The organism is Desulfovibrio sp., from assembly GCF_019422935.1.
Lineage (GTDB): Bacteria > Desulfobacterota > Desulfovibrionia > Desulfovibrionales > Desulfovibrionaceae > Desulfovibrio.
In genome coordinates, this window is sequence record NZ_JAHZCJ010000003.1 from 57672 (window position 1) to 115342 (window position 57671).

Consider the following 57671-nt stretch of genomic DNA (forward strand, 5'->3'; position numbering starts at 1 on the left):
TGTGGGCACGGGCAAGGCACGGAGCTGGAACGACATGGCCTTTGCCATATTTGCCGCATTGGGCAAAGAGCCTCACATTGAATATATGGACATGCCAGAAGCCTTGCGCGGAAAATACCAGAACTTCACCCAGGCTGATATGAGCTGGATGCAGGGGAAAAACTGCCCTGTGCGCTTTGCATCACTGGAACAGGGCATTGCGGATTATGTGGGCAACTATCTGGCCCAAAGCGATCCCTATCTTGAAATGTGGGGCTGATTAAACACAGCCGGACACGCGCCCAAGGGGGTAAAACGCTGACGGGGTAGGACTCGCAGCTGCAAACAATTCAGCGGTCAGCGGTCTGCATGGCCTCAGCCCACAGCGGAGCAGCTTGATCCTTGGCGGAAAGCAGCGGTTCGTCCACGGGCCAAACAATACCCAGAGTCGGGTCGTTCCAGCGGATGGCCGCTTCGTCCTCGGGGCAGTAGTAATCTGTGCACTTGTAGTGGAAATGGGCGATTTCGCTTGTCACCAGAAAGCCGTGCGCAAGGCCGGGCTGTACCCACATCTGCCACTGGTTCTGCTGAGAAAGTTCTACACCGAACCACTTGCCAAACGTGGGGGAATTTCGCCGAATATCCACTGCCACATCAAAAACACTCCCCAGCGAAACATAGACCAGTTTCCCCTGAGGGCGCGTTTTCTGATAGTGCAGGCCGCGCAGAGTGCCGCGGGCGGACATGGAATGGTTATCCTGCACAAAAGGCAGATCAATACCTGCCGATTCGTAGCGCTGCTGCTGCCAGGTTTCCACAAAATAGCCGCGCTGGTCACCCCATATCTTGGGTTTGATCAGCAGAACCCCGGCAATAGGCGTCTGAACTACTTCCACAACCCAATCCCCGCATCCACAAGTTCAAGAAGATATTGCCCGTACCCAGTCTTGGACATTGGCTTTGCCAGTGCGCGCACGGCGTCCGCATCAATGTAGCCGTTGCGCCAGGCTATTTCCTCCAGGCAGGCCACCTTGAGCCCCTGACGTTTTTCTACAGCCTGCACAAACGCTCCGGCATCCATGAGGGAATCATGCGTGCCGGTATCAAGCCAGGCAATGCCCCGCCCCATAAGCTCCACATGCAGATCGCCCTGTTGCAGATAGGCGTTGTTCACATCCGTGATTTCCAGTTCACCCCGGGCCGAGGGACGCACGGCGCGGGCGATATCCAGCACTTTTTGGTCATAAAAATACAGGCCTGTGACTGCAAAGTTGGACTTGGGGCGAGATGGTTTTTCTTCAATGCTGACCACATGCCGCTGATCGTCAAATTCCACAACGCCGTAACGCTCAGGGTCGCGCACATGGTAGCCAAAAATAGTCGCTCCGGATTCGCGGGCCATGGCCGCGTGTGTCAGTGACGGCAAACCATGGCCGAAGAAAACATTATCTCCCAAAATCAGGCAGGTGTTGTGCCCCGCAATGTGGTCTTCCGCCAACAAAAAAGCCTGGGCCAGCCCCTCGGGACGCGGCTGCACTCTGTAGCTGAAATTACAGCCCAGTTGCGAGCCGTCGTGCAGCAAAGCCTTGTAAAGGGGCAGGTGCTCAGGGGTGGAAATAAGGCAGATATCCCGAATGCCCGCCATCATCAGAATAGACAACGGGTAGTAAATCATGGGTTTGTCATAGATGGGCATGAGCTGTTTGCTCACGCTCAGAGTCAATGGGTGCAGGCGCGAACCAGAGCCTCCCGCAAGAACAATACCTTTCCAGCCACTCATGCCGCCCTCTTCTTTCAGTTGGCCCCACCGCAAGCGCGGCGGGCGTAGTTGGCTGCAATCCATTCCCTGTAAGCGCCGCTGCGGACATTTTCAACCCACGCGGTATTTTCAAGATACCAGCGAACGGTTTCACGCAGGCCGGAATCAAACTTGTGGGTTGGCTTCCAGCCAAGTTCCTCTTCTATTCGGCTGCAGTCTATGGCGTACCGAAAATCATGACCGGGCCTGTCGGCCACATATGAAATTTGATCGGCATAAGGCCCGCGAGCCGAAGGAACCAACTGGTCAAGGATGGCGCACACGGCCTGCACAACTTCAAGGTTGGTCTTTTCCGCATGCCCGCCGATGTTGTAACAGCGCCCCACCCTGCCTGCTTCAAGCACGCGGGCTATGGCAGCGCAATGGTCTTCTACATGCAGCCAGTCACGGATATTTGCCCCCTTGCCGTAGACAGGTAAAGGCTTGCCGTCAAGGGCATTGCAGATCATCAGGGGAATAAGTTTTTCAGGGAACTGGCGCGGCCCGTAATTGTTGGAACAATTGGTAAGGAGCACCGGGAGGCCGTAGGTTTCGTGAAAGGCACGCGCCATGTGGTCGCTGGCGGCCTTGGAGGCGGAATATGGGCTGTTGGGGCTGTAAGGGGTCGCTTCTGTAAAAGCAGGATCGCCCGGTTGCAACGCGCCATAGACCTCATCGGTGGACACGTGCAGAAAGCGAAAGACTGAAGCGCGTTCCGCAGGCAGTGCGCGCCACCACTGGGCAGCCACCCTCAGCAGAGTGGACGTACCCAGTACATTGGTACGCACAAAAGCATCGGGGGCAACAATGGAACGGTCAACGTGGCTTTCCGCAGCAAAATTCACGACGGCATTGGGCTGGAAGGTTTCCAGCAGCCAGGCAACCAGCTCGGCATTGCCGATGTCGCCGCGCACAAAGACGTAATCCGGATCGTTTATCAACTCAGCCAGATTGGCAGGATTTCCGGCGTAGGTCAGTTTGTCGAGGTTGATCACGCGCACACCCTGCCGCCGGGCCTGAAGAACGTAGCAGGACCCGATAAAGCCCGAACCACCGGTAACCAGCTGACAGGGCATGCGCTCGCTCAAATTACAGCCTCCAGAGATCAAACCCGGCATCAAGCATTTCCTGCTTGTTCCAGAAGCCCTTGATATCCATAAGCGTAATTGCGTCGCCCGCAAACATGGCGCGGATGGCCGCATGATCAAGCTGGCGGAAACTCTCGTGCGATACAGCCAGGATAAGAACATCCAGATTTTTGAGATCGTTCAGGGGCAGCAGCGTCTGCCCGTATTCATGATAGGCTTCCGCAGCATCGGCTTCGGGATCATGCACCAGAGCCGTGATGCCGTATTCCTTCAGCTCCGCTATGATGTCCACCACGCGGGTATTGCGGATGTCAGGCACATTTTCCTTGAACGTAAAGCCCAGCAGGCCCACGCGCGCGCCTTTGACGTGTTTGTCAGCATTGATGAGGCGTTTGACGCAGATTTCAGCTACATACTTGCCCATGCCGTCGTTGATGCGGCGGCCCGCAAGGATAACCTCGGGGTGGCAGCCGATTTCTTCGGCCTTGTAGGTCAGGTAATAGGGATCCACGCCAATGCAGTGCCCGCCCACAAGACCCGGACGGAACGGCAGGAAGTTCCACTTGCTGCCGGCGGCTTCAAGCACCTCCAGCGTATCAATGCCCATGCGGTTGAAAATAAGGGCCAGCTCGTTCATCAGGGCGATGTTGATATCGCGCTGCGTGTTTTCAATAACCTTGGCGGCCTCGGCCACCTTGATGCACGAGGCCCTGTGGATGCCCGCCGTCACCACCGCGCCATAGACCTTAACCAGCAGGTCTGCTGTGGGGGCGTCAGAGCCGGAAACAACCTTGCGGATGGTTTCAAGCCGGTGAACCTTGTCGCCGGGATTGATGCGTTCGGGTGAATACCCCACGGTAAAATCCGACGGAAAGCGCATGCCGGATTCTTTTTCCAGCAGGGGGATGCATTCGTCCTCAGTAACGCCAGGGTACACAGTAGACTCATAGCACACCACGCAGCCCTTGGGCATATGGCGGCCAACCGTGCGACTTGCGCCCACCACAGGCGTAAGATCGGGCTGTCGGTGGCTGTCTACCGGGGTAGGCACAGCCACGATGATCACGCCCGCCCTGGCAAGCTCGGTTGCATCGCTGGTAAAACGGGCCGTGCTGGCGGCAAGGGAAGCATCGTCAACCTCATTGGTGGCATCATGCCCCTTGTTGAGAGCATCTACCCGCGCCACGTTGATATCAAAACCAATGACATCAAAGTGATGGGAAAGGGCAACAGCCAGAGGCAAGCCCACATAACCCAGACCAACCACAGCCACGGAAGATTTCTTTGCCAACAGGTCTTCAAATGAAACCATCTGATTGTCCTCAATACTACTGGATTCCTTTTATACGGAACCACAGACGCAATCTTGTGTGAAGTAAAAAAGTCCGCATCGCAGCGTTGGCCAAAGTGTCGTCTAAATGACAAAATTGACACAACCCTACAGGTTCAACGGGCATACGACTCATTGGAAATCCACGCAAAAATCACTACTTTTTGTACAACACATTGAAAAAGTTCTCTTTCAATGATCTGCCCTCGCAGAACATTAAACATTCTACTTGTTGATGGCTCTCAAAAATTCCACCAAGCACAGCAAAACAATTCCATCCAAGGACATTGCGCAGGGCTTTACAGCAGCGCACTCAATAAAAGATACACCGCTCGCAAAAGATTGAAAAGGGGGAAATAGACGGGCACCGGACCAAGGGGGCAAGACCCCTCGGAGGGCTGCAGCCGCCAGTTCCTTTACTTCGCAGATCGATGCAAGCTGGCTACCCTCGGTTCATAACAGTTGCACAGCTTTACCTTGGCACAAGTCAAGGAGTACACCATAGTCCCTACCATGCACCATAACACAATGAGGCACCAGAAACAGCTGTCATAGCGTATTAAGCATCACTGAAAACTATTGTTACCGCTACGACATAAGTCGGGTTGGCACAATTTAGTAGATTTTTGACGCTGACTACGCACAGACCTGCTTTATTGAAAATGCTGAGAATCTGCGGTCAACGTCAGATACAGGTCGTGATAACGCCTTGCGATGTCTGGCAAGGCATATTCGTCAACCGCTTTTTGCCGGGCCGCGCAGGACAACCGTTGTTTCTGATCTACAGAACCCAGCAGTATTTTGGCAATGCCTTCCGCCAGGGCTTTCACATCATAACATGGCGCCAGCACTCCATTTTCTTCGTCATCAACCATATCAGGAATGCCGCCAGTACGGAATGCTGCCACAGGGGTGCCGCAGGCAAGCGACTCCATGATAGTGTTAGGCAAATTTTCTTCACGAGACGGACAAATAAAAATATCCGCAGCAGAGTAAGCAAGCGCCAGCGATACGTCATCATGCAGACGGCCGAGTTCTATGGCGGGAAGCGGCGTTTCCAAGGCAGCAACGCTTCCACCAAAAACAGCGCACTGTACATGCCCGCGTAAGGGCATCGGCAACTCACGCAAGGCATCGCACAGCAGATCAAACCCTTTGTTGGGATCACAGCCAGGCGCCACTGCTCCAAAAACCAGCAACGGCACATTTTGCGGCAACTGCAAAAGATGGCGAGCAACACGCTTATCGATCGGTCGAAAACGTTCAGTATCAACGCCATTAGGAATACGTACGATCGGGTAATTCTGAATTAAAGGGCTAGTCTTTGCCAGCATCTCCAGGTGCCGACTGGGCGCAACAATGGTCATACGTACTTTTTTATATGCAGCCGCCCGCAATAAGTACCCCACCGAACTCATGTCAAAACCTGCCCGACTGCCCAGTTCAGGACACCGCCCGCAGCCCTGCCGATAGGACTCGCAGCCTTTAAGAATATGGCAGCCGCCTGTCAGTGCCCAGGTATCATGCAACGTCCACACTATAGGGGCGGTCAGCCTCGCCAACGAATGCAGCGGAACGAAGCTGTCAGCGATCCAATGCAGGTGCACCACATCTGGGCGCAACGCCATGATGTCCTTATGAATTCCGGATGGTCTCCAGGAAGGAGAAAAAAGGACCTTCCGATCACGCTTGGGGTAAAGCAAGAGGGGCAGCCGCTCGCCCTGTCTAAAGAAGGGTTGGATTGTGCGTCGCAGTCGGCTGGTAACCGCAAGGCAACCGGGAATATCGCCACTCTGTTGCATGACGGCAAAAACGCTATCATCGCCCATCTGGCGCAGGCCTAGATGAAGTCGTCGAGCGGCAATGGCAGCGCCGCCGCCGCAGTCAAGAGTATTACAAAGAACTGGCCGCACTAAAAGTACCCTCTCGTCAAAAAGGTGCGAAGTTTTGCCTTGAATGCTGCCCCGTCCCAATCTCGCACAAGATGTCGGGGTATGGCATAGCGGCTTGTCCAGGGTCGAACCTGCCCCGGAAAGTTGGCCGCCGCGCGCTTAAGACCAAGCCTGCGACAGGCCTGCATACTGTCTGCGTTGTAATCGCAAAACCGACCAAAAAGAGAACGAGCACCGAAGGGATAGGCGGCAACCGTCGGTCGGACTGCTGTCCAGCTTTCCAGCTTGTCCAAGGATTTTTTTATCTCTTGATATTGATCTTCAGCTCCGAGGTTACTTAGACGGGGGTGAGTATGCGTATGTGCGCCAAGGCAGACCAAGGGATGGCGGCTGAACTCTTGCAATGCTGCAACCGTTAATGGCTGACACTCTTCCAGGGCCTCAGAGGCAAAAGCACACTCTTCAAGCAGTGCGTAAACAGCCTTATGTTGTTCTAAAGGTGGCATTGCAAGAATGCGCCCGTGGTCTTCCAGTTTTCCACAAACACTAAGAGCTTCCCACCAATAGGGCCGACCGTGCTCAACATGCCCTGTGCTCACAAAAAATGTAGCTGTCATTTTAAAACGTTCTAGGATCGGTAGAGCTATGCTATAATTATCTGCATAACCATCATCAAAAGTAAGACAAACAGCTGGACGTGTGCGATGCAACTGGGCAGCGTCAAAACGCAAGACATCATCAAATGTCTCGGCAATAACCTCTAGTTGCGCAGTGAAATTCTGCGGAGTCACCGTCAGTTGAAGAGGGTCTTCTTTATGCGGCGCAACCCTGTGATAAGCAAGAACGATTGTAGGAGGGCAGACCAGATTTATCCCGGCGGAGCATACGCGGTAAGCACCAAAGCACAGTTCCCGTGCCAGCAACTTGCACGAATGGAGGCTGATCATAGCTATCTCCGAATCTTTTTTCCGCGCAATGCATCCCACACTTTTCCCAGAAAAGGGAAACACTGCCGAATCCGCGTTTTAAAAATGCCGAAACGCCCTCCACTTTCCTTCAACAAAATCGAGAGCCTAGCCTCAACCATTGTTGGGTCTGGCCGAACTTCAATGGGGGTCACCTCAATGGGAGAGGTGCTTAAAGGAACATCAAAAAGCGTGTCTACACCGCAGTTTGTACCAGAGCCATCTGAACCGGCATGAAAAATAAGGGAACGCCCAGGGTAAAGAGTATACATATCTTGCAAATAGGCAGCAGCATGCCACCGTACAGCCCAAGAAGAATTGCGTTTCTCAGCCACATCAGCCAGCAGCCCTGTAAAGTTATAGCAACCTTGGGCATTAAAATCGTGGACGCAGGCCGCATCGCGAATGCGCTGTAACAATCTTGCAGCGTCAGGGTCAAAAATATCCCAAGCCCGTTTCCATGTTCCCCAGCCCAGACAGTCTGTACCCTTCAGGAAAAAAGTCTCGGGGGGACATGATACCGTATGTGGGTAAAGATAGCCGTGTACTGAAGCAACGCGCGGGTTATCGGCATAAATATCGAGCCCGGCATTCATGTACTCCAGAAAGAAAGGAGCTGTAAGCAGATCGTCCTCAAGCACGATAACGCGTTCATGCTTTGCTATAATTTCTGTCACGCCGCGTATGATGCTTTCGCCGAGGCCTTGATTAACTTCTGAGGCAGCAACCGTGACAGAGCGAAAGCCCAAGGCATTACGGGCTACACCGCGGGTTTCTTCCGTCAGCTTTTTTTCAGCATTAGAACGCGCCCCGTCGCAATAAATAAACAAATCACTTTGCGCCGCTAGAGAATTGCGTTGCAACGCCTCAAGGGTATTTTTCAGGTGATGTGGTCGATTAAAGGCAAAAATGATGATAGGCGCAATCATATGTCCCCGACAGAAGTTGCAGCTGACTACGAAGCTCCAGACAGGCAGCTTGTGAGGCTTGCCGAAAGAGTAATAAAGTTACCCCAAAAGAGAGGTGGGCACAACAAGCCCGAGAAAGCCAAAAACTTATCCCCCTGGCAGGCATATTTGTCGGCCTGCCTTCTGCATAGTGCCATTCGGCCCACTGCAAACGATTGCCGCAAACAAACTCAATAGCGCTTACGAAAGACCTGATGCAAATGCGTCACAAAATTCCAGATACTGGGGCATTTTTTGAGTAGCTTCACCGCAGTCACCGGAAGAGAAATTTCATCATCCTGTAACTGACGCTTTAAGCCATCAGGCAACGAATGTTTTGGCAGCGCGGAAAGCCAGGCAGAGAGATTACTGCCGTTTTTATACCAGTTGAGGCAGCGTTCCGCAAAGGCGCGAGCCGCAATTTTTTTTTCAACAACGGAATGACTTTCATCAACAAAAGATTGCATGGCGGAGGTCAGAGCATCCAGATTGACCAAGCACTGAGGCCAGTAATAACCATCAGCACGCGACCAGAGTTTGTCGACCGCTACCGCCACCCCTGATTCAGGAGCCACAAATTCGTTCATGGGCGGATTGTCGGGAACAATGATGGGCAACCCGCAAGCCAGTGCCTCCGCCTGGGTCAAACCAATCCCCTCAAGGCGTGATGGATACACATAGACGTCTCCCAAATGGTATAGCCCAGGGGCAGAGACTTCTCTGTCATAGATGGTAAGACGCCCCTGCTCCACCAGCTTATTGGCGAGAGGTTCGACATCAGCAATGGAACTAAAGGCTCCCTCTTGCATATGCAAAATAAGATGAGCATGGCCCGTAAGGCGCGCAAAGGCCTTCAACACAAGATCAGTTCCCTTGCGGTAAGGGCTCAGGCCTGCGGAATGAAAAAAAACGGGCCCTTCTTGATCACGCGAACCTGACGATTGCGGGCGGAACAGCTCTAGGTCTGTTCCCCAAGGAATATACTGACAGTAGGGATGCGTTTTGAATACGCTATGATGGCGTTGAGTATTGCAAATAAGCCCGTCATATATGGAAAAACTATCCACAGTTGCTTCAGTGTAGTAGTCAATATATGCAACAGTTCTGCATCCACACTCCATGGCCCAGAATACTGGTGGAAGCCACCACTGCTCGTTAAAAATAATCAGTTCGAGGTTATGGCGACGAATCCAGGATACGAAATCTTTTCTGTCAATGCCCGTAACCCTCTGCACAGCACATCTTTTACCCCAAGTGACATCAGATGTATTCCAGCTGGGATCACTTTGTGCATACCTTTCTCCACCTCTGGCATAGATCAAGACATCATCGCCGCTCTTGCGTAAAAGATCCCGATATTGACGTGAAACGTAGGCCGCACCCCGCTCAAACCATGTTGTGACTATACCTATACGCATTTCAAGCTTTCTTGGTTGAAAAAAATTCCGAAAGGATACCGGCAATACGTTCAGACGCGTGTCCATCACCATAAGGATTCTTCGCCGCCACCATAAGCTGGTATTGGCCATCCGGATCGGCAAGGATTGCCGAAACGCTCTGAACGATTTTATCGCAATCTGTACCAACAAGGCAGCTACAGCCAGCTGCAACACCCTCAGGCCGTTCCGTCACATCCCGCATTACCAGGACGGGCTTTTTGAGAGAGGGCGCTTCTTCCTGCACACCACCGGAATCTGTCAACAAACAGTATGCGCTCTGCATTACTGCAACAAATTGCCGGTATGGCAAAGGATCGGTAAGTACAATATTGGAAGAATCCGAGAGAGCATGAAATACTGTATTGCGCACATTCGGATTCAAGTGAACTGGATAAAGAAATACCACATCGCGGTGGATTGATGACAATTTTTTTAGAGCCTGACAAATGGACTCAAATCCCTTGCCAAAGCTTTCCCGCCGATGGCCGGTGATGAGCACATAGCGCTGGCCAGAGTCGATAATTTTTTGAATCTGCTTGGGCAGGACTGGTGGGGATGCTAAAATGTCATTGGCGGTCCAAAGCAGGGCGTCAATACCGGTGTTGCCGGTCAGATGAACAGCGTCCGATGGAACGCCTTCATCATGCAAGGCAGCTACTGCCCGTTCTGTGGGGGCAAAGTGCAGGCTGGCCACCAGCCCGGCAACCCTGCGATTCAACTCCTCCGGAAAGGGCGAATGCATATTGTAACTTCGCAATCCAGCTTCCACATGCCCGCAGGGAATCCCACGGTAAAAGGCGCACAGGGAGGCAACCATCACCGTTGTTGTATCGCCTTGCACCAGAACAATATCAGGGATTTCCCGGGCAAGAACTGCATCAATGGAGGTCATCAGCTGCGAGGAGAGTTGCGCCAAGCTCTGGTTCGCAGTCATAAGATCAAGGTTGATGTCCGGCTCCAGAACAAAGTCTCCCAAGGTCTGCATCAACATTTCACGGTGTTGACCGGTTGACAGCAGAGTAACATCAAACAGGTCGCTTCGAGTGCGCAGAGCCTTTACCACTGGCGCCATCTTTATGGCTTCCGGCCTCGTGCCAACAAAAATGAGTATTTTACGCTTCATGACTTTTTACCGGCAACAAGTGATCAAAATCTGAACGAAAGATAAAAAATGATTCTGGATAATAGATTTGATCATTGTCTGGACTTAGCTCGTCAATAACAAAGTGTCGATCAGGATCAAAAGGATATTTCTTTTTATCCACAGCATCCTGAAGAACTTTCCGGTCGGCAAGATGCCCATAGATGTCATTATGGGCATATGTTTTGAGCTTGAATAACATCTGCTCAATGGTCAGCTGCCACGAAAAGTGGCACCCGGCCATTATTGGAAACTTTTTCCCGTCGTAACGCCATTTATGGGGATGCGGCCGACGGTTATAGTAACCTGCATATGCCGCGGTAGGGGCCCAAAAAGTTTCATTCTTCCACAGGTAATTCATTCTGTAAAAAAACTGGTGCAACGGAAGAATGAGGGGGCGCTCGGGGCGCAGCAAATTCAAAATTAGCGGGTAAACTTTGCGGTAAATGACCTCGTCAGCATCAGCAGAGATGACAATGTCATTATCTTGCAAATCTACATATTTTTCAAAGGAGTCCCATAATACGTTTTCATTACTATGCATTTGGCAGCCATCGTTGCTCCCAGTGCAATCAACGGTATCTTTTGCAATGTCGGCCTTAATGTATAAAATTTTGTGTCGAAGCTCTGCCGGAATAGCTGAAATATATCTCTCAAAAATATATTCTCGTGGCTCGCCAACATGAGTCCTATTCCCTTCAACAACAATAAATTTGTCTACATAATGCAGACTTTCAACAAGATTCATTTTAATGAATGGCAATTCCAGTGGAGCATAGAATATTGTTTTAAAGTACACCTTGCCGCCAGGCAAAGCCCTCGTGATAGGGGGACTGAAACTATCTTTACGTTTTTCAACGTACTGAAGCAAACGAAGACCTTGTAAAACTTTAACTGGAGACATCTTCAACGCCATGGCGCAGGCTGCCACCCTGCACTTACCATTGTGCTGTGCGCAAAACTTTTCAATGGCAAAAACATCCTCTGGCGAGGCAATAACACGCCCCAAAATTGATTTGAGCACGGGTTTTGTCCATCTGAATATTGAATGCATCATAAGAAATCCATATACACTTTGGCCTTTATAAAAGAAGCCAATTTTGTGGGAACAAGTCAAAAATATACCGAGACAGCAAAACTTTTTTCTGAGCCCACTGCTTCGGAGCAATGACAATTTTTTCAGAGTTTGAATTAAGCCAAGCCCCCCACCATGAAAAGGTTGAATTTGCGATTATTTGATGTTTACAGAAGGCGATCTGGGCCAGATCTTCTTCTGGTGACAGGGCCGGGCAAACGGTTGCGTCGGGCCAATCGCCAAACATAGCACGGGCAGAGCTGTAATCATCAGAGAAAATAAAAAAATGTGGGTTTTCAACACTCCTACGCAGCAAAGAGGCTGCGTAGGCGTAGTACTCATACGGGATAAGGCCAAAGGTGTCGCTATGCTGTGTGGCATAGTCACCTCGTCGTACATGGATGGCTACTGACATAGTGTTACGAATGGATTCAGCACGAGGGGGGGTCGCCTTTACAAGGGGGGCAAGCTTGACAGAATCACGCAACTGACTTGCCGCATCGGCAAAATACAACGGAGACTGCCAGTAACCATGAAGATAAATTGATGAATTCATCAATGAAAAAGCTTCATCGTAATCGTAACGCTTTTCGCTGATGACTTTATACCTCAGACTCCACTGCCGTATCTTTGTGCGCAAAACCCCTGCCATATGACGTGGAGATATTGACCACCTAGCACCAGATGTCGGAGTGACCCAAGGCCATTTTTTTTCATTAATGCCCAGTTTGGCAAGCGCGTAGTCGCGGTCTTTGGCTGGATGATGAAAAAAGCTTATGTCTAAAAGTAATGCTGCCCCGGTTCGTAATGAATATGCGTACGCTGCTGCAAACTGAAAAAGCTGATTGCCAAGCCCACCGGCAATCCACGCACCTACAAAGGGTTGAGATAAATCACGTGACATTTTTATTAACCATTATTGTCGGCTGCTCGTTGATGAAAACTAAGCCATTTAGCATCATAAAATATATCACTCCCATGCATGAGAATGACAAAATAGATACAAGTTTTTCGACAGAACTTAAACGCATGACACAAGGGAGGTAGGCTATGCCCATCGCCAGATGTCAAGACAATGAGGCAACACAAAGCCCAACGCGACAAATTCAGCAGCATCAACATGCCGCACTGCCAACAGCCGTAGTGTAAGAACTCCTATCTAATCAGGATTACAAATGAGTAATACTCATTTATATAACAGCAACATTCAATCCGTAAACCCTGTAGATGAGCGCACGTAGAAAAAACCGCGCAGCCTCGCCTTGAACATTATCAGTCGATATTTTCTGTATCGAATTCCCTCAAAGGGAATTCGAAGCAATGGATAAATTATATTGAACAGCTGAAACCACCAGGGGAGCTTATGTTTTCGCAAAAGATACATCCGCCCAGTTGCATAAGATATAATTTTTTGCTTGTTGGCCATTATGGCCATAGCATCAACTTCATTATGGTGAACATGAACTGAAGGCGCGTATACAACTGTCAAACCCTTTTCAATGGCGCGCAGCAAATAATCAGTATCTTCCCCGCAACCATATGGCAACCCGGTTCCAGGTCCTAATATTGTATCAAAAAGACCAATGTAGTTTACAGATTCTTTTCTAAAAAACTGCACATAGGTTTCGCCCCGCTTAAAAATGGACAACAAAGTACACACCCGGTTGGAAGTGCAAATTAATTTGCGATCCATGCCAGGAGCAGACCAACTCCCCTGAATGGCATGCACATGCAGGCGCGATTCAAAAAAATTTTGGGCTTCAAGCAATGTATCAGATTCATAAAAGCAGTCATCATCAGGAAAGGCAATATATTGTCCCTGGGCCAATGGCACCAGGACATTTCGCGCATGCGAAACCCCGAGATTGGGCACTTGGACAACGCGAATGGAGAGGCGCTCTGCATAGCCATCAATCAGTGGTTGTAAAAAACCTGACGGATTCTGGTCTGCAATAAGAACCTCAAATGAATCGGTGCCGATCGTCTGTTCCAGCAAGCAGTCCAAAAACTTCTGTAGCGGTTGCTGACGGTTAAGTGTAGCAACCAATAGAGAGAAAACTGGCCGCTGACAGTTGCACGTATTGGCTGAATTTTCAGGTAGCCGCATGGCCCCAGGCAACGGAGGTCTTGCGGTCCAGAGTGGAGTCTTACGAAGTAGCCTACGATAACAGTCAGCGCACATTGCTGCAAATTGCGCTCCAAGCAATATGGTCAATCCATTGAACAGATAAGACAAAACTAGACGCTTCCACAACATGCCGCGAGCGCAGTCAGGGAAAAACTCTCGGGATACCAGCAAAACTTCGCGGTTTCGCTTTGCCAAGCCTTCTAGGTTGCCACTTATCCCTCCAAGGCTCATACAAACCAGGGCTGGCAGATCAAGATAGACCAGATTGTCAGGCTTCAGAGTGCTGCAAAGAAAGCTATAGTCACCTGTAATCCGTAACGAAGTGTCGAATCTGTTAGCTGAAAACAAACAGCGCCGATGAAATAGCCCCTGATGGGGTAGCGGCATCCCCATAGGAAGGTCGCGCTTAAGAGAGCGTGAGGGGAAGAGGGTATCTACCGCAAAACCATCTCCATTGACCAGGGTAACCGGAGCAGCGGCGTATTCAGCATTTTCCGCAAGATTACCCAGGGCAGCTACCGTTGCCTCCAGGCGCTGCGGAGAACATATAAAGTCATCAGCCCCCAAAAAAAGAATCCATTGTCCCTGAGGACCTCCGTCAACTGTAACGGCCTGATTCCAGGCATCACAAATGCCAGTATCTCGTTGGCATATAAACCGAATAGGTAGGCGGTCCCAATATTCAGTTACGATGTTCTGCGTGTCATCAACAGAGCAGGCATCTTTAATGATGATTTCGATTTGGTGCTTATCGCACCCCAACAAAGAATTCAGACAACGCCGAAGTGTCTCACCGGCATTAAAAGTAGCGATAATAAATGAAATAACTGGCGAGCAACTATACATTGCTTATCCTTCAGAGAGGTTATCACTAGTATCTGCTTCGGATCCATTGAACATTTCAATAAAATGGCACGATATCAGATTTTATAACAGAAACAAGACACCTCAAACCTGTTTTAGACAAAATGCCCTGGGCATCGTATGCCCATACCACTGCTACCAATAAAAACTGGCTTTTTCCAATATGATAAATAAAGAGAAGAGACGTTCGACGTCTATTATGAAATTGATGGAATTGGCAACTCCGGGATTGGCACTCCAATCAGAAGGAATAGTGATTAAATTCTGCGCGTTTCGGCAACTTTACCCTCTGGCTCTGGCAACCTAAAAAAAATCACCCAATCTTTCAAGGTGAGTACTTGAGAACAAGGGCTCCATCGGCGAGTATTTAGGAGATGCACTCCAAAAATCCTGGATGCTGTGGACTACGGCATTAAAAATTTTTATCCCTCTACAAGTTCGGGTCCGCCTTCATAAGGCACCACATGGTGGCTTTTACACTGCCCCCTCTCTGACGCAGCGAGCAGTCCTTTGACACGAAATGCACTTGACTTTGTCAGGCCACGTTCCACAGGCCATGTAATCTGCCCACGGGTCGTCTGCACACGGCCTCAACCTCGGACAGGTGTTGCAAACAGCACAGACGCCTCCCCAATTCACATCAATAAAAATAAATAGTCATGTTCACGCGTATCCGTTATAGCGTCTAATCTCACACCGAATAAATCGAAATGATCCATCATCAGCTGGCATGCCTTAGCTGGTGACAACTAGCAATATCCATTTGTTAATTTTCCCAGCAGGATGCGCTTCTTTATTGCCAGCATTCCGCGCACAAGCTACATAACTAAAAGTTCAAATACTGTGAAACCCTGACCCTTACAAGATTTACCTGAAAAGGACACTTGCCCGTATCACATATTTGCCCCTGAGCTTTCACAAGGCACTAATTCAAAGCTAACATCATTTTCGCTGCTTTCACAACTTACCCGATCCACCATCACAAGCAACTATATTCTGGTCAAATTTCACTGCGTGCATTGAATCCTCCCCCAATTATCGGCATGGTTGCAGGCAAAACCTATGGCTGGGCCGTGGGGTGGTCCCTGATTTGAATTTTCTGGAATTTGCTTTACGGAGGCAAGCCAAACCGGCTACCCCTACCATCCTCCTACCATACCGATATATTGAACTTTTGTGAAGTCCAGCCCATTGTGCTGCACAATTTTACAACTGCACCTATCCTCAATGACGGCGATGCCGACAGCTTCAGACCGATTGACAAACGGCGGCAGCGTCAGACGGTTCGATAGATGTAAGATGGGCTGCTTCTAGAACTCGAGAAAGTGTCGCCAAGACGTGCCCCAACAATGCATTGCTCTCTCATGTGCAGGTTGTGTGAGTTGCCGTTGCCCTGAGCGACCATGATCGCTGCGAGGTGGTCAGGCATACGCGGCTTCCTCTCTAGAACTGCGGCCCTGCGTCATAACGACATTGCCTTGCCGATTGCGTGTTCCTTGAATGTCTTTATCCCTCCCCCCGTAAAAAAATTCGACCAATGCGACGAGAAGGAGGGGGACTTACTGCGAAACCCGTGTGACAGCTTTCGTACATGATCCCTTGCAGTGATGTATGACACGAGCACGTTGAAAAGAGTATAGCCAGATTGTTGCAACTCCACCCCGCCATAAAGAATCAACTGCGCAACATCTCGAGCCGAAAGGTTTTATATATTTATTCTCTGGCTGATAGCGGGCAGCGTTTCAGGCCCTGCAGTAAAGTAAGCTGAAAACACATTGCGGACCGTGTGAAAATTATTTGATGGAAGCCCCACCATCTTGACCCATACTTAGAGACAAGGTATTTACTGAACCGGGAAAAGGCCGCAAAAAAATCTAATCTTTTTTGTCAGCAACTATCAGAAATACTGATGACAATTGAGAAGACATGCTTTTTTTACAGCTTAATGGAGGCAACTCCATGACGATTGTTTCTGGTCTGAATAAACTTTCGTATTCCGACTTAGGAGTTCGTTTGTTTCGCTTATCGCCTTTGAAAAAACACGAATAAATAGGGCAACATGCCCTTTTATTAGTTTTTTATATTGATCTGCAATGAATGCTTTGCAGTTAGTGTTATGCTGCTAACTTCATGCGGCGAGCGCAAGGTATTACGCTATTCCTCGAAAACAAATTTTACTTAGAGGCGATTGTGAAGCCAGTTATTCAAGTTGAAGGTTTAAATAAAAAATACTTGCTGCGCCACCAGACGGAAGGGTCGCATCATAAAACCCTCCGTGAGGCAATCACAAATCTGCCCAAACGCCTTATCGCGGGCGGATCAGAAAATAGCCACGAAGAATTTTGGGCGGTTAAGGATATAGATTTTAATATTATGCCCGGCGACCGGGTCGGCATTGTCGGTCGTAATGGCGCTGGAAAGTCTACGTTGCTTAAGCTTCTCTCCCGCATTACCGAGCCCACCAACGGCAAAATCACCTTGCGAGGCAGCGTTGCAAGCCTGCTGGAGGTTGGAACTGGCTTTCACCCTGAATTGACTGGGCGAGAAAATATTTTTTTAAATGGTGCAATTCTCGGCATGAAGCGGAGAGAAGTTCAGAGCAAGTTTGACGAAATTGTGGATTTTTCTGGAGTGGAAAAATTCCTTGATACTCCTGTTAAACGATATTCTTCAGGAATGTATGTGCGCCTTGCCTTTGCGGTCGCTGCCCACTTGGAACCAGATATTCTTGTTGTAGACGAAGTGCTCGCAGTTGGTGATGCTGAGTTCCAAAAAAAATGCCTGGGAAAAATGGAACAAGTGAGCCAGGGGCGTGGGCGAACGGTGCTGTTTGTAAGTCACAATATGGCAGCGGTTCGGCAATTATGCACGAGAGGATTGTATCTTGCCGATGGTTCTTTGAAGCTTGATGCAGATATTGAGCAAGCTATAAATAGTTATGCTGAGGATATATTTGAGCACAGCACGTTTGCTCCATTAAAGCTGCCAGGCGTTGATATTACAATTACCGATGTTGAAATTACCGGTGGTGGCATCGTTGATTCTCTGCACCCTTTTCAACCCTCAGATGTCAGAGTTTATGTAACAGCTGGAAAAGACTACAAAGACCTTGAGCTAGCGCTCACCATATCGCATTCTGATGTTCAAGGGATTGTTTTTGCCAGCAGCAGCATATTCTCCGAGAAGGGGAAACAGGGCATCCCGAAGGGATCGAGTGTCTTTACTTGTAGATTTGCACGGCTTGGACTCTGTTCAGGCAGCTACTTTTTGGGACTGGAAGTAAATGTCCCAAATGTTAACTCTATATATAGAGACCTGTCCTGCAAAGCATTCTCAGTTATAGATGTCCATGCCCCTGAAACAAACCGTGCCAATTTGCCTGCGTATGGCCATTTTTACCCTACGCACTCATGGGACATCGTGCTCAACCAATAACTGAGGTTGTTTCTTGCAGCACACATCTGCAAAAAATCTATCTAGTAAAATTAACTGAGGTTATTATGATAAAGCGATTAATAAAAAAGATGCTTGGAATACAAAATTTAGGGCAGCTCATTCCATATCATCCGAATGCGGTTTCCAAGCCTGAATCTGTGATTCCCATTGTCGATCAGATAAAGACATATACAACACTTGCTCCAAAAAATATTTTCGAGATTGGAGCCAATTACGCTCAAGATGCCGCTGGCCTGAGGTGGTATTTTAACGTTCCAGCAGAAAACGTGTGGGTGTTTGAACCGCATCCACAAATATTCAAGGAAATCGTAAAGCTTTATCGCTTTAAGGCCTTCAATGTGGCTGTCTTTAATGACTCACTTATTGCAGAATTTAATATGGTAGATATGGACTTACTTAAAGCGGTTAATAACAACTCCGTCAACATAGGCATGTCTGGCCTCATGAATCGCAAAGATATTGTGGGAGTTATGAAAAAAGTGCCGACACAAACCATCCGGATGGATGAGTTTATGGATCAGCATCAGATTGAAAGCATTGATTTTCTTAAGCTAGACGTTGAAGGTGCAACCTTTGAGGCATTGGAAGGTTTCGGCTCGCGCTTAAAGGATGTGAAGGCCATGCAGCTAGAGGCTGAGCATATTCAGGTTTGGGAAAACCAGAAGCTATATACTGATATTGAAAAGTTGCTCACAGAACATGGTTTTTCACTGTTGAATTTCCAACGCAAATCGCAACAATCAGATTCCATCTGGGTTCAAGAAGAATATATAAAAATCGGATAGCCCCATGCATAACTTTTGTTTCCTCTTAAAAAGTTACTCAAATGACTTTGCCTTAGCCAAGCGATTACTGCTATCATTGCATGCCCATAACAAAGACGATATCCCTGTATACATTAGTGTCCCCAAGTCTGATTATTCCATGTTTCGTGAATTGGCGGCACCCAATGTATATCTTCTTATGGATGAAGATATTTGTAGTGAGTTGGCGACATCTGAGGTCGCTGGATTCTCTCCCGGCTATATAAATCAGGAAATAATAAAACTTTCTTTCTGGGAGCAAAGTAGGTGCAAAAACTATTTCTGCATTGATTCAGATGCAGTGCTTATTCGAGATTTTTATTATAGTGATTTTATGTATGATGAAACAACACCTTACACACCACTAGTTGAAGATAGCGATTTAGTTTCAGATCCAAAGTATTATGCCGATTACTGGCAACCTCGTGAGGTGAGCCTGCGTAAAATTCAAAAAATATTTTCAATTAGGCAAAAAAAAATTCTGACAGTTCATGGAAATATAACTTTTTCTTGCGCAGTTCTAAAGTCACTAAAGGAAGATTTTTGTGCTCAGCATAATTTTTCTTATTTAGACTTGATTACTTATTCACCATATGAATTTTCATGGTATACTTTTTGGCTGCAAAAAAACAATATTATACCTATTCATCTTTCTGCGCCCAATATAAAATATTTTCATATGCCGCACCATGTATATCTATCTCGCTTGATGGGGATCTCGGAAAAGGATCTTGCACGGGGATATGTGGGATACGTTGTAAATTCTAATTTCATGTATACTCTTCCTAGCGAAGAGTATGAAAAAATCCGACCGAGCGACTCGCTTGCGCGATTAGTGCCGTTCAATATCCTCAGCAGAGCGCTGATGTTGCGTGCAATACTAAATATACAGCATATTTTTGCACGTTCTTTCAAAAAAGTATCTAGCATTGTAAAAGGCAAATAACGTGATTGCTGTATGCGAACCCCAATGTAATGACGGCGCGCATGAAATGTGCAATGCTGGATTTCTCATATTGTTATGCAAAACATTTCCTCAAAAAAAGATTTTTTTCATCGCAGCTCCCAGCCATGTGGAAGCAGTGAAACGATGCCTTGGGCAAGTTAACATTTCTTTTGAAAATATTATTTTTTCCCCTGTTGATATACCCACAGTTGATTTTTCTTTGCAATGTTTTTTTCAGACATACAGTTTTTACAAAAAAATATTCGAGCTATTAACATTAAAGAATATTAAACATTGTGTCTTTCTTTCATCACACACGGTCAATCTTTTAGTATTAAAGTTGCTTCAAAAGAAACGTTGTTCTCAAGTTTCCTTTGTTGTTTTTGTACATAGCATACTAGAATATGCATGCCGCTCATTTTTATGGGGAATAACAAAAAAACGCGAAATTAGATGGCTGCAATATTTTAAGTATGCGCTTTTACGGGGAAGCAATAGTCATATACAGTATGTAGTATTGTCACCATTCATCCAAAAGCAATTGTCAAAAAATGCAGAATTTTCAAAACTGCCCGTAACTGCACTATTGCACCCCTTAGTGATCGATGTAAAAAGTGAAATTTTTACACATGACAATGTTCGACTAGGAATAATTGGTTCGGGTGACAGCGCAAATAATGCAAGAATAATTGACACGCTCCTTAAAGAAAAAAACTGTACAAATTATACACTGAAATACTTTTCTCGAGGCGTTCCAGAGAATACGCTTTATGCAGCAAAAAATGTACAACCAATCTATGATGCAGAGTTTATTCCTAGGGAGCGCATCTCAAAAGAGATGCAAGACATTGACATTTTGCTATATTGTTACCCTAAGAACTCATACCAATATGCCCAAAGCGGTGCTTTTTTTGAAATTTTTCAGTACAATAACCCAGCGATTTTTTTAGATAATGAACATTTTATATTTTTCAACGAGTCTGGTCTCCCCATTGGAAGAAGTGTGCACACTTTTAATGAAATGGCTGATCTGTTAGCTAAAGTTGTTAACAAACAAGAAAGTACAATAATGGAGTTTTTGACTTTCCAAAAAAACATCCAAATCCGTAGGCGCGAGATTGAATTGTCCCAGATTGAGACTTGCCAGTATCTTTTTAAGACGTAAACGCGGGGAGGAGGACACCTTCTAAATCACGTCGGCAAAGGTGCGCTCTGCCTTGCGGAATATCTTAATACCGCAAAACAGGAAGAAAAGCGCGCAGCCAACACTGATAAGCAAGGCGCGCTGGGGAAATGCGATCGAACCCAAAACAGCCCAGCGAAATCCATCAATGACGCCAACCATGGGGTTGCATTCATAGAGTAGACGCCATTTTTCGGGCACTATACTTGAGGAAAAGCCGACAGGTGAAAGGTACAACCCAAACTGTGTGATAAAGGGGACGATGATGCGAAAGTCGCGGTAGGTCACGTTGAGCGCACATAGAATAAGCCCAGGCCCAAGAGCCACAATGGCCGCCAGCACGGTCAGCGGTATAACTGCAAAAAACTGTATCGACGGAACATACTGATACCAAAACATCATGGCGCTCAGCAGAGCAAAAGAGATGACGAAGTCCGTCATTGCAACGCCCATGGTTGCCGCTGGCACGATAATTCTGGGAAAATAGACTTTGGCCACAAGATTGCTGTTCGCCACCAAACTGTTGGCAGAGGTTGCTATGGCCGAACTGAATAATTGCCACGGCAGCATGGCCGTAAAAACCATCAAAGGATAGGGGGCTCCCCCTTCAGAAGGCAGCTTGGCCACTTTGGCAAATACAAATGTAAAGGCCGCCATAGTCAACAATGGGCGTAAGACTGCCCACAATACGCCCACTACGGTCTGCTTGTATTGTACGGCCACATCCCGCCATGTCAAAATGAGAAAGAGTTCGCGATAGTGCCACAAATCTTTCCAATACTGGCGCTCGCTACGCCCTGCTTCGATGACAAGTTCTTGAGACATAAGCGTTAGTAGCCCCGTTTATGCTGATTTTGCAAAAAATTTTTATAGGCATCACACAGGCCAGCTTTCAAATCGAAGCGTGGCTTCCACCCCGTAGCGAACAGCTTGCCAGAATCCATCAGCTTGCGGGGGGTGCCGTCCGGCTTTGAAGGGTCGGTAACGATGTCGCCGTTAAAGCCCACAACCTTGGCAATCAGGCGGGCTGTTTCCAGAATGGAGTGTTCCACTCCGCTGCCCACATTCACATGCTCAAAGTCAGAATAGTTTTCAAGCAAAAATACGCAGGCTTCCGCCATGTCGTCCACATGCAGAAATTCGCGCAGGGCTTTGCCTGTCCCCCAAATGGCAACCTCTGAGGCTCCGCGTTCTTTTGCTTCATGAAAACGGCGGATAAGCCCAGGAATCACATGGCTGTTTTCCGGGTGATAGTTGTCGCCAGGGCCATACAGATTGGTGGGCATGGCGCTGATGGCGTCAAAACCATACTGTTTGCGATAGGCCTGGCACATCTTGATGCCCGAGATTTTGGCCAGGGCGTAGGCGTCGTTGGTTGGTTCCAGCGGCCCTGTCAGCAAGTACTCTTCCTTGATGGGCTGCGGGCACAGCTTGGGGTAAATGCACGACGACCCAAGAAACAGCAGTTTTTTGCAGCCGTTGCGGTATGCGCAGTCGATGACGTTGTTCTGGATTTGCAGGTTCTGGTAAATGAACTCTGCGGGGTACGTGGCATTGGCGTGGATGCCCCCCACCTTGGCAGCGGCCAGAATCACCACGTCAGGTCTGTGCTGGGCAAAAAAAGCCCGCACCCCTGCCTGATCGCACAGATCCAGTTCTGCATGCGTGCGTGTGAGCTGCCGCTCATAGCCAGAACGCGTCAAGGCACGACACAGGGCGCTGCCTACAAGCCCCCTGTGGCCCGCCACATAGACCAGAGCATCTTTGCGCATTGCCTTACTCGTTGTGGCTGAAGGTTTTAAAGCCTGCCACTTTGCACACGGCATCGCGCATGCTCAGGGCAAGGTCTTCGCGCGCCATTTCGGCAACCATGTCTTCAAAGGAGGTTTTCGGCTCCCAACCCAGCTTTTCCTTGGCCTTGGCCGGTTGCCCCAGCAGGGTTTCCACTTCGGTGGGGCGGAAATAGCGCGGATCAACGCGCACAATAACATCGCCGGGTTTGAGATGGCATTCCTGCCCCTGACGGTTGCCAGCAACCTGCTGCAAGCGGCTCACGTCAACGCTTGTTACGGTGCCGGTTTCTTCTACGCCAGTGCCCTGCCAGCTGAGGCAGACGCCAAGCTCTGCGGCTGCGGCATTGACAAAGTCGCGCACGGAAAACTGCCGTCCGGTGGCTATCACAAAATCATCAGGCTGTTCCTGCTGCAACATAAGCCACTGCATTTCAACGTAATCACGCGCGTGGCCCCAGTCGCGCTTGGCGTCCATGTTGCCAAGGTACAGGCAATCCTGCAGGCCAAGCACCATGCGCGACATGGCACGGGTGATCTTGCGGGTCACAAAGGTTTCACCACGGATGGGTGATTCGTGGTTAAAAAGAATGCCGTTGCAGGCATACATGCCGTAAGCTTCGCGGTAGTTGACCGTAATCCAGTAGGCGTAAAGTTTGGCGCAAGCATAGGGAGAGCGCGGATAAAACGGTGTTTTTTCCGTCTGCGGCACTTCCTGCACCAGCCCGAAAAGTTCAGAGGTCGAGGCCTGATAAAAGCGTGTGGTTTCCGTGAGCCCGGCAATGCGAATGGCCTCGAGCAGGCGCAAGGTTCCGAGGGCGTCCACATCCGCAGTGTATTCGGGGGACTCAAAAGAAACCTGCACATGGCTCTGCGCCGCCAGATTATACACTTCGTCCGGCTTCACTTCCTGCATGAGGCGCACCAGATTGCTGGAGTCGCTCAGGTCTCCGTAGTGCAAGACAAAGTGCCGCCGATTGGCATGCGGGTCTTCATACAAGTGGTCAATGCGGTCGGTGTTGAACAACGAGGCGCGCCTTTTGATGCCATGCACCTCGTAGCCCTTCTGCAACAGAAACTCCGCGAGGTAAGCCCCATCCTGCCCGGTAATGCCGGTTATAAGCGCTTTTTTCATAATTTCAGTATATTGTCTTTTTAATGGTGAAGCTACGAGGGCTGAATCTCCCTGCTGCCAGCAGGGAGGCGGGTAAAATACCTTGCAAGGCTACCATTGTCCACTGGTCGAAGCGGTCGTACCGTAGCAATACAGAGCAGCAGAGCTACCCTTCCCGCCCGTACACATCGGCAAAACGCACGATATCGTCCTCCCCCAGGTAGGAGCCGGACTGGATTTCTATAAGCACCAGAGGGATAACTCCCGGATTTTTCAAGCGATGCATGGTGCCGACAGGTATGTAGGTCGACTGGTTTTCCGTAAAGAGCTTGACCAGATCGCCGTTTGTCACCTCCGCAGTGCCGCTCACCACAACCCAGTGCTCGGCGCGGTGGTGGTGCATCTGCAACGAAAGCTCGGCGCCGGGGTTCACAATGATGCGCTTGACCTGAAACCGCCCATCCATGACAAGGGTTTCATAGCTGCCCCACGGCCGGTACACCAGGGGATGTTGCCTGCATTCGGGCCGCTGTGCGCTTTGCAGGCGGCCAACAATCTTTTTGACGTCCTGCACACGGTCTCGCGGCGCAACAAGCACGGCATCCTGCGTCTCCACCACCACAAGCCCGCTCACGCCAATAGCCGTCAGTAGCCTGTGGTTGGCATTCAAATAGCAGTCTTCGGCACCCTCGGTCATGACATCGCCGGAACATACGTTGCCGGAGTCGTCCTGCTGCCCTATCTGATAAAAGGCTTCCCACGAGCCAAGGTCGCTCCAGCTGACGCCCAGCGTCACTACAGCCGCCAGATCCGTTTGCTCCATAACCGCATAGTCTATGGAATCAGACGGGGAGGAAAGGAATGCCTCACTGTCAGGGCGAGAAAATGCCTGATCATCCTTGCGGCCCTTCCAGGCGGCATTGCAGGCGGCATATATCTGAGGAGTAAATCGTTCCAGCTCGTTCAGATACACTGAAGCTCGCAGCAAAAACATGCCGCTGTTCCACGAATAGCCGCCTCTGGCCAGCATGCCCGTGGCTTTCTCCGCATCGGGTTTTTCCACAAACCGGGCAACCCTGTAGCCGTTGGCCCCAAGGGGCTCGCCCTGTTCGATGTAGCCAAAGCCGGTTTCCGGGCCGGTGGGGGCTATGCCAAAGGTGACAATACGCCCCTGCTCCGCCAAGGCCGCCGCACGCTTTACGCCGTCAAAAAATGCATCTTCATCGCCAATGGCATGGTCAGAGGGCAACACCAACATGAGCGGGTCTGCGCCGTCTTCCTGTAGTGCGAAGGCCGCCAGGGCAATAGCCGGAGCGGTATTGCGCGGCGCGGGTTCCAGCAGGATTTTGCCATAGACGCCGCATTCGTAGAGTTCTGCGGTCACATAAAAGCGGTGAGCCTCATTGCATACGATAACAGGCTCCATACTGTCCGGCGTGCGCTGCGCCCGCAACACGGTATTCTTGAAAAGCGTTTTCCCGCCGCCCAAATCCACAAACTGCTTTGGGTACGTCTCGCGCGAAAGCGGCCACAAACGTGTGCCACTACCGCCGCACAGAATCACTGGGGCAATCTTCTGCATGAATTTCCTCACCATTGCATCAATGTTGGGACACCGACCAGACATACAGCCAGCAGGGCCTACGATTCCATGCTACGCCATCAACCGCCCGCAAACAAGCGGCGCATCCGTACGCGGCAGAGCCGCCAACGAGTTCCTCAGGCAGGTACGGCCCCGCCCTGTTCTTCCAGAAACCGCAGTATTTCAGCCGTTTTTTCTTCCATCAGCGCAGGATTCCCCCTGCTCTCCACATTCAGGCGAAGCAGGGGTTCGGTATTGGACATGCGCAGATTGAAACGCCACTCGGCAAATTCCAGATTAAGGCCGTCCATGCTGTCTTCGTGCAGAGCTGAAGCCGCATAACGATCCCTCACCTGCCGCATGAGAGCGGGTGCATCCTGCACTCGGCGGTTGATTTCACCGCTGCACGGATAGGCCGCCATGCGTTCTGCCACCAGCGCGGCAAGGGGCTTGCCTGTGCGGTGCAGCAACGAGGCCACCAGCAGCCAGGGCAGCATACCCGAATCGCAGTACGCAAAATCGCGAAAATAATGATGCGCGCTCATCTCGCCGCCATACACGGCATCTTCGGCGCGCATGCGTTCCTTCATGAAGGCGTGTCCGGTCTTGCCCATTACGGGCTGGCCGCCTGCGGCCTGCACCACCTCGCGGGTGTTCCAGTACACTCTGGTGTCATGCACCACCTTTCCGCCAGGTACACGCCGCAGCAACTCCTGCGCCAGCAGGCCTATGCAGTAGTAACCTTCAATAAAATTGCCGTCCGCGTCATAAAAAAAACAGCGGTCAAAATCGCCGTCCCAGGCTACGCCCATGTCCGCGCCAGATTCGCGCACGGCAGCGGCTGTAGCCGCACGGCGCTCCGGCAGTAGGGGGTTGGGCACGCCATCGGGAAACGCTCCGTCAGGTTGCATTTGTCGGCAAACAAATTCAAAGGGCAACGCGGCCATCAGATCATCCAGCACCAGTCCGGCGCAGCCATTACCCGCATCAGCCACGATCTTCAGGGGTTTGCGGGCAGCAACTGGGGCAAGTTGCCCCGCACCGCTGTATTCCAGCAGCCAGGCCACATAATCGGCTCGGAACGAGGCATGGTGCAGAGGGGATGCTTCAAGGGGCTCGGCTATGTCGCAGCTCTCGGCAAGAATGGCCTCCACACGGTCGCGCAGGGCAAACAGGCCGGAATCGCCGCTTATGGGTATGGCCCCGCCGCGCACCAGCTTGAAGCCGTTTTCGTCCGCCGGATTGTGGCTGCCCGTGATCATGACGCCCGCGCCAAAGGGCTGGTTGGCGGCGGCATAATAGATTTCTTCCGTGCCGCACATGCCTATGTCCGTCACCTGCGCCCCAGCCTCACGCAAGCCCCGGGCCAGCGCATCACGCAGTTCGGGGCCGGAAAGCCGGGCATCACGACCAATCACAACGCTTTTTGCGCCCAGTATTTCAACAACAGCCCGGCCCAGCGCGCGGGCCAGCGGCGCATTGAGAACACCCGGCACACGGCCCCGGATATCGTAGGCCTTGAAGCATGAAAGTGAATTGCCCATGACGTCCCTCTTCTGCTTTTTATTGAAGCACTGCCCTCTCCATTCCAGTCCAGAAGGGCAATGCATACTTTTTATCCAACTTGCAGCGCGATTGCCAATGTATTTTGGTGCGTACAGATTCCACACGAAATATGGCCGCTGTGCACACGCAACCGAACAGTTCACCCGGAGTCTTTAAGCATGTGCAACGCATAAAAAAGGGGCCACGGTATTATCCGTAACCCCTTGATATTGTGGTGGAGAAGAAGGGATTTGAACCCTCGACCCCCGCCTTGCGAAGGCGATGCTCTCCCAGCTGAGCTACTTCCCCACAATGGAAAGCTTAACGCAGGAAATGAGCAATAGGCAAAACCGCACGACTTGTCAAGCCTTTCTCCAGTTTCCCTGCACATCCAGCCTCCGCCGCCTGTCAGGCAAAAGTTTCGATAATCTGCTGAATACGTTGCTCATAGCCGTGCTGCGCGCGCAGATGCCCACGCCATGCCCGCCGCAGATCATACGCGGCTTGCGGGTGCGCCCGAAACCATAAGCGCTTGACCATAAAGTCGCCCGGCCCGCGCAAAGTCATGGGTTCGGTCAATTCCGCAGGGAAGATTTCAAGGCCAGATGTGGCATCACTGAGCAACAACCCGCCACTGGCCCAGACGTCAAAATGGCGCTGACTCAGGCTCTGCGGCAACAGCAGGCTGGTTACGTTCAGCACGGCTTCGGCCCGCGCATACACGTTGGGTAGTGCCGTGTAGTAATCCACTGGCGGCAGTATTTCCGTGCCGGGCAAGAGGGGCTTCCAGCCATTGTCACCGATGACGCGCAGCCCGGCCTTGCCCGCCCCTGCGGCCAAGAGCCAGCGCCGTCGGTTGGCCTGCGCGCAGCGCTCAGCCCCAAGGCCTGGACGTCGCGCATCATAGCCAGGCCACAACGAGCCTCCCAGTTTGTCATGCCACCAGAAAAAATGCGGCGCATCCTGCGGGCCGGCGCTGGCCTCAAGAAGCCTCCCGGCCTCAGCCTCCAAAGCCTGCGGCACACTGGCCGCAGCAAAAAAACGCTCTTTTTCAGGAAAGGCGGAACGCCCCACAAACAGGGGCGGCTCCATATCTAAGGAAGATGGAGCAAAATCTGGCAGATCGCGCCACATGTGCGGCGCAACAGCCAGGGGCAGATGAAAAATCCGGTCTGCGCCACATGCTCTAAGGCTGTTCGCAAAACTGGCATCCGTCACAAAAATATGGGCATCCCGCCACCAGGGCAGCCGCACGCCTGACAAAATATGCCAGGGATTGTCTACAAACCACAGGGCAACGGGGATCCCAAGGGCACGGCAGAGTTCAAAAACGCGCCCGTCCGCATCCAGCCCTCGCAGGTTTACCGAGAGCAGCAACGCAGGTTTGCCCCCCTGCAAGAGGGTGCGCCAGCGGGCCAAAAAGTCATCTTCACGGCCCGCCTGCGCTCCGACCATGCCAGACGCGGGCTGAGGCAGGGCGTCCACCACCGGGCCGAAACCGCATTCGGCAAGAGCAGTGCGTAATTCCTGGTGCAGCAGTTGCCCATCGTTGCCGGGCAGCAGAACTGGCCCCCGTGCGCTCGCTGCCGCTTTATGAATGCTTCCCCGGCCCGCAGCGCTCAGAGGCCCACTCGCCCGCGCAACGGGTGAAGGAAGTGCGAGGGCCCCATCCACCCGCCCCAGCAACGGCCCCCAAAATTCAGGGTCAAGCCGTAAGCCGGGCGTGTAAATGCAGCAACGACAATGCCCGGCCAGAGTCACAGCCTGCTCTGCGGTGACCGCGCGCCAATGGGCGGGCAACGCTTCGCGGGGCAAAATCCCGGCCTCCTGTCTCCAGACCTCAAGAGCACGGGCCACCTGCGGAGATTCCAGCCAGTGGATGGCGGAAGCATGGGCAATCAGGGGCAAAACCTGCGGCAGGTTTGCTCCTGATTCTGGCCCCAGGCCGAGCAAGAGCACGGCATCGCCCTCGCCCCGGCAGATCCAGGCTTCCGGGCCATTGGGCAGGCTCACGGCCCGCCCCGCAAAATCCGGCAGGCGAACCCGTTGAGGGCGTGTACTTTGTTCAGCCATATTTTTCTCCGCCAATGCGGCTCCTTGCGAAACTGTCCCACCAACTAAAAAGCCCCGCTGCGGCAAGCAAGCGGGGCAGAATAATCCAAAACTCCACGCCGATTACGGCAGATGGAGGTTCTCCCCTGTGGCTGGCACACTTTGCGTCGATAATGGCGCGCCATTGCCAGAACTGCAAGGGCCACACAAGGGAAGGCATGAACCATCCACGCGAGCAGGTAATTTTTTTGCCGCGTGAACGCAAAAAGGCATACGATTACTTGATCACACCGCAGGCGATACGCGCGCCCCCGCCGCCAAGAGGGGCTGGCTGGTCGGAATAGTTGTCACCGCCAGCATGGATCATGAGCGAGCGGCCCTTGATGTCGGCTGTGGTCAGATCAGTCACATGCAACTTGGCCTTCACATTTTGCTGCGCATCGGCGGTTATAAGGGGCAGATCGCCCTTGTGACCATGTTTGCCGGGGCCTTCATGCTTGCCCGCGTGGGTGGGATCATAATGCCCCCCGGCGGCAAGACCGGCCACATTGACGCCATCCTTGGCCGCGGGCGCGCACGAAGGATTTTCATGCACGTGCATGCCGTGGTCACCCTGAGGGATACCGACGACATCAACCATTATATCCATACCGCCTTTGCCGTCGTCCTCAAAAACGACGAATCCGATGGCATCTCCAACGCCTTCGCCGCTGATCTTGTTCACAGGAACTTTAACGCTTTCCGCCAATACCGTCTGCGCTCCAAATGCGAGCGCGCAACCCGCAAGACAAGCGGCCAACAGGATCCGTTTCATAGCCTCTCCTTACTGGTGATAGTGTGCGAGATCAAAGGTTCTGAAAACTTATTAAAAAAATATCCTGATAGACTTCTAAGGTCAACCAGTTCAGCAAATTTGCGTGGCCCGCCACCAAGGGCTGCACTGCGCACTTGGCGAGCGCGATAAAAAAGGGTATGGTTACCTGTTGGAATTTACCATGAAAGAATACCGTGATCATTATTTTCTAAAGGCCAAGCGCGAGAATTATCCCGCACGCTCGGTCTACAAGCTCAAGGAGCTGGACTCCAAGTTCCGCCTGCTGCGCCCCGGCCAGCGGGTCCTCGACCTTGGCGCCGCCCCTGGATCGTGGTCCATGGGCGCTGCGGAAAAGGTCGGTACGCGTGGACTTGTGCTCGCCTGCGACATTCAAAGCACCGAAACGGTGTTTCCGCCGCAGGTCACATTCATGCAGGAAGACGTGTTCAATCGCTCCGCCGAGTTTGAAGCAAAACTCAAGGAGCTGGGGCCGTTTGACGTTGTCATCAGCGACATGGCCCCGCGCACAACGGGCACGCGCTTTACGGATCAGGCCCGTTCGCTTGAGCTTACGGTTGAGGCATTGGCTGTAGCCTGTCTGCACCTAAAAAAGGGCGGCAGTTTTGTGGTCAAAATTTTTATGGGGCCAGATATTCAGGAGCTGCTCGCGCCCATGCGCAAGGCTTTTGATGCGGTCAAATCGTTCAAGCCCAAAAGCTCGCGGGCCGAAAGCAAGGAAACATTTTTTGTCGGCCTTGGTTTTCGTGGTCAGGCGGGCGCTACCCCAACGGCGCATGTGCCGGGCGAAGCCGCCGGAGAAACTTCACACGAAGTTGCCGACGACGCGCCGCCGGGTATATAAACATACTCTACACTAGGTTTCGGAGGTTTTATGTCAGGTCACAGTAAATGGGCCAATATCCAGCACCGTAAGGGTCGCCAGGACGCCAAGCGCGGCAAGATTTTCACCAAGGCCGCCAAAGAAATCATCATCGCAGCCAAGGGCGGCGGTGACCCTGTGGGCAACTCCCGCCTGCGCGCGGCCATTGCCGCCGCCAAGGCCGTCAATCTGCCCAAGGACAAGATTGAGGCTGCCATCCGCAAGGGTACGGGTGAAGACGCAGGCGGCGACCTGACAGAAACCTTCTACGAAGGCTACGGGCCCAACGGCATCGCCATCATGGTGGAAGTTGCCACTGACAACAAAAACCGCACCGTGGCCGAAGTCCGTCACCTTTTCACCAAGCATGGCGGGGCCATGGGTGAAAACGGCAGCGTGGGCTGGATGTTTGACCGCAAGGGCGTTATCGCCGTGGACAAGGCAGCCTACCCCGAAGACAAAATTATGGAAGCCGCTCTTGAAGCCGGCGCAGACGATGTCATCGACGATGACGACGTGTGGACCATCCACACCGCCATGGCCGATTTCACCTCTGTGCGAGATGCGCTGGAAGCTGCCGGTATTGCCATGCAGGAAGCCGAGCTGGCCATGATTCCGCAGAATCTTGTGGCTGTGAGCGCCGAAGTGGGCATGAAGGTTCTGCGCCTCATGGACGCGCTGGACGACAATGACGACGTTCAGAATGTCTATGCCAACGCGGACTTCCCCGACGATATGCCCACCGACTAACGCATTTTCACGTTGAGTTGTCTGGCGGGGGAGCAACCCATTTGTAAAAGGGTCACTCCCCCGCACAGCCACCAAGCCTCGCAAAACCACTCCCGACCGCGCCCGCAGCGTGGCGCATCAACCGCACTTGTTCCTCCTGCCTCCCTGCGTTATGCTGCCAAAGCGCCACAAGGCCCGCAGGCCATCCATCGGCTGACGGCGCTCCTACATCAAGGCATTTTCACGTTGAAATACTTGCTTGCGAGCGAAACCGATGTACCCTGCAAATATTTTTTAGCGGGAATTTTACAAAAAAGTGTAGAGCAGATACGCATTTTCAATGATAATCTGCTCCAACCGATAATCCATATCAGAGGCGACAGGCGGTATTCATGCAGGCATGGGACATTGAATTTCGGGATCTCAGCGTGGGCTACGGCGAACATGTGGTTCTGCGCGATGTCAATGCGGTGCTTCCGGGCGGCAAGGTTTCTGTAATTCTTGGCGGTTCCGGCTGCGGCAAGTCCACCCTGCTGCGCCATATCATCGGCCTTTCGCGCCCGCAGGCTGGCCATGTGCACATAGGCGGCAAAGACCTCTTTGCCCTGCCGCAAAAAGAATTTCGGCGCATGCGCCGCAACATGGGCGTGCTGTTTCAGGATGGCGCGCTGCTGGGCGCTCTGTCGCTGGTGCAAAACATCACCCTGCCCCTCACGGAGCATCTGAGTCTCCCCAAAAAGCTTGTTCGCGAGGCGGGCCTGCGCGTACTGCGCATGGTTGGCCTTGAAGATTTTGCCGATTTTTATCCCAACCAGCTTTCCGGCGGCATGCGCAAACGAGCGGGCCTTGCGCGGGCCATTGTGGCCGAACCGCGCATTCTGCTGTGCGATGAGCCGACCTCCGGCCTTGACCCCATTACCGCCGCCCGTATGGACGAACTGCTGCTCGCCATGCGCAGGCAATATACCGACATGTCGGTGGTTGTGGTCAGCCACGATCTTGCCAGCCTGCGGGCTATTGCCGACCATGTTCTGGTACTGGGCGAAGGCCGCGCGCTTTTTTCCGGCTCGCTGGCCGAGCTTGAAGCAAACGATGACCCGTATCTGCGACAATTTTTGTTGCGTGAACCCGGCGACACGCAGGCCGCCATGGGCGAAGCGCCCGATCCTGCGGTGCGGCAGGCCCTTGACCGTTGGCTGGCGTCATAAAAATTGCGCCGCTGCATAATAAAAATTGCGATATCCAAGCGATTCGCGATTACCTACTCAACAGTAGGGCTTGAAACTTTGTCATGGCACACTTATACTGAGATTTGATCTTATTGCCGAATTATCTGTGGAGCTACCTGAACCTTATGAGTACTGTTCGTGAAACCGCTGTGGGCCTTTTTGTCCTGTTCGGCCTTGTATGCGTTGCCTACCTGACCATCAAGCTGGGCAAGATGGAAGTTTTCAGCCAGCAGGGCTTTGAACTTTCTGCCAACTTTGATTCTGTTTCCGGCCTGCGGGTCGGAGCGGATATTGAAATGGCCGGGGTGCCGGTGGGCCGCGTGGTAAGCATTAGCCTTGACCCGGACCCGGTGCGCAATCAGGCTGTAGTGCGCCTGCGGCTCGACAAAGACCTGAAACTTTCGGATGACAGCATCGCCTCCATCCTCACCAGCGGGCTTATCGGCGACAAATACGTCAGCCTTTCGCGCGGTGGGTCGGGGCATATCCTTGCGGCTGGCGACACAATTACTGAAACGGAATCCGCCGTTGACCTCGGTTCCCTCATCGGCAAGTACGCCTTCGGAGGAGTCAAATAGCAATGACCATTCATGCGATCACACGCCATATAGCCGCAGGCTTTCTGCTTGCGTTGCTGACAGTTGCGCTGCTGCCCGGCGCGGCCAGTGCGAGTTCTCCTGCGCAGCTGGCGCTGGAGACTTCCATCAACCGTATCCTCGGCTCCATCAAGAACCCCGACTACGTCAATCCTGCAACGCGCGGCCCGCTGCGCCAGCAGATTGAAGATGAAGTCCTGCATATTTTTGATTTCAAAGAATTTTCTTCGCGCACTGTGGGGCCGCGCTGGGGTACATTCAGCCCAACGCAGCAACAGCAGTTCAGCGATGCCTTTGCCGAACTGCTCCTGAATACCTACCTGAGCAAGATTGACGGCTACAATGGCGAACAGGTCGTGTACACTGGCGAAGTTTCGTCCCCCAAAGGCGACCGCACCGAAGTGCGCACAATCATCACCATGAAGGACTCGAAAAAAGTCCCCGTGGCTTACCGCATGCTCCCCAAAAACGGTTCTTGGCTTGTTTATGACGTGCTGATTGAAAATATCAGCCTGGTCAAAAACTATCGCACCCAGTTTCAGGACATTCTGAACACCGGCACCCCTGACCAGCTTATTGCAAAGGTCAAGGCCAAGGCGCAGGAGGTCCGGCAGGGCAATGGCCAGTAACTATTCACCAACACTGCCGGGGCATCTCTATGTACCCGGTTTCCTGCTGGCAGCACTGCTGTGCTTGTGGCATGCGCCAGCCAGCGCTGCCCCCAGCCAGGCGCCTGCGCCCTCCACTGTGTACGGCAAAGCGCCACAGCTTCAGCCTGGGGCCATTACAGTAACGCCCTACGGGACCATGAATTCAGACAACACCCTGGACGACTACGACAACGAACCGATCCAGAGTATTTCTGACCCCATTGAACCATGGAACAGGTTCTGGTTCCATTTCAACGACATTTTCTTCCTCTATGTTGCCAAGCCCGCCTACACGGCATGGGAAACAGTTACGCCGCACCAGTTGCGCTCCGGGTTGAAAAATTTCTTTTCCAACCTTCTGTTCCCTGTGCGTTTTGTGAACAATATTCTGCAGTTCCGCTTTTTTGAAGCGGGGGTGGAATTTGGGCGCTTTATTATCAACACCACTTCCAGCGCGGGCTTTGCCGATGTGGCAAAGGGACACAAAACTATTGTGCCCGTTGATCCCACCGGCGAAGACTTTGGTCAGACGCTCGGACGCTGGGGACTTGGGCATGGTTTCTACATTGTCTGGCCCATCATTGGCCCAAGCTCTGCGCGCGACACTGTAGGCCGCGCTGGCGATCTGTTTGCCGACCCGCTTTTCTATCTGCAGCCCACGGAACTGGGCCTTGGTGTTGGCGGCGGCCTGCGGTTCAACGCCCTTGGCGATGTGCTGCCCCTGTATGAAGACCTGAACACCGTAGCTGTTGACCCCTACATAGCCATGCGCGAGGCCTATGTGAATTTCCGCAAGGCGCAGGTATTGCACTAGACTTTGAGCTATAAGCCAGAATGCAGGCCCCCGGCGGAAACCATATAGTTTCTGCGCCGGGGGCTTTTTTGCTATTTGAGATTGTTTGGGCCGTCTGTGTGGCGCGGTTTCGCTTCCCCAGCTTGGGGCTTAAGCAGCTTGCTGCCCCTCGGGCACGGGATTCCGCCCCTTCGGCGGAGTTTGGGACGCCTTCCCGGCGTGGGGCAAAGGGGGCCTGTTAGGGGCTGCGCCCCCTTCTCTTTGATGCCAAATCCCGTTTTACGGGCTTTGGGCCGCCATCGGCGTCTGCGTCGCCGGGCGGTAAGACACGAAAATCAGTCGCTTACGGCGCGGCAAAGCCGCGACCTACTCCTGATTTCCGGTCGCGTTGACGGTGCCAACACTCCCTCGGGGCAAGGCCCCTCTTTCCCCCTCTGCACTCCCCCCGGAACACCCCCTTGCGTTTTCAGCCTCCACAAAACGGCGAGGGCGACGCGTCTTTGCTGCGGGAGCTTCCCTCGCCCGCTGCACTCGCTCAGGTGATCTCCCTCCGCGCCGCGTAAATGCCAGAGTCCACTTTCGCTTTGAATCTTAATCCGTTTCAGCCAATAGTCTCAGTTGACATTGACACTTGGACACCTACACGTAATTCACCCCGGCCCGCATCAAAAGCTGGTCGTGAAGTCGCCTTCCTTAAACTCGCCGGAGCGGATGCGAAGGCGATGGCTGGTGTTGGACGAATTTGCAAAATACGCTTTTTGTGGCCCGAAAAGGAAACGCCGGGATTTTGAGCGCAGCGTACTCAAGTACGTGAGCATCAAAATTCCGATGCTGACGCATTCAGGGTGCAAACATCGGGTTTGCGTAAATCAGCCTGACAGGTTCACCCCGCCCCGCAAAAGCTCTCCCCCTGCTTTTGCCTTCCTCCCTTCTGACGCAGCGCCCCTGCCCGCAAGGCTTTTTTTTGCCAGCACCTTCTGGTAGGCTCTGCCCATGAACAAGCCGTCTACCCAAGCCCCAAGCCCCCTCCTGCAACTGGAAAACCTCTCTGTGACCTTTGCAACCGCAGACGGCCCGCTGCCCGCCGTGCGCAGCGCAAACCTCTGCCTGCATGAGGGGGAAACAGTTTGCCTCGTTGGTGAATCCGGCTGCGGTAAAAGCCTCACAGCCAAATCCATCTTGCGGCTCACCCCGCCCAACGCAGTGCTTGACGGGCGTATTCTGCTGTACGGTCAGAATCTGCTTGAACTTTCAGAAAAAGAAATGCGCTCCGTGCGCGGCCGTCAGGTGGGTATGATCTTTCAGGAACCCATGACATCTCTCAACCCGGTGCTCAAAATCGGCGATCAGGTGGCGGAACCCTTGCGGCTGCATCAGGGCATGAACCGATCCGAAGCCCGCGAGGCTGCCATAGAGCTGCTGACCGAAGTTGGAATTCCCGCCCCGCAAAGCCGCTATGACGATTACCCGCACCAGCTCTCGGGCGGCATGCGCCAACGCGTCATGATCGCCATGGCATTGTCGTGCAAGCCAGCCCTGCTGCTGGCTGATGAACCCACCACTGCACTGGACGCTACCATTCAGGGCCAGATTCTGCGTCTGCTGGCGGCCCGCTGCCGTGAGCGCCGCATGGCCGTGCTGCTGATTACCCACGATCTCGGCGTAGCCGCCCAGATGGCAGATACGGTGGGCGTTATGTACGCCGGGCGTCTGGTGGAATGCGCCCCGGCCCAGGAGCTGTTCGCCGACCCGCGCCACCCCTACACGCAGGGATTGCTGCACGCCGCGCCCAGTGCCCGTTCACGCGGCCTCGAGCGCCTGCCAACCATTCCAGGATCGGTTCCTTCCCTTGCCAACATGCCTGCGGGGTGTCCCTTCCACCCCCGCTGCAAGTCAGCCCTTGCGCGTTGCGCCGCCGAGATGCCCCCGTCAGTCGCCAGCGGCGCGCACAGCACAGCCTGCTGGCTGGTCGGCCAGCCATAGCATTGGCCCCTCGCGGGCAATCATCACGCTCAGCCATTGCAGCAGACCACCTTGCGCAGACATATTGCCTCTGCTATAAACTTATTTTCCAGTTCTCCGTAAATTCAAACAGTGGCCCAGCCCGGCTTGTTCCTGAAGCCGCGCCATGCCGCATCTGATTGCTCCCCCATCGCGTTGCTTCCCCCCTACTGGCAACGCTTGGCAATCGGGCTTCTGAATTTCGGCGTATCCAAGCATTCCGCCAGACTGTCAGTTTCTGGGCCGCCCCCCTACGGTCCACCAGAGCATTTCGTGGCGCGGTTTGTAAAATCCGCGCGAACAAACAAACTTGTTCAAGTTCATCTGCTCTATGCTGTCAACAGCGCTGCCCGAGGCAAACGGGCAGTTTCAGCTGAACGTGGAGGATGCCTCACATGAAACTAGGCGCAAAGCTTGTGCTCTCTTTCGGCAGTCTCATCGCAGTCATTCTGGTATCTTCTGCCGTCACCATGCACAACGTGGGCGAAATGAACGGCAAGGTACGCGAGATTGACGAGGCATGGCTGCCTTCTGTCACTGCCATCCAGTCTATGAATGTGCAGCTCAATTCGCTCCGCGCAGACCTTGCGTCAATAATGTCGCAAACCTACGCCGACGAAATCCGCAAGTACGAGAAGAATCTTCAGGATTCCATGGATTCCATCCAGCGCGATCAGGCCGCCTATCTGCAACTTCGCAGCGCCGCCCCCGGCCTGGAAAGCGAGGAAGGCAAGGCCCTTATGGCCCGCATTGCCGACCTTTCGCAGCAGGAGAGCAAGGCGCGCGAAGGCATTATCAAAGGGGTGCTGGACGGACGGCGCGGCGTGGCAAACGTTGCCTTTGACAAAAAATACCGCCCAGTGTTTCAGGAGCTTGGCGAAACCTATGGCAAAGTCGTGCATATGAACGTCACGGGCAGCAAGGCTGCGGCCCAAAGCGCCACTGACGCAGGGCAAAAAACCCGCAACATGTCCATTGCCATCACTCTGGCTGCCGTTATCATCAGCATCTGCATTACCTGGATGCTCACGCGTTCTGTTGGCCGGCAACTGGGCAAAGACCCCGGCGAGCTGGCCGTCATAGCCCGCCGGGTTGCCAACGGAGATTACGATATTGACGATGGCGGCGCAAAAACCGGCGTGTATGCGGACATGGTTTCCATGGCGCAAACGCTTAAAGAAAACATGGCGAAGGCGCACCATGAATCGGAAAACGCCAGGCAAAGCGCCCTGCGGGCTGAAGAAGCCCTGCGCCAGGCGGAGGCGGCTGGCCTTGAAGCGCAGCGCAAGGCCGAAGCAATGAGCGCAGCTTCTGCTGGCCTCCAGCAGGTTGCGCAGGTGGTGAGCGATGCTTCAACGCGACTGGCTGCGCACATTGAGCAGTCTGACAAGGGCGCATGCGACACATCGCTCAGGCTGACAGAGGCCGCCAGCGCCATTCAACAGATGAACAAAACCGTGCATCAGGTGGCGCAAAACGCCGCAGCTGCCAATGCCGCTTCGCTCGAAACCCGCCAGAAAGCCGAGCAAGGCGCTGAAATCGTCAAGCGCTCCTTGCACAGCATCAGCGAGGTGCACCATGTTTCGCTGGCAACCAAGAATGATATGGCGCAGCTGCGGGAACATACGCAAAACATCAACCGCATCATGAACGTTATTTCGGATATTGCCGACCAGACCAACCTGCTCGCCCTCAATGCCGCCATTGAAGCTGCCCGCGCGGGCGACGCCGGGCGCGGTTTTGCCGTGGTAGCTGATGAGGTACGCAAGCTGGCGGAAAAAACAATGGCTTCCACCCATGACGTGGCCAACGCCATCACGGCCATTCAGGACAGTGCCGCAAAGAGTATGGGTTCTGTGGACAACGTTGCCCTTCAGATTGAGCAGGCCAATGATTTTGCACAGCAATCCGGGCAGGCGCTGACAGATATCGTTGTGATGGTGGAGTCCACCTCCGATCAGGTTACCGCCATCTCTTCTGCCAGCGAGGAGCAGTCTGCCGCCAGCGATCAGGTCACAAGCGTTATTGACCAGATCAATGACATGTCCCGTCAAACAGCCTCTGCCATGCGTGCAGCCACTGAGGCGGTGGAAGATCTTGCGGCCCAGGCAAACGGGCTTTCAGGCCTCATTGCGCAAATGCGAGCCCGATAGTCATTTAGGGGCATCCTTGCCTGTTGCAACATACGTTGCAAAAAAAGCCGACCTCCAGGTCGGCTTTTTTTGTTTATGAACAGGGATAATACTATCAACTCAGCAATAAAACCTGCCAGAGATGTTCCCAATACAACATGCATTGCCACAAAAGCCCCATATCATTTTTTGACATTGACCAGCCACATTGTGCATAGCATGCAACACCACCTGTGGGGAGATCGTCTGCCATGAACCTGAGAGCACGTCTGATTCTGTCTTTCGGAAGTATAATTATCATAATGTTAATCACGTCCGGCCTGACCATCAGGAATCTCACCCGCATGAATGCCGAGATCGCATCCATAAACAGCACCTGGATTCCTGTAGGCACATCCATCCAGAGCACCTATGCCCTGCTGTTTTCTTCCAGAGGGGATCTTTCAGCCATTACAATGCTGCACGACCCCAAGGAGATAGAGAACTACAGCGCGCATATGACAGGGCTGCTGCGGCGCATAGGCAACAGCAAAAAGGCTTTTGCTATCGCCCTTGAAAATATGCCGCCGTCAGACCGCAAACAGGCTATTGTGGACATAACAGCCCAGATAGAAGCGCAATCAGGCCAATTTGTAACCATGCGCAAAGACCTGCTAGCTTTTATCAGAGCCGGAAAAAATGAAGAAGCCGCCCAGTTGCTTGCCAACAGCCGCGCCCCCTTTCTCAGACTGGCAGACCTCTATGAACAGATTGCCAGCCTGAGCAACGAAGGCGCAAACATTGCCATTACAAGCGCCAGCAGTGTCAGCGAACAATCAATTATTTTTTCATCAGGGTTATTCCTGGTTGCTGTATTTATTGGCATGGCTGTCATTCTGCTTCTGCTCAGGGTGGTCCATAGCCAGCTTGGCAAAGACCTAGGAGAACAGGACAGCATAGCCAGGCGCGTGGCCCAGGGGGACTATGCCCTTGACGATGATGCTGCAAAGCGCGGCGTCTACGCCTCAATAATTGCCATGGTGCAGGCGCTCAAAACCCACATTGAAAACGCCCAACGCGAATCTCTGGCGGCACAAGAGCAGTCGGCCAAGGCAACAGAAGCCCTGCGCCAGACGGAAGCCGCCAATGCAGAACCCAAAACAAGAGTGAAACTCTACGTGCAGCAGCTGCCAAACTTCAGGAAGTGACTCATGCAGTGAGCACAGCCACCGCGCGCCTGGCCACGCAAATCGAGCAGTCGGACAAAGGTTCGCAAGAAACAACGGGCAGGCTGAGCGAGGCGGCTTCTGCCATGCAGCAGATGAACGCAACTGTGCAGGAAGTGGCGCGCAACCCGTCCATTGCCTCGCAAGCCTCCACAGAAATCCGTGCCAAGGCCGAGAATGGCGCGGAGATCGTCAAGCGTTCGCTGCACAGTATTGATCAGGTGCACGTAGCGTCCATGACGCTCAAGGATGACATGGCTCTACTGCGGGAGCATACGCAGAACATCAACCGCATCATGGGTGTTATTTCAGACATAGCCGACCAGACCAACCTGCTGGCGCTCAATGCCGCCATTGAGGCCGCCCGCGCGGGAGAGGCCGGGCGAGGATTTGCCGTGGTTGCTGATGAAGTACGCAAACTGGCCGAAAAAACAATGGCCTCCACCCAAGACGTTGCCAGCGCCATCCAGTCCAGTGCCGCCCAGAGCATGGATTCTGTGGACAGGGCGGCTAAACAGATTGAAGGAGCCAACACCTATGCCAGCCTGTCTGGTGCGGCGCTGGCCGACATTGTTGCTACTGTCGAGAGCACTGCCGACCAGGTCAATGCCATTGCAGCCGCCAGCGAAGAGCAGTCTGCCGCAAGCGATGAAGTGAGCGGCGCCATCACGCAAATCAGTGAGATGGCGCGCCAAACGTCCGAAGCCATGAGCGAGGCGGCGGAGGCCATAACCAACCTTTCAGCCCAAGCCAGCAACCTCATGCAATTGGCAACGGTCATGAATCACGATTGATCCCGCCCCGCGGCGGTGTCCCCCATATACTGCATGGCAGGTACAAAGCGGTGGTTCAGAAAAACCACCGCTTTGTTGTATATTTTGTCCTTCATACTACTGAAAAAATTTAGCACGCTCTTTGCATAAGTTATACATTCATCGCAAGTGCCTGTAGCACAAACCCAGGAGGTGAAAACCTATGCGACTGATTGTAAAACTTGGACTATCATTCTTTTTCATTACACTTGTTCTGCTTGCGATGAGTGGCATATCAATCAAAAACATTTCTGCAATGAATAAAAGATTCATTGAAATAGATACATCTTTGCTCCCATCTCTCATAGAACTTCAGGAAATGCATCTGAAATTCTGGATTATCCGCTCTGACGTATTGGCGCTTATTTCACAAACATCGCCCTCAGAGATAGAGCGCTATTCCTCCAACATCACCAACACCATGGATTCCATCAGGGAAAATCACGACAGATATTTTGCCATTGTTGGTGAATCCGAAGACCAGCACCATGTTGCTGCAAAGGAACTTATAGAAAAAATTGATGTAATTTCACGCAAGCTTAACACAGTACGCAAAGAAATCCTTGCATTTGTGCAATGTGAAGAACGTGGAGAGGCAATAAATATATTTGAAAAGAAATACACGCCATTATTTAACAGTATTGAGCCACTCTATGAAGAACTGATGGTACTTACCAAGTCAGACAGCAAACAGGTATCTGCCGAGGCAGTTTCCACAGGCGAAAGCGCAGTAAAAGGCGCATATGCGCTTAGTGCTGCCGCAGTATTTTTCAGCATCATCGTTTCTCTTGTGCTTTCTCGCTCCATAAAGCATCAACTTGGCAAAGACCCCGGCGAACTCCAGGCTGTGGCAAGCCGTGTTGCCGCCGGGGACTATGACATTCACGACGCGAATAGCGACAGTGTTGGCGTGTACGCTTCCATAGTCGCCATGGTGCAGGCGCTGAAAACTCACATTGAAAGCGCCCAGCGCGAATCGCTGGTGGCGCGGGAACAATCGGCCAAGGCAACAGAAGCCCTGCGCCAGACCGAAGCCGCAAATATGGAGGCCCAAAGCAAAAGCGAAGCCCTGAAGGTGGCCGCCGCCAGGCTTCAGGAGGTGGCCCGGATAGTGAGCGCCGCCACAGCGCGACTGGCCGCGCAGATCGAGCAGTCAGACAAGGGCGCGCAGGAAACCTCGGGCAGGCTGGGCGAGGCGGCTTCTGCCATGCAGCAGATGAATGCCACAGTGCAGGAGGTGGCGCGCAATGCGTCCGTTGCCTCGCAGGCCTCCACAGAAACCCGCGCCAAGGCGGAAAACGGCTCAGAAATCGTCAAGCGCTCGCTACGCAGCATTGATCAGGTGCATCAGGCATCCATGACGCTCAAGGGCGACATGGCCCAACTGCACGGGCATACGCAAAACATCAACCGCATCATGGGCGTTATTTCAGACATAGCCGACCAGACCAACCTGCTGGCGCTTAATGCCGCCATCGAGGCTGCCCGAGCGGGCGACGCCGGGCGGGGATTCGCCGTGGTGGCAGATGAAGTGCGCAAACTGGCGGAAAAAACAATGGCCTCCACCCATGATGTTGCCAACGCCATCAAGGCTATCCAGTCCAGCGCCACCCAGAGCATGGATTCTGTGGACAGGGCCGCACGACAGATTGAAGAAGCCAACACCTATGCCAGCCAGTCTGGTGCGGCCCTGAGCGATATTGTGGCCACGGTCGAGGGCACGGCGGATCAGGTCAACGCCATTGCCGCCGCCAGCGAGCAGCAGTCTGCCGCCAGCGATGAAGTAAGCCGAGCCATAACGCAGATAAGCGAAATGTCGCGCCAGACCTCAGCCGCCATGCGCGAAGCTGCGGATGCCGTGGCCGAACTGGCGGGGCAGACCCAAAACCTCATGGATCTCATGTCCAGCATGCAGCAGTAGCACAAAGAAAGGGGCTGTTCCGGCAGCGCAATGCGCATCTCTGCCGGAACAGCCCCATCGGCCCGAAATATTTTTTGTCTACGGCTCTTCCGCCACGGCAGGCTTGCACCGCCTGCCCAGCCAGCGGGCGATCACAGGGGGCAGCCAGCCAGCGCCCTTTTGCCCTGCCCCGGAGCTTCATCCCTGCTTGGCGTGTACTGCCTTTTGACAATATAGACGCCTGCCAGCACCACCGCTATGCCCAGAACTTCCAGACCCGACAATTTCTCTGTAAATATGGCCCACGAATACACAGCCGCAATGGCAGGCTGGCAAAGACAGATCACCGCAGAAAGGTTGACGCTGAGCTTGCCCTGACAATGCGTGAGCATGTTGTGCCCTATCACCTGTACACAGAGCGTAAGAGCCAGTATGGGCCACAAATCGTCCCAGCTTCGCGGAATCTGCAAGCCCTCCACAGCCCATGAGGCAAAAAACAGGCCCACGAGTCCGCCAACGGCACTGCCAAGCATTATGACGCTGCTCTCCATCCTGTCGCGCAGGCGGTAGGCAATAAGCAGAAATCCCGCGTAAAAAAAGGCCGCAGCCAGTGCCAGAAAATCGCCAAAATAGTTGCCCGGCACAGGGCTGGCCTTGCCCCCCACCAATAGCACCACCCCGGCAAGGGTAACAGCCGCGCCGGGAATGAACAGCCTCGGCAGCCGCTCGTGGAACAGAAAGTACGAAACAGGAATGACCGTGAACGGCGTCAGATTGGTGAGCAGGTTGGCATTGGCAACTGTTGTGTAGCTGAATGCCGTGTTCCACAGGGCTACGTCGCCCGCCAGAAACAGGCCGGATAACAGCAGCAGGACAACATCCCTGCCGCTGAGCCGCCCAAGCCTGCCATAGGCCAGCGGCCAGAGCAGAGGGATGGAAAACAGCATGCGGTACATCCCGGTATTGATGGGGGACAGGCCGCTCTGCCGCACAAATATGCCCCCGGTGGCCAAAAAGGCCACTGCCAGCACCGCCAGCAGAACGTATCTTGTGCCGTTCCCCCGCCGCATTCCGCCCTGCGGCGCAGTATCGCCTTGCGTGGACATGGAGCCTCCCATCCTTTTGTTGTGTTTGCTGCTCCCTTTGATACAGTGGACATGGCACCATCAAAAGTGCCACATGACACATATTTTATGGTGCCACCTGGGAGCAGACATGATCAGCACGGGCAAGGACGGCTCCGGGCCGCTGTATTTGCAGATATACAGCCAGTTGAAGCAGGATATTGCCTGCGGCGCGCTTGCAGAAGGCACAGTTCTGACCGGCAGCAGGATGCTGGCATCCATGCTGGGGGTCAGCCGCAATACTGTGGACAATGCCTATAGTCAACTGGTAGCGGAGGGCTACATAGCTGCCCGCAGGGGTGTGGGCTTTGTGGTGCAGCATGTTCCCAGCATTGACGCTCCAGCCGCGTCACCCGGGCACGCAGCGCCGCAAACTACGCAACGCCCCTCGCAGCTTGAAACATTTGCGCACGGGCAGCCCCTGATTTACGACCTGACAAACAGCAGCCACACCGTTGATCTTTTCCCCAAAAGCCTCTGGAAAAAATACACCTTTGAATGCCTTGAGATGCTGGAGAGAGAAGAAAAAATCTCTGCCTTGCAGGTCATGCAGGGCGAACCCTACCTGCGCAAAAACCTGCTGGCCTACCTCAAGCGCATTCGCGGCGTGAACTGCACGGAAGACCAGATCGTCATAACCTGCGGTTTGCAGCAGTCCCTGGAATATCTGTGCAAAATAGCAGCTCAGCGCGGGCAGAAAATCCTGATGGAAGAACCCGGCTTCAACAAGGCGGCTGCCGTGTTCCGCAACAACCACCTGCCTATCGAGACCGTGCCCGTGGACGATAACGGCTTGAAAGTGGCCGACCTGCCCCACAGGCCACAGGCCTTTGCCATCTACACCACGCCGTCCCACCAGTTCCCCACAGGGGTCACGCTCCCCATCGGCCGCAGGCATGCCCTGCTGCGCTGGGCGCAGAGCAACAACGTCTACGTGCTTGAAGACGACTTTGACAGCGAGATGCGCTACTATTCCAAGCCCATTCCTTCGCTGCAATCCATCGATACGGAAGCGCGGGTCATCTACCTTGGCACATTTTCCAAGGGCATATCCCCTTCCATCCGTATGGGGTACATGATTCTGCCGCCGCAGCTTGCCGCCGCCTTCCACGAAATGTTTGACGAATACAACAGCACCGTCCCCGTACTGAACCAGTACATCATTGGCCGCCTGCTCGAAACCGGCCAGTACGACAGACACATCCGCCGTCTGAGCCATGTGTTCAAAAACCGCCTTGAGCTGTTCATTCAGGAATTTTCCCGCCTGGGATCGGGCCTGCGCATTACAGGCAACGGCACCGGCCAGTATTTTCTTTTGCGCTTTTTTGCCGGTACAGATCAGAAGCTGCTCATAAAAAAAGCCCTGGAGCAGGGTGTGCGCGTCTACCCCACCATGCAGTTCTGGCAGGACAAGGCCGAATGCCCGCCGGACACGCTGTTTCTGGGTTTTGGCAAAATTCGCCTTGAAGACATACCAGATTGCGTGACGCGACTTAAGATTGCCTGGGCGGAATGGCTGCATTGAAAGGGGGCAGATAGCCGCCACACCGGGATGACCAGGCGGATGACCCGCCAGAACACTTCCGCATCCTGAATGCAAGAGGGCCTCTGCACGGCTTTGCACCGCACAGAGACCCCTAAGTGTTGCAAAAAAACAGCCCCTAGTTTTTCATGTCCACAATCAGCTCGGCCAGCCCCCTGGCCTGAACTGCCAGATCGGCCACGGCCTTTTGAGCCTCATTCATGGCTTCTGCCGTCTGGTGGGCAACCTGTGTGGCATCATCAATTGAATGATTGATTTCTTCGCTGGCGGCAGACTGCTGCCCGCTGGCCTCGGCAATGGCGTTCACCTGGCTGGCGGTAGCCTCAACGGTAGCCACAATTTCTTCCAGAGCCTTGCCCGACTGATTGGCAAAATCCGTGGCCTGCTCCACCTGCCCCACGGCACTGTCCATATCCGAAACGTTCTTGGCCGTGCTTTCCTGAATGGCCTTGATGGCGTTGCCCACATCCTGGGTTGAGCCAAGGGTTTTTTCCGCCAGTTTGCGCACTTCATCAGCCACCACGGCAAAACCGCGCCCGGCGTCGCCCGCGCGGGCAGCTTCAATGGCGGCATTGAGCGCCAGCAGGTTGGTTTGGTCCGCGATATCGGAAATAACACCCATGATGCGCGTAATGGCCTGCGAATGGTCGTTGAGTTCGGCCATGCCATCCCTGAGCCGCAACGAGACCTCGTGCACATGACCAATGCTCTGCACGGCTTTTTCCACAATGCCCGCTCCGCTCAGGGCGCGGTCACGTGTCTGGCTGGCCGAGGCAGATGCCGTTGCGGCGCTGAGCGCCACCTCCTGCACGCTGGCGTTCATCTGGTTCATGGCTGTCGCGGCCTCTGCAAGCATCTGGGCAGAATGCACGGCCCCTTTGTCCGACTGCTCTATCTGGGCCGAGAGCTGGGTAGAGGCAGTGCTTACGGCCTGGGCAACCTGCTCCAGCCTTTCCGCAGCCTGGAGCATGGCAGCGGTTTTATCCTTTGCCTTGAGTTCGGCTTCAAGAGCTTCCGCCTGCGCCTGCTGGGCTTCACTGGCGGCCTTTCCGGCAAGACGGCTCTGCTCCTCGGCCTGACCGATAAATTCCTTGAGCTTCACAACCATTGCGCTTAAGGCCTGTTGCAGGGTCGCCACTTCATCGCGCCCGGTTGTTTCAAATTCTTCATCAAGGTTGCCCTGCGCCACAGCGCGGGCATGCCGGGTTATGCCCGCCAGCGGCCGGGTTATGGACACGACCATCACATACGAAAGCGGGCAGACCACCAGCAACAGAACCGCCAAAAAACCACCGCCATAGATCGCCAGCTTGCTGTGCAGGATGGAGCGCATGGTGGTGATGAGTCGGTTTTCGGCCTTGTCCACATTGTCGATATACACGCCCGTGCCAATCCAGAAGGGCGTGCCCGCGATAGCTTCCGCATAGCCCAGCTTGAACACGTCGCCAGAGCCGGGCTTGGGAAACACAAAATCCACAAAGCCGCCGCCGCGCTGCGCGGCCCTGTACAGTTCACTGACATAGTGAACGCCCCTGCTGTCGGCGGTTGAAGCCAGATCCTTGCCGATCAGCTGCTTCTGCAAGGGGTGGGCAGCACTGACCGTGCCCTTGTACACATAAAAATACCCGGAGCTGTCATCCTCAAACCGGGCGCTGTCCACATACTGCGCGATGGTGCGCAACTGCTCGGCCTCGGGCTGGCCTTGCGTCATGGCTGCCAGACCAAGCGCCTGGGAGTGCGTGATATCCTTGATGCGCGCCCTTTGGGAGTCGAGCAGCATTTCCTTGGCAAGTGCCGTGCCGTCAGCAATGACGCCTTCCGTCATGCGTACGGACAGGCCCGCGATGGAAATAATCAGGGCGATCATGATGATGACAAAAAAGATAATCCGCTGACTGATGCTGAAATTTCTGAGCACGTCTTAATCTCCTGAAAAATCACGGTACAAACCGACACGCCGAAAAGCCGCGTCAACTCTCCTGCGCAGGCGCGCGCTGTTGGAGCAGGCGCGGGGCGCAAAAAAGTACCGCGCGGGCACAATGCCAGGGCAGGTCATACCAGCGTAACTGGCTGCGTAAATGGGCGGTCGCAAGGCAAAGGCGGGAAGCAATGTACACATGAACAAACCAAAAGCGGAAAGGCCATGCCCGTAAAATACGGCACACCGATGCAGCCCGCAGGATGCTCCGGCGCATGGAAGACAACAACTTTATATACAAGCTGTATGGCCTGATTGTGGCAAACAGTAATTATTTTTGCAACATGCAGAAGTCGATAAAATTGATCAATTTAGTATGACAACATCCCCTGCCTGTCTGAAATAATGTCGGCTGCGTCCCAATCCTCTACGGGCTGGCCCTTTGAAAGGAATCGGCTTTATGATTTTCAGCAGGTATAAAAATTGGGGCCTCTCACGGAAATACCGCGAAAAGCCCCAACAAAGCGCTTTCAGCCAGCGCTTGAAACAGCGGAACTAGTCTTTCTTGTCCTTCTTGAGCCAGGACATCATGCCGCGCAGTTCCTTGCCCACCTTTTCGATCTGATGTTCAGATTCGTTGCGGCGGGTGGTGAGGAACATGGGGTACTTGGCGCGGGCTTCAAGAATGAAGTTACGCGCAAACACGCCGCTCTGGATATCCTTGAGCACGCCCTTCATTTCCTTTTTCACCGTTTCGGTGATCAGGCGGGGGCCGGTGACGTAATCGCCGTATTCAGCGGTATTGCTGATGGAGTAACGCATGCGGGAAAGGCCGCCCTCGTACATAAGGTCAACGATGAGCTTCATTTCGTGCATGCATTCAAAGTAAGCCATTTCGGGCTGATAACCGGCTTCCACCAGGGTTTCAAAACCGGCCTTGATGAGGGCGGAAACGCCGCCGCAAAGAACGGCCTGTTCGCCAAAGAGGTCGGTTTCGGTTTCTTCACGGAAGGAGGTTTCAATAACGCCGGAGCGGGCGCCGCCGATGCCCTTGGCATAGGCCAGAGCAATCTTGAGGGCTTCGCCGGTGGCGTCCTGATGAATGGCCACGAGGCAGGGCACGCCGCCGCCTTCGGTGAAGGTGCGGCGCACCAGATGGCCGGGGCCCTTGGGGGCGATGAGGAACACGTCCACATCCTTGGGCGGCTGGATCTGGCTGAAGTGGATGTTGAAGCCGTGGGCGAACAACAGGGCCTTGCCCTTGGTCAGGTGGGGCTTCACGTCGTTTTCGTACACGGAGGCCTGCACTTCATCAGGCAGCAGAATCATGATCAGGTCGGCCTGAGCGGCGGCCTCGGCAGCAGACACGGGGGTAAAGCCGTGCTCCTTGGCCAACTCGTAGTTGGCGCCGCCGGGGCGCTGACCCACCACAACCTTGACGCCGGAATCACGCAGATTCTGGGCATGGGCATGGCCCTGACTGCCATAACCGATGATGGCCACGGTCTTGTTTTTCAAACAATTAAGGTCTGCATCCTGATCGTAATAAACTTTCATCTGAACATCCTCTGAGATCACTCATGGTTAGACAAAAAACATTCCTTCCCGCCCTTGCGGGAAGGACAGAGGGGGGCCAACTGGATACGGCGGGCAAGGCCGCCTGTGGGACGCTTTGCCAATGACCCGGGCTGGTTTGAATGGATATACTCACCACCCCGACCTCATGCGCGCTGTCAAGGAGACCTTGTGGGTCATTGACACGCTCACGGGCTAACGCTCCTATAATCTCGCGGCGCAAGGCCGCGCGACCGGATTCTTTACGCGCGGGGCAGCCATGCCTGGCGAGGTGCTTTGTGCCAAACACCCCGGCAAAAAGCCGCACTTCGCGTCCCGGAACCCTAATCCGTTTTCTTGGAACGACGCATGGCAACTGCGCCTGTGCGCGCCAGTTCCTTGATTCCAAACCGTTGCAGCAGGCTGATGATGGCGTCCAGCTTGTTCTGATCGCCAGTGGCCTCGATGGTCATCTCATTGGGGCTTACATCAACCACCTTGCAGCGGAATATTTCAACAGTTCGCAGAATTTCGCCCCGCATGGGGCCTTCTGCCTGCACTTTGACAAAGATCATTTCACGCGCCACAGCGGGAATATCCGCAAAATCCACCACCTTGATGACCGAAACAATCTTGTGGAGCTGCTTCATGATCTGCTCCAGAATAAGACTGTCGCCATCGGTAGTGATGGTCATGTGCGAAACGCCCTCTTCCAGGGCGGGGGCCACATTGAGCGAATGAATATTGAAGCCGCGACCGCTGAACAGGCCAGCCACGCGGGAAAGCACGCCGGGTTCGTTTTCCACCAGCACGGAAAGCACATGTCGTTGCATAGCCATCTCCCTTACACCAGCAACATTTCATCAAGCGCCGCACCGGCGGGCACGATGGGGTACACGTTTTCTTCGCGCTCTACCACCACGTCAATGAAGGCAGGGTTGGGCGAAGCAAGGGCCTTTTCAAGCACGGCCCGCATGTCTTCAGCCTTTTCAATGCGATAGCCTTCGGCCCCGTAGGCCTCGGCCAGCTTCACAAAGTCGGGCTGGGCTTCCATGTTGGTGGAACTGTAGTTGTTGTTGTAAAAGAGCTCCTGCCACTGCCGCACCATGCCCAGATAGCGGTTGTTCAGAATGACGACCTTGATAGGCAGCTTGTTGGCCACCACGGTTGCCAGCTCCTGAATGTTCATCTGCAGCGAGGCGTCGCCTGCCACAGCAATGACCTTTTTATCCGGAAAGGCAAACTGCGCCCCCACCGAAGCGGGAAAACCGTAGCCCATGGTGCCGAGGCCCCCGCTGGTCAGCAGGGTGCGCGGCTTGGTGAACGAATAGAACTGGGCCACCCACATTTGGTGCTGGCCCACCTCGGTGGCGATGATGGCATCGCCGCCGGTGATGTCGTAAAGGGCCTCAATGACCGACTGCGGCTTGATATTGCCGTTGCACTGGTAGCACAGGGGTTTGCTCGCCTTCCATTCGGCCACGGCGGCAATCCAGGCGGCATGTTCGCCAGCCCAGTCCTTGTTTTCCAGCTTGGCCTCGCAGATTTCTGCAATGCCCTCCAGCGCCAGACGGCAATCGCCAACCACAGGAACATGCACTTCCACATTCTTGCGAATGGACGTGGGGTCAATGTCGATGTGCACAATGCGGGCCTTGGGCGCAAAGGCCGCCAGCCTGCCAGTAACGCGGTCGTCAAAGCGCGCGCCCACGCACATCAGCACATCGCAATTGTTGATGGCAAGGTTGGCCGCGTAGGTGCCGTGCATGCCCACCATGCCCAGCCACAGGGGGTCTGTGGCCGGAAAAGACCCAAGCCCCATGAGGGTGCAGGTAACGGGTATGTTCAGCTTGCGCGCAAGGCTCGTCAGGGCCTCCGCCCCGTTGGACAGAATAACCCCGCCGCCCGCCAGAATCACCGGACGCTCGGCCTTTGCCAGTTCTTCCACCGAGCGGCGCAACTGGTTCAGGTTAGGCTTGTAGGTGGGGTTGTAGCTGCGCATGTAGACGTCTTCAGGCCAGACAAATTCCGCCCGCTTCTGCATGACGTCCTTGGGCAGGTCCACCAGCACCGGACCCGGACGGCCCGAGCGTGCAAGGTAAAAAGCCTGACGGATGGTCAACGCCAGTTTTGTGATGTCCTTGACCAAAAAATTATGCTTGGTGCAGGGCCGGGTAATACCCACGATGTCCACTTCCTGAAAGGCATCATTGCCGATCAGCTGGGTGGGCACCTGCCCGGTAAACACCACCAGAGGAATGGAATCGGAGTAGGCTGTGGCTATGCCCGTGACCGTATTGGTAGCTCCAGGCCCCGAGGTGACCAGGCATACGCCGGTCTTGCCCGAGGCACGGGCATAGCCGTCAGCCGCGTGCACAGCTCCTTGCTCGTGCCGTACCAGCACATGGCGTAGCTCGGGATGTCGCGGTAGTTCATCATAAATATCAATGACCGCACCGCCCGGATAACCGAACAGCACATCCACGCCCTCTCGCTTCATGGACTCAAGGAGAATCTGCGCACCAGTACATTCCATGTCCGACTCCTTAAAAAAAAGCCCGGCTATCCTTGTTTCTTCAGACGATCAAGAACGGCCATGAGCTGGGTTTTTCCTTCGAGCTTCTGCTTTTTCAATTGCTTGAGCGTCTGCTCTTCAGTGGGCGAACGGAAGGCCTTGCCTTCGAGCTTTTCCACCTGTTTTTCGTAGAGCACGTGATCTTCCCAAAGGGATTTCAGCTCCGGATCAGTGGTAGCGTACTTTTCCAGCAGTTCCAGTTCTTGCTGATCCATAAGAAATCTCCATTGTTAGATGTTCATAGGCTGTTGCCTGCGCATCAACTGAGGCTTTTGCTCAAGGGATCGGCCCGGCTGTGCCGCTGCGCCGTTGTGGCTTTGTGCAGCGCGGCTACAAGTCGTATGGGCTTATTCTCCTGGCGCGGATTCTCAGACATCCGCATGGAGCATATGAAAAAATCAGTCCTCCGGCGGCGCCAGTTCTTTTAATGGAGCGTCATCGCATACTGGGCCAGCGAGGTGATGACAATCCGGTTAAACAGCTCAATAGCCAGCAGCACCACCACGGGCGAAAAATCCATGCCGCTTGAATAGGTAAACGGCAACCATTTGCGCACACGGTAAAACACAGGCTCCGTAAGCGTGCGCAGGGTGCGCACAATAGGATTGTACGGATCGGGGCGCACCCACGTGAGCACCGCCGCGATGATGACAATCCAGAAATAAAGACTAAGCAGAGACCCGAGCACCAGGGCAATAGCGCTCATGGTATTGGCAACAACAATCATGCGCCCTCCAGCGTGGCTTTCTTTTATATTCGCAACGGGTTCAGGCCTTACAGGCCGGAAACAGGCGGCAGCACTGCGGCCAGCGCATTGTGCAGACCGGGGTAATCCGCCGCCGTAATCTCTCCCCGTAACGGGCCGCCATTAAAAGCGGCAAATATCACGCCCGCCCCCCGGGCTGCCTCCTTGTCGTGCTCGCTGTCGCCAACAAAAAGCACCTGTTGCGGAGGGCATTGCCACGCGGCGCATATATGCCGCGTACCCTCGGGCGAAGGCTTGGGTGCGGCTGTATCCGCCGCGACCACAGGATTAAAATAGGAGGGCAGGGAAAAAATGTCCAGAACCGTTTGTATTCCATCGAGCTTTCGGTTGGTGTGCACGGCCATGCGCACCCCCCTGCTCCGCAGATTGCCGATAAAGTCCATAAAACCAGGCTGTAAGCGCAGCATGGGGACGATATCGCGCTGGTAAATAACCTCATGTCGGATAACATGGTCGATCTGTCCGTGCAGAGCTGGCGGCACTATATGCAGCAGGGCCTGACGCGATGTAGCCATGAAACAGTAGTTTTCCTGTTCAATGGTCATGGGCGGCAGGCCAAACCAGGCGAGAACGCGATTGTAAAAGATGTTGTTCGCCTCGCGCGAATCAATCATCACGCCATCGCAGTCAAAGATAACGCCAGAAATGCCATGCGGGAACAAACCTTGCGCAGTGAGCGGCTGCGGGCTGCTCATGCTCCGGCCCTCCAGGTGATCCACACCCGCTCCGCATCAAGCGGCGGCTGCCCTGTGGGGCGGGTATGCCCAAGCAGCTTCCAGGCCGGGGCGCGGGCTTCTACCACCACGGGCAGCGGCGCGCCTGCGGAGGCCGATTCCGGCGCGCCAAGCAGGCCCTGATGTTCTGGGGCCGGGGCAAAATCCAGCATATCCAGCACGTCCTCGCGCATGGCCCCTTCAATAATAATAGGCGCATGGGGCGGCACAAAATAGAGCGCGTTGGCCGTCACCAGCCGCCACGGCGGCACAAGGCCAGTATCAAGAGCAATGGGCGAACCAAGGCGCACCAGATCGCCCGTAAGCGCATCCGGCGTCAGTCCGGGCAGGTCGTCATCCGGGTCAACACCCAGAGAAGCTGTCAGACTGCCTGCATTTTGGGCAAAATTCGCTGTCAGCTCCGCCAGATCAGCCAGGCTTTCCTCCTGCTGCCAGACCCAGAGCAGGGTCTTCTGCGCCTGAGTGCGCGCAATCAGATCCTTGCGGGCCGCCTCTGCCGCCAGAGCGGCTGCGGCATCGCCATCAGATTTTTCAAGGCTGGAGAGCATGGCCATTTCTGAACTGCGGCGCGCGGCGCGCGCGTTGCCAGCGGCAGCCGCGCCAACCGGCAGGCCGGAAAGGGCCGCATCGCCCATCTGTTGCAGATCGCCAAGGCAGGCCACGGCCTCGCGGGGTGAAAAGGGATAGGTATCCGGGCAAAAAAAACCTTCGGCAGGCGCATCAGGCAGACCGGGCCACAGGCGCAAAGCGCCAGCCCAGTGTGGGTCTGATCCTTTTCCGGCGGCAGAGGCCTGGCCGGACTGAGCGGACGCTTCAAAAGCGTGCAAAGGCAGTGGGCCGCGAAGCAATGGCAAAAGAATGGGGAAACTTTCTGTCATCATACTTCCTTTTGAGTCCTTAAGCATAGCCAGAGGAAGCCCGATGCGCAAGCCACGCTTCAAGCGGTTTCTTCACTATAGATTTCGACCTGTTTTTGTCGCTGCCGGGACGGTGCGCCTTTTTTCTCTCTGGACATCGCCGCGTCATCCGCCGCCACCACAGCACCAAAGCGCCGCCCCGATTCCGCATAGTGCTCGCGCAGCACGGTTTCAATGCGCTGGGCATCGCGGCTTTCCACAGCCTCAAGAATAAGGAGGTGGCGCTTTAAAAATTCGGTTGGCGTAAAAATTTTGTCCCATATCTTGTAGTACAGAAACTTTGAAATATGCCAACACGACTTGCGCGCCGTGTCTACCATCAACTTGTTGTCGCAACGCGACATCAGAGCGTTGTGAAAAGCGTCGTCCACATCGCTCAGGGCAGACAGGCCGGAGGCATGGCGGCACTGATCTTCTATCTGCTGAAACCGTTCGCGCAGCTCGCGCATGGCGGCATCGTCCATAAAGGGCAGCGAACGCACAATGCACGCGCCCTCGAGTGTTCCGCCCATGCAGTAGCTGTCTTCAATTTCTTTGGCGCTCATGCGCCGTATGTATTTTGCCTTTTGCGGCAAGTTGCTCACCAGGCCCTCAAGCGCCAGTGCCTGAACTGCCTCGCGCACTGGCCCACGGCTGATGCCCAGCTTTTCGGCAAGCGCCGCCTCCCGGACAGGATCGCCGGGCCTGAGCACGCCACTGAGCAGGCTTTCCTTAATATGCGCAATAACCTGGGCGCTGTATGTTGTGCAGAGATTGGCTTTCATGTGTTGACTGAACATGGTTTCGAAAAGGGAAACGCCTGCTGCGCCAGACGTAGGGGCGATGCGGGCACAAGGCCCTGCCGTTCTGTTCAATTAGCAGAGTTGCTGGCCTGGGTCGAGGGGGCAAAAAGCCGCAAACCGTCGAGGCCCAGCCATAACCGCCCCGCGCAGCCCGGCGGTCAAGCCGCTCGCGCATCTGCATTCGCCCCACATATAAAAATAAAAGTGTTTAATTTTATATTGTTATGTAAATTGTGAAATTTTACCCTTGACGATCTCCGCAAAACTAATCACAGTTTCAAAAAATGTTAACATTTAACATTTTACAAAAAGGAAATCCAAAAAGGCTGCAGACACGCATGTGCACAGCAGCCTCCCCCCTGATTATTGAGCAAACGATCTGTGGACCGCAGATCGAGAACGGATAAGGCGGTAAGGAAAAGATTGATCCGAACATCTTAACCTCTGGGGACGCATATGGGTACACCACGCGCAAAGCGGTCAATTCCTTTGTATGCACAGATTCTGACGGGACTTGTCGTCGGAGCCGTCATCGGCTTTGCATGGCCGGATTTCGGCAAAACCCTTCAGCCCATCGGCACTGCCTTTATCAAGGCGATCAAGATGATCGTCATCCCTCTGGTGTTCTGCGCCATCAGCCTTGGCATAAGCAAGATGAGCAAGGATATAAAACAGCTGGGCAGGCTCGGCGGGCTGGCCTTTCTCTGGTTTTACACGGCAACCGGATTCGCCATCGTCACCGGCATAACCCTCAACCACTTTTTTCACCCAGCGCAGGGCGTGGAGCTTGAATTTACGGATACAGTACCCGCCAATCTGGCCTCGCACATAGACTGGACGAGATTTTTCCTCGATATCATACCCGACAACATCATCATGGCTGCGGCCAATCAAAAACTTATTCCGGTGATCTTCTTCGCCATATGCTTCGGGCTGTGCATCGGCATGGTTGGTAAAAAAGGCGAATGCGTCATTGCGGGCATGGAGGGCATTCTTGAAGCCATGTTCAAGATGACCAAGGGCGTTGTTGCGACGTCGCCTCTTGCTGTGGCCGCCATCATCGCCTGGGCCATCGCCTCGCAAGGTACTGTCCTGTTGCTGGCTATGGGCAAGCTCATCGGAGTATTTTACATTGGCATTGTCATTCTCGTTTGCATATTTATGATCATTGTCAAGCTGATGGGCGTCTCACCCATGGAGACGACAAAAAAAATCCTTGAGCCGTTGCTGCTTGGCTTCACCACCTGCTCCTCAGAAGTAACTCTACCCGTGCATATGGAGATACTGGAGCGTAGCGGCATTCCCAAACGGGTTGTGTCATTCGTCATTCCGCTTGGCTACAGTTTCAACTTGGACGGCGCGGCCCTGTACCAGTCGCTGGCCATCACCTTCCTGGCCGAGCTGTACGGGCTGCACCTGGACGGTCCACAACTGTTGACCATTCTCATAACAACCCTCATTGCCAACAAGGGCACGGCCAACGTACCCGCCGCCGCTCTTGTGGTCATAGCGGTTCTTTGCCAGACGCTGGGCCTGCCTGTTGAAGCCATAGGCATCATCACGGGCGTGGACCGCTTTATGGACATGGGCAGAACATTCATCAACGTCTACGGCAATACGGTTGCCTGCATTGTTCTGAACAAGTTTGGCGGCGGGCATCTTGCCGACAGCGACACCCGCGAAAGCATGGAGAGAACCTGATGAACACCAAGCAGGAAAAAATTGTCGGCATTCTGGGCGGCATGGGGCCAGAGGCGACCGTGGACCTTCTGCACCGCATTATCGCCCGCACCGATGCGCGGGACGACATAGACCACGTGCGCTGCATCGTGGACAACAATCCCAAGGTTCCCTCGCGCATCAAGGCCCTGCTTGAAGGCGGCGGCGAAGACCCCGGCCCGTGCATGGCCGAAATGGCGGGCAAGCTTGAGGCCTGGGGAGCAGATTTTTTGTGCATCGCCTGCAACACGGCCCACAACTATTACGGTGCGGTGCGCGATGCCGTGCGTATTCCAGTTTTGAACATGATTGAGCTGACCGTGGAGGCTGTGGCGCGGCAGCGCCCGCGGGTAAACGCACTCGGCATTCTGGCGTCCCCGGCTGTACGGCTGACGCACCTGTATGACGGCCCATGCGCTGAGCACGGCATCAAGCCCGTTTTTGCCTCGCCAGAGGAGGAACAGAAGCTCCTCAACGTCATCAAAACTGTCAAGGCCGGCAACACCGGGGCCGACGCGCGCGCCGCTCTGACGGAGATAGCCGCCCACGTCAAAAGCCGCGGGGCGCAGGCGCTTGCCGTGGCCTGCACCGAGCTTGGCATCATCAGCGGTCATTACGGCCTCCCTACAGTGGATGCTGCCGACATTCTGGCAAAAAACATTGTGGATACGGCCAAGGGTGTCAGACCCCTATGGCCTTCACATAGCTAACAGGCTGCATGAGCCTGCAACCAAGGAGTATTTGTATGAACCTTGCACAGTTTCCCCGCCGCGGTTACGTCAAACAGCCTACACCAGTAGAGCCCCTTCCGGCTTTCAGCAAAGCTCTGGGCGGAAAGGTCAACATCTGGATAAAACGGGACGACACCCTCCCCGGCACCGGCGGCGGCAACAAAACCCGCAAGCTCGACTTCTGCATCGCCGACGCGCTGACCAAGGGATCCGACACCATCATCACTTGCGGCGCGGTGCAGTCAAATCACTGCCGCCTTACCCTGGCCTGGGCGGTAAAAGAAGGGCTCGACTGCCACCTTGTGCTCGAAGAACGCGTGCCGGGCAGTTATGATCCCCAGTCTTCGGGCAACAACTTTCTCTTCCAGATGCTTGGGGTGTCATCGGTCACGATTGTCCCCGGTGGCAGCCCCATGTTGCAGGAAATGCAGAAACTCGCAGACAAACTGG

The 57671-nt window shown here is 53.8% G+C and carries 49 protein-coding genes and 1 tRNA gene (2 of these 50 cut by a window edge); 20 read left to right on the top strand and 30 right to left on the bottom strand.

The window, feature by feature from the left end:
• Positions 1 to 259 carry the 3' end of an ADP-glyceromanno-heptose 6-epimerase gene (gene rfaD / locus QZ383_RS05590; protein WP_291443766.1) on the top strand. The gene continues 725 nt to the left of window position 1, outside the view, so 259 of the gene's 984 nt are visible here — the last part of the coding sequence; its start codon lies off the left edge, out of view; the stop codon is at positions 257 to 259.
• A 70-nt stretch (positions 260 to 329) separates the two neighbouring features.
• Here the strand turns inward: rfaD and rfbC are convergent, their stop codons facing one another.
• The 12 genes from rfbC to QZ383_RS05650 all read right to left on the bottom strand — a co-directional run bounded on the left by rfbC (position 330) and on the right by QZ383_RS05650 (position 14628).
• A complete protein-coding gene (gene rfbC / locus QZ383_RS05595; RefSeq protein ID WP_291443767.1) occupies positions 330 to 875 on the bottom strand; it encodes a dTDP-4-dehydrorhamnose 3,5-epimerase in 546 nt (181 codons plus the stop codon).
• The gene (gene rfbA / locus QZ383_RS05600) at positions 866 to 1759 is read right to left on the bottom strand and encodes a glucose-1-phosphate thymidylyltransferase RfbA (protein WP_291443768.1); all 894 of its coding nucleotides are present in this window, start codon (positions 1757 to 1759) and stop codon (positions 866 to 868) included. The genes rfbC and rfbA overlap by 10 nt, the downstream gene beginning before the upstream one ends.
• 14 nt (positions 1760 to 1773) lie before the next feature.
• On the bottom strand, positions 1774 to 2853 hold the full coding sequence (rfbB, locus tag QZ383_RS05605) for a dTDP-glucose 4,6-dehydratase (RefSeq protein WP_291444070.1): 1080 nt from the start codon (positions 2851 to 2853) through the stop codon (positions 1774 to 1776).
• 13 nt (positions 2854 to 2866) lie between these two features.
• A complete protein-coding gene (locus QZ383_RS05610) occupies positions 2867 to 4177 on the bottom strand; it encodes a nucleotide sugar dehydrogenase (RefSeq protein WP_291443770.1) in 1311 nt (436 codons plus the stop codon).
• 671 nt (positions 4178 to 4848) lie between these two features.
• Positions 4849 to 6108, bottom strand: a complete 1260-nt coding sequence (locus QZ383_RS05615) for a glycosyltransferase (protein ID WP_291443771.1) — start codon at positions 6106 to 6108, stop codon at positions 4849 to 4851.
• Positions 6108 to 7034 carry a polysaccharide deacetylase family protein gene (locus QZ383_RS05620; protein WP_291443772.1) on the bottom strand — a complete coding sequence of 309 codons (927 nt, stop codon included), beginning with the start codon at positions 7032 to 7034 and terminating at the stop codon, positions 6108 to 6110. The genes QZ383_RS05615 and QZ383_RS05620 overlap by 1 nt, the downstream gene beginning before the upstream one ends.
• 2 nt (positions 7035 to 7036) lie before the next feature.
• Entirely contained in the window at positions 7037 to 7981 is a 945-nt protein-coding gene (locus QZ383_RS05625; protein WP_291443774.1) for a sugar transferase, read from the bottom strand.
• Positions 7982 to 8190: 209 nt separating this feature from the next.
• Entirely contained in the window at positions 8191 to 9489 is a 1299-nt protein-coding gene (locus tag QZ383_RS05630) for a glycosyltransferase family 4 protein (RefSeq protein ID WP_291443776.1), read from the bottom strand.
• On the bottom strand, positions 9419 to 10561 hold the full coding sequence (gene wecB / locus QZ383_RS05635) for a UDP-N-acetylglucosamine 2-epimerase (non-hydrolyzing) (protein WP_291443778.1): 1143 nt from the start codon (positions 10559 to 10561) through the stop codon (positions 9419 to 9421). Before wecB ends, QZ383_RS05630 begins: the two co-directional genes overlap by 71 nt.
• Positions 10551 to 11636, bottom strand: a complete 1086-nt coding sequence (locus QZ383_RS05640) for a hypothetical protein (RefSeq protein WP_291443779.1) — start codon at positions 11634 to 11636, stop codon at positions 10551 to 10553. The genes wecB and QZ383_RS05640 overlap by 11 nt, the downstream gene beginning before the upstream one ends.
• A gap of 25 nt (positions 11637 to 11661) precedes the next feature.
• Positions 11662 to 12558 (bottom strand): alpha-1,2-fucosyltransferase, encoded by an 897-nt coding sequence (locus QZ383_RS05645; RefSeq protein ID WP_291443780.1) that lies wholly within the window; start codon positions 12556 to 12558, stop codon positions 11662 to 11664.
• A 303-nt stretch (positions 12559 to 12861) separates the two neighbouring features.
• Positions 12862 to 14628 carry a glycosyltransferase gene (locus tag QZ383_RS05650; RefSeq protein WP_291443781.1) on the bottom strand — a complete coding sequence of 589 codons (1767 nt, stop codon included), beginning with the start codon at positions 14626 to 14628 and terminating at the stop codon, positions 12862 to 12864.
• A gap of 2208 nt (positions 14629 to 16836) precedes the next feature.
• Here QZ383_RS05650 and QZ383_RS05655 point away from each other — a divergent pair.
• The 4 genes from QZ383_RS05655 (at position 16837) to QZ383_RS05670 (ending at position 21016) form a co-directional block, all read left to right on the top strand.
• Positions 16837 to 18081 carry a polysaccharide ABC transporter ATP-binding protein gene (locus QZ383_RS05655; RefSeq protein WP_291443784.1) on the top strand — a complete coding sequence of 415 codons (1245 nt, stop codon included), beginning with the start codon at positions 16837 to 16839 and terminating at the stop codon, positions 18079 to 18081.
• A gap of 65 nt (positions 18082 to 18146) precedes the next feature.
• On the top strand, positions 18147 to 18887 hold the full coding sequence (locus tag QZ383_RS05660; protein WP_291443786.1) for an FkbM family methyltransferase: 741 nt from the start codon (positions 18147 to 18149) through the stop codon (positions 18885 to 18887).
• A 4-nt stretch (positions 18888 to 18891) separates the two neighbouring features.
• Positions 18892 to 19851 carry a DUF6492 family protein gene (locus QZ383_RS05665; protein ID WP_291443788.1) on the top strand — a complete coding sequence of 320 codons (960 nt, stop codon included), beginning with the start codon at positions 18892 to 18894 and terminating at the stop codon, positions 19849 to 19851.
• A gap of 1 nt (position 19852) precedes the next feature.
• A complete protein-coding gene (locus QZ383_RS05670) occupies positions 19853 to 21016 on the top strand; it encodes a hypothetical protein (protein ID WP_291443789.1) in 1164 nt (387 codons plus the stop codon).
• 21 nt (positions 21017 to 21037) lie between these two features.
• Here the strand turns inward: QZ383_RS05670 and QZ383_RS05675 are convergent, their stop codons facing one another.
• The 8 genes from QZ383_RS05675 to QZ383_RS05710 all read right to left on the bottom strand — a co-directional run bounded on the left by QZ383_RS05675 (position 21038) and on the right by QZ383_RS05710 (position 29931).
• Positions 21038 to 21859: an ABC transporter permease gene (locus QZ383_RS05675; protein WP_291443791.1), complete on the bottom strand. Its 822-nt coding sequence runs from the start codon at positions 21857 to 21859 to the stop codon at positions 21038 to 21040.
• A 5-nt stretch (positions 21860 to 21864) separates the two neighbouring features.
• The gene (locus QZ383_RS05680; RefSeq protein WP_291443793.1) at positions 21865 to 22806 is read right to left on the bottom strand and encodes a GDP-L-fucose synthase; all 942 of its coding nucleotides are present in this window, start codon (positions 22804 to 22806) and stop codon (positions 21865 to 21867) included.
• Between the two features lie 4 nt (positions 22807 to 22810).
• On the bottom strand, positions 22811 to 23959 hold the full coding sequence (gene gmd / locus QZ383_RS05685; RefSeq protein ID WP_291443795.1) for a GDP-mannose 4,6-dehydratase: 1149 nt from the start codon (positions 23957 to 23959) through the stop codon (positions 22811 to 22813).
• A 145-nt stretch (positions 23960 to 24104) separates the two neighbouring features.
• Positions 24105 to 25520 carry a mannose-1-phosphate guanylyltransferase/mannose-6-phosphate isomerase gene (locus tag QZ383_RS05690; RefSeq protein ID WP_291443797.1) on the bottom strand — a complete coding sequence of 472 codons (1416 nt, stop codon included), beginning with the start codon at positions 25518 to 25520 and terminating at the stop codon, positions 24105 to 24107.
• A 137-nt stretch (positions 25521 to 25657) separates the two neighbouring features.
• Positions 25658 to 27064, bottom strand: coding sequence for a phosphomannomutase (locus tag QZ383_RS05695; protein WP_291443799.1), 1407 nt, complete (start codon positions 27062 to 27064; stop codon positions 25658 to 25660).
• Positions 27065 to 27298: 234 nt separating this feature from the next.
• Positions 27299 to 27374: transfer RNA gene (locus tag QZ383_RS05700), tRNA-Ala, on the bottom strand.
• Between the two features lie 99 nt (positions 27375 to 27473).
• Positions 27474 to 29138 (bottom strand): DUF3880 domain-containing protein, encoded by a 1665-nt coding sequence (locus QZ383_RS05705; protein WP_291443801.1) that lies wholly within the window; start codon positions 29136 to 29138, stop codon positions 27474 to 27476.
• Positions 29139 to 29394: 256 nt separating this feature from the next.
• Entirely contained in the window at positions 29395 to 29931 is a 537-nt protein-coding gene (locus QZ383_RS05710) for a superoxide dismutase family protein (protein ID WP_291443803.1), read from the bottom strand.
• A gap of 181 nt (positions 29932 to 30112) precedes the next feature.
• On the opposite strand from QZ383_RS05710, the gene QZ383_RS05715 reads away from it, so the two are divergent.
• From QZ383_RS05715 to QZ383_RS05765, 11 genes are all read left to right on the top strand, one after another.
• Positions 30113 to 30793 carry an RlmE family RNA methyltransferase gene (locus tag QZ383_RS05715; protein WP_291443805.1) on the top strand — a complete coding sequence of 227 codons (681 nt, stop codon included), beginning with the start codon at positions 30113 to 30115 and terminating at the stop codon, positions 30791 to 30793.
• A gap of 30 nt (positions 30794 to 30823) precedes the next feature.
• Entirely contained in the window at positions 30824 to 31561 is a 738-nt protein-coding gene (locus QZ383_RS05720; protein ID WP_192113692.1) for a YebC/PmpR family DNA-binding transcriptional regulator, read from the top strand.
• Between the two features lie 371 nt (positions 31562 to 31932).
• Positions 31933 to 32748, top strand: coding sequence for an ATP-binding cassette domain-containing protein (locus tag QZ383_RS05725; protein WP_291443808.1), 816 nt, complete (start codon positions 31933 to 31935; stop codon positions 32746 to 32748).
• Between the two features lie 146 nt (positions 32749 to 32894).
• Positions 32895 to 33347, top strand: a complete 453-nt coding sequence (gene mlaD, locus QZ383_RS05730; RefSeq protein WP_192113690.1) for an outer membrane lipid asymmetry maintenance protein MlaD — start codon at positions 32895 to 32897, stop codon at positions 33345 to 33347.
• 2 nt (positions 33348 to 33349) lie between these two features.
• Positions 33350 to 33994 carry an ABC transporter substrate-binding protein gene (locus tag QZ383_RS05735; protein WP_291443809.1) on the top strand — a complete coding sequence of 215 codons (645 nt, stop codon included), beginning with the start codon at positions 33350 to 33352 and terminating at the stop codon, positions 33992 to 33994.
• On the top strand, positions 33984 to 34829 hold the full coding sequence (locus QZ383_RS05740; RefSeq protein WP_291443811.1) for a VacJ family lipoprotein: 846 nt from the start codon (positions 33984 to 33986) through the stop codon (positions 34827 to 34829). The genes QZ383_RS05735 and QZ383_RS05740 overlap by 11 nt, the downstream gene beginning before the upstream one ends.
• A 972-nt stretch (positions 34830 to 35801) precedes the next feature.
• On the top strand, positions 35802 to 36791 hold the full coding sequence (locus QZ383_RS05745; protein ID WP_291443812.1) for an ABC transporter ATP-binding protein: 990 nt from the start codon (positions 35802 to 35804) through the stop codon (positions 36789 to 36791).
• A gap of 413 nt (positions 36792 to 37204) precedes the next feature.
• Positions 37205 to 38962, top strand: coding sequence for a methyl-accepting chemotaxis protein (locus QZ383_RS05750; RefSeq protein WP_291443813.1), 1758 nt, complete (start codon positions 37205 to 37207; stop codon positions 38960 to 38962).
• Between the two features lie 230 nt (positions 38963 to 39192).
• Entirely contained in the window at positions 39193 to 40128 is a 936-nt protein-coding gene (locus QZ383_RS05755) for an MCP four helix bundle domain-containing protein (protein ID WP_291443814.1), read from the top strand.
• Positions 40129 to 40136: 8 nt separating this feature from the next.
• Entirely contained in the window at positions 40137 to 40940 is an 804-nt protein-coding gene (locus QZ383_RS05760; RefSeq protein ID WP_291443815.1) for a methyl-accepting chemotaxis protein, read from the top strand.
• Positions 40941 to 41121: 181 nt separating this feature from the next.
• Entirely contained in the window at positions 41122 to 42879 is a 1758-nt protein-coding gene (locus QZ383_RS05765; protein ID WP_291443816.1) for a methyl-accepting chemotaxis protein, read from the top strand.
• 131 nt (positions 42880 to 43010) lie between these two features.
• Here the strand turns inward: QZ383_RS05765 and QZ383_RS05770 are convergent, their stop codons facing one another.
• Positions 43011 to 43964 carry a DMT family transporter gene (locus QZ383_RS05770; RefSeq protein WP_291443817.1) on the bottom strand — a complete coding sequence of 318 codons (954 nt, stop codon included), beginning with the start codon at positions 43962 to 43964 and terminating at the stop codon, positions 43011 to 43013.
• 109 nt (positions 43965 to 44073) lie between these two features.
• Here QZ383_RS05770 and QZ383_RS05775 point away from each other — a divergent pair, with 109 nt between their 5' ends.
• Entirely contained in the window at positions 44074 to 45507 is a 1434-nt protein-coding gene (locus tag QZ383_RS05775) for a PLP-dependent aminotransferase family protein (RefSeq protein WP_291443818.1), read from the top strand.
• Between the two features lie 136 nt (positions 45508 to 45643).
• Here QZ383_RS05775 and QZ383_RS05780 read toward each other — a convergent pair whose 3' ends face one another.
• From QZ383_RS05780 to QZ383_RS05820, 9 genes are all read right to left on the bottom strand, one after another.
• On the bottom strand, positions 45644 to 47443 hold the full coding sequence (locus QZ383_RS05780) for a methyl-accepting chemotaxis protein (protein ID WP_291443819.1): 1800 nt from the start codon (positions 47441 to 47443) through the stop codon (positions 45644 to 45646).
• 555 nt (positions 47444 to 47998) lie between these two features.
• Positions 47999 to 49000, bottom strand: coding sequence for a ketol-acid reductoisomerase (ilvC, locus tag QZ383_RS05785; protein WP_291443820.1), 1002 nt, complete (start codon positions 48998 to 49000; stop codon positions 47999 to 48001).
• Between the two features lie 341 nt (positions 49001 to 49341).
• Positions 49342 to 49830: an acetolactate synthase small subunit gene (ilvN, locus tag QZ383_RS05790; RefSeq protein WP_022659634.1), complete on the bottom strand. Its 489-nt coding sequence runs from the start codon at positions 49828 to 49830 to the stop codon at positions 49342 to 49344.
• 11 nt (positions 49831 to 49841) lie between these two features.
• A complete protein-coding gene (ilvB, locus tag QZ383_RS05795) occupies positions 49842 to 51533 on the bottom strand; it encodes a biosynthetic-type acetolactate synthase large subunit (RefSeq protein WP_291443822.1) in 1692 nt (563 codons plus the stop codon).
• Between the two features lie 26 nt (positions 51534 to 51559).
• Entirely contained in the window at positions 51560 to 51787 is a 228-nt protein-coding gene (locus QZ383_RS05800) for a DUF465 domain-containing protein (RefSeq protein WP_022659632.1), read from the bottom strand.
• A gap of 209 nt (positions 51788 to 51996) precedes the next feature.
• Positions 51997 to 52299 carry a YggT family protein gene (locus tag QZ383_RS05805; protein WP_240824926.1) on the bottom strand — a complete coding sequence of 101 codons (303 nt, stop codon included), beginning with the start codon at positions 52297 to 52299 and terminating at the stop codon, positions 51997 to 51999.
• A gap of 47 nt (positions 52300 to 52346) precedes the next feature.
• Entirely contained in the window at positions 52347 to 53033 is a 687-nt protein-coding gene (locus tag QZ383_RS05810; RefSeq protein WP_291443825.1) for an HAD family hydrolase, read from the bottom strand.
• Positions 53030 to 53950, bottom strand: a complete 921-nt coding sequence (locus QZ383_RS05815) for a hypothetical protein (RefSeq protein WP_291443826.1) — start codon at positions 53948 to 53950, stop codon at positions 53030 to 53032. Before QZ383_RS05815 ends, QZ383_RS05810 begins: the two co-directional genes overlap by 4 nt.
• A gap of 59 nt (positions 53951 to 54009) precedes the next feature.
• Positions 54010 to 54753 carry a GntR family transcriptional regulator gene (locus QZ383_RS05820; RefSeq protein WP_291443828.1) on the bottom strand — a complete coding sequence of 248 codons (744 nt, stop codon included), beginning with the start codon at positions 54751 to 54753 and terminating at the stop codon, positions 54010 to 54012.
• Between the two features lie 474 nt (positions 54754 to 55227).
• Between QZ383_RS05820 and QZ383_RS05825 the strand changes: the two genes are divergently transcribed.
• The 3 genes in view from QZ383_RS05825 to QZ383_RS05835 are tightly spaced (at most 35 nt apart) and all read left to right on the top strand, a layout consistent with a single transcriptional unit that may run on beyond the window.
• The gene (locus QZ383_RS05825) at positions 55228 to 56472 is read left to right on the top strand and encodes a dicarboxylate/amino acid:cation symporter (protein ID WP_291443829.1); all 1245 of its coding nucleotides are present in this window, start codon (positions 55228 to 55230) and stop codon (positions 56470 to 56472) included.
• Positions 56472 to 57200, top strand: coding sequence for an amino acid racemase (locus QZ383_RS05830; protein WP_291443831.1), 729 nt, complete (start codon positions 56472 to 56474; stop codon positions 57198 to 57200). Before QZ383_RS05825 ends, QZ383_RS05830 begins: the two co-directional genes overlap by 1 nt.
• A 35-nt stretch (positions 57201 to 57235) precedes the next feature.
• Positions 57236 to 57671 carry the start of a D-cysteine desulfhydrase gene (locus tag QZ383_RS05835; protein WP_291443833.1) on the top strand. Its footprint extends 575 nt past the window's final position, so 436 of the gene's 1011 nt are visible here — the first part of the coding sequence; the start codon lies at positions 57236 to 57238; the stop codon falls past the right edge of the window.

Bases quoted from the DNA above. Each gene is read 5' to 3' on its own strand.
- rfbA (WP_291443768.1), bottom strand. From the start codon at position 1,759: ATGAGTGGCTGGAAAGGTATTGTTCTTGCGGGAGGCTCTGGTTCGCGC.
- rfbB (WP_291444070.1), bottom strand. From the start codon at position 2,853: ATGCCCTGTCAGCTGGTTACCGGTGGTTCGGGCTTTATCGGGTCCTGC.
- QZ383_RS05610 (WP_291443770.1), bottom strand. From the start codon at position 4,177: ATGGTTTCATTTGAAGACCTGTTGGCAAAGAAATCTTCCGTGGCTGTG.
- QZ383_RS05620 (WP_291443772.1), bottom strand. From the start codon at position 7,034: ATGATCAGCCTCCATTCGTGCAAGTTGCTGGCACGGGAACTGTGCTTT.
- QZ383_RS05625 (WP_291443774.1), bottom strand. From the start codon at position 7,981: ATGATTGCGCCTATCATCATTTTTGCCTTTAATCGACCACATCACCTG.
- QZ383_RS05630 (WP_291443776.1), bottom strand. From the start codon at position 9,489: ATGGTGATGGACACGCGTCTGAACGTATTGCCGGTATCCTTTCGGAAT.
- wecB (WP_291443778.1), bottom strand. From the start codon at position 10,561: ATGAAGCGTAAAATACTCATTTTTGTTGGCACGAGGCCGGAAGCCATA.
- QZ383_RS05640 (WP_291443779.1), bottom strand. From the start codon at position 11,636: ATGATGCATTCAATATTCAGATGGACAAAACCCGTGCTCAAATCAATT.
- QZ383_RS05645 (WP_291443780.1), bottom strand. From the start codon at position 12,558: ATGTCACGTGATTTATCTCAACCCTTTGTAGGTGCGTGGATTGCCGGT.
- QZ383_RS05650 (WP_291443781.1), bottom strand. From the start codon at position 14,628: ATGTATAGTTGCTCGCCAGTTATTTCATTTATTATCGCTACTTTTAAT.
- QZ383_RS05660 (WP_291443786.1), top strand. From the start codon at position 18,147: ATGATAAAGCGATTAATAAAAAAGATGCTTGGAATACAAAATTTAGGG.
- QZ383_RS05665 (WP_291443788.1), top strand. From the start codon at position 18,892: ATGCATAACTTTTGTTTCCTCTTAAAAAGTTACTCAAATGACTTTGCC.
- QZ383_RS05675 (WP_291443791.1), bottom strand. From the start codon at position 21,859: ATGTCTCAAGAACTTGTCATCGAAGCAGGGCGTAGCGAGCGCCAGTAT.
- QZ383_RS05680 (WP_291443793.1), bottom strand. From the start codon at position 22,806: ATGCGCAAAGATGCTCTGGTCTATGTGGCGGGCCACAGGGGGCTTGTA.
- gmd (WP_291443795.1), bottom strand. From the start codon at position 23,959: ATGAAAAAAGCGCTTATAACCGGCATTACCGGGCAGGATGGGGCTTAC.
- QZ383_RS05690 (WP_291443797.1), bottom strand. From the start codon at position 25,520: ATGCAGAAGATTGCCCCAGTGATTCTGTGCGGCGGTAGTGGCACACGT.
- QZ383_RS05695 (WP_291443799.1), bottom strand. From the start codon at position 27,064: ATGGGCAATTCACTTTCATGCTTCAAGGCCTACGATATCCGGGGCCGT.
- QZ383_RS05705 (WP_291443801.1), bottom strand. From the start codon at position 29,138: ATGGCTGAACAAAGTACACGCCCTCAACGGGTTCGCCTGCCGGATTTT.
- QZ383_RS05710 (WP_291443803.1), bottom strand. From the start codon at position 29,931: ATGAAACGGATCCTGTTGGCCGCTTGTCTTGCGGGTTGCGCGCTCGCA.
- QZ383_RS05715 (WP_291443805.1), top strand. From the start codon at position 30,113: ATGAAAGAATACCGTGATCATTATTTTCTAAAGGCCAAGCGCGAGAAT.
- QZ383_RS05720 (WP_192113692.1), top strand. From the start codon at position 30,824: ATGTCAGGTCACAGTAAATGGGCCAATATCCAGCACCGTAAGGGTCGC.
- QZ383_RS05725 (WP_291443808.1), top strand. From the start codon at position 31,933: ATGCAGGCATGGGACATTGAATTTCGGGATCTCAGCGTGGGCTACGGC.
- mlaD (WP_192113690.1), top strand. From the start codon at position 32,895: ATGAGTACTGTTCGTGAAACCGCTGTGGGCCTTTTTGTCCTGTTCGGC.
- QZ383_RS05735 (WP_291443809.1), top strand. From the start codon at position 33,350: ATGACCATTCATGCGATCACACGCCATATAGCCGCAGGCTTTCTGCTT.
- QZ383_RS05740 (WP_291443811.1), top strand. From the start codon at position 33,984: ATGGCCAGTAACTATTCACCAACACTGCCGGGGCATCTCTATGTACCC.
- QZ383_RS05745 (WP_291443812.1), top strand. From the start codon at position 35,802: ATGAACAAGCCGTCTACCCAAGCCCCAAGCCCCCTCCTGCAACTGGAA.
- QZ383_RS05750 (WP_291443813.1), top strand. From the start codon at position 37,205: ATGAAACTAGGCGCAAAGCTTGTGCTCTCTTTCGGCAGTCTCATCGCA.
- QZ383_RS05755 (WP_291443814.1), top strand. From the start codon at position 39,193: ATGAACCTGAGAGCACGTCTGATTCTGTCTTTCGGAAGTATAATTATC.
- QZ383_RS05765 (WP_291443816.1), top strand. From the start codon at position 41,122: ATGCGACTGATTGTAAAACTTGGACTATCATTCTTTTTCATTACACTT.
- QZ383_RS05770 (WP_291443817.1), bottom strand. From the start codon at position 43,964: ATGTCCACGCAAGGCGATACTGCGCCGCAGGGCGGAATGCGGCGGGGG.
- QZ383_RS05775 (WP_291443818.1), top strand. From the start codon at position 44,074: ATGATCAGCACGGGCAAGGACGGCTCCGGGCCGCTGTATTTGCAGATA.
- ilvC (WP_291443820.1), bottom strand. From the start codon at position 49,000: ATGAAAGTTTATTACGATCAGGATGCAGACCTTAATTGTTTGAAAAAC.
- ilvN (WP_022659634.1), bottom strand. From the start codon at position 49,830: ATGCAACGACATGTGCTTTCCGTGCTGGTGGAAAACGAACCCGGCGTG.
- ilvB (WP_291443822.1), bottom strand. From the start codon at position 51,533: ATGGAATGTACTGGTGCGCAGATTCTCCTTGAGTCCATGAAGCGAGAG.
- QZ383_RS05800 (WP_022659632.1), bottom strand. From the start codon at position 51,787: ATGGATCAGCAAGAACTGGAACTGCTGGAAAAGTACGCTACCACTGAT.
- QZ383_RS05805 (WP_240824926.1), bottom strand. From the start codon at position 52,299: ATGATTGTTGTTGCCAATACCATGAGCGCTATTGCCCTGGTGCTCGGG.
- QZ383_RS05810 (WP_291443825.1), bottom strand. From the start codon at position 53,033: ATGAGCAGCCCGCAGCCGCTCACTGCGCAAGGTTTGTTCCCGCATGGC.
- QZ383_RS05815 (WP_291443826.1), bottom strand. From the start codon at position 53,950: ATGACAGAAAGTTTCCCCATTCTTTTGCCATTGCTTCGCGGCCCACTG.
- QZ383_RS05820 (WP_291443828.1), bottom strand. From the start codon at position 54,753: ATGAAAGCCAATCTCTGCACAACATACAGCGCCCAGGTTATTGCGCAT.
- QZ383_RS05825 (WP_291443829.1), top strand. From the start codon at position 55,228: ATGGGTACACCACGCGCAAAGCGGTCAATTCCTTTGTATGCACAGATT.
- QZ383_RS05830 (WP_291443831.1), top strand. From the start codon at position 56,472: ATGAACACCAAGCAGGAAAAAATTGTCGGCATTCTGGGCGGCATGGGG.